Raw genomic sequence first — 48,310 nt, forward strand, 5'->3', positions numbered from 1 at the left:
GCACAGTCCACCTGGGAGGGGGCGAAAAGGGCGGGGCTCTGGTTGGGCGCGGCCCACTCCTCGTCGGTGAACGTCCCCATGTTGAAGTGGTTGAACATGCCGAACCGCATGTCCACCAGTCTTCTCAGCGCGGTCTTCGAGCTGGTTGCGGCCTCTGCGGGGGAACCAGACAGGGCGGGCAGCGTGGCGGCCGCGGCGGTGACTCCGGCGGCGGTGAGGACGGAACGGCGGGACGGGCTTCCTGGCGGCATGGTCTGGCTCCTGGGTTCAGAAGGTGCGTTGTCCGGCGCGCCTCGGAGAGATCGGTGCATGGGGTGGACAGGGATGGGGCCGCTGGAGGGCGGTGATGCCGTGCGGTCGTCCCTCCCGATTCCACGGAGCATGTGGGGCCGCCCGTCGAACGGATGACGGTCCTGCGGTGTCGACGACCGAGCCGACGTGGGACGTCACCTCGGCCACGGTGCGGGCGTCGCCGGATGTAGGCATGAATTTCTTGCATGTAACCAGGCCATGTCAACCGTCTTGCTGGGATGAAAGTTGCTTCAGCTTCCCCAGGCAACCCTTTATGTCCCATTCATTTCGCTTGTTTGCCATCAGGCATCCCATGTCTGGAGTGGTGGAGGGGCTCCATCACGGGCTAGGCCAGCCAGAGGTTCCCATAGCGGTAGTAGGGCATGCCTCCGACCTCCGGCTCGGCGCCGGAGACGCCTCGGGAGGCGTCGAGGATGTCGATGTACGCGGGGATGATGAAGGTGCCGCGCTCGTACTGGATCCGCTGCATCTGGTGGATGAGTTCGGTGCGTTGGGCGTCGTCGGTCCGGCGGATCGCCTGCCTGAAGAGAGTGTCGTACTCGGCGTCGTGGAAGTGGGTCGAGTTGGCGGTCGAGCCGGGGCCGTCGGTGTAGGTCGCGGAGATCAGGATGTTCCCGGTGGACGGGATGTTGGCCGCGAACGGGAAGTTGAGCCCCTGGCTGCCGAAGAAGGTGCCCGCGTCGACCTTGTCCACGTGGACCGTCACCCCGGCCCCCTTGGCCTGTTCGGCGAAGACCTCGGCGCCGCTGATCATGCCGGACAGCAGGTCGCTGGTGGTCAGGCGGACCTCCAGGCCGTCGCCGTGCCCGGCCTGTCTGAGCAGTGACTTCGCCCTGTCCAGATCCTGGTGGCGCTGCGGAAGAGAGCGGTCGAAGGCTGGGTCCTGCCAGGCGAACAGGTCGTTGGCCACGGTCGCGTAGCCGAGCACCGACGACTTGATCAACGCGGGCCGGTCGACGATCAGCCGGAACGCCTCGCGGACCCGGTTGTCGTTGAACGGCGCGACATCGGCCCGCATTCCGAACGCCTCGATGGCCGCCTTGCTCGATTTGACGACTCGTATGCCGGTCTCCCCGGACAGGGTCGACGCCAGCGGATAGGGCACGCCGTCGACGATGTCGATCTGGCCGGTCTTGAGCGCGTTGAGACGCGAAGTGTCGTCGGCGAAGTCGATGATGTGCAGCTCGTCGACGTACGGGTGCCCGGGTCGCCAGTAGTTCTCGAACCGGGTGAACACCGACTGCCGGCCGGGCTGGAAACTCTGGTACTTGAACGGCCCGGTACCCACCGGCCGGTGTGGGTCGAAGTCGACCGGAACCACGTAGACGAACGTCGACATCGCCTCGGGCAGCGGTACGAACCCGGAGGTCAGCCCGATTCGGACGGTGCGGTCATCGATCTTCCGCAACTGTTTGGGATCGATCATCGCGAGGCTTCCGGCGTAGGGCGACGCAATGGACGGGTCGAGTGTCCGTCTGATCGTGTGGATCAGGTCGTCGGCCGTCAGGGTCTTGCCGTTGTGGAACTCCACACCCTTTCTGAGCCGGACCGTCCACACGTCGGCCGTGGCGTTGGAGCTGTACTCCTCGGCCAGCCACTTCTGTATCCGGTAGTCCGCGTCGGGGCTCCAGACGTTGTCGAACAGCGCCCCCGCCCTCGCGGTGTCCAGGGCGTTCATGCCCTTCGCGGGGTCGAGGGTGTCGCTGAAGCTGCCCCCGGTCATGCCGTGCCGGAGCACACCGCCCCGTTTCGGGGCACCGTATCGCAGTTGTTCCTTTCCGGCCCCCTGCTCGGGCTTGCCGGGCTGGGCTCCGCCACAGGCGGTCAGCGCCGCGCCGCCGAGCAGCGTGGCCCCGCCGAGAGCGCCGTACCTGAGCAGGTCACGGCGGCTCGGGAACGGCCCGCCGGTCAGCACGTCGGTCATCTGGGCTCCTTCAACAAGAACTGTCTGCCGGGATGTCCGGGCCACCAGGACTGGCCGGGGCGTCAACGAGCGAGAGGGAGTCGCGGATCAGCGTCAGGGTGTACGCGGCCGTGGCGTGGTCGAGCACCCCGTGCACCGGACCTACCTCCGCCAGCCTGCCGTTGTGAAGCACCGCTACCCGGTCGGCGATCTGCCGGACGACGGCGAGGTTGTGGGTGACGAAGAGCATGGTCAACCGCTGCTCGGACTGGAGCCGTCCGAGCAATTCCAGGATCGAGGCCTGCACGGACACGTCCAGCGCCGACGTGATCTCGTCGCAGATCATCAGCGTCGGACGGCATGCGACGGCCCGTGCGATCGCCGCTCGTTGCCGCTCGCCGCCGGAGAGGTCACGCGGCAACCGGTCGGCCAGACCGGGCGGGAGCGAAACCAGCGCGAGTGCCTCCCGTGCCTGCTCGCGGGCCTCCTCGTCGGAGACGCCGAAGAAGTGCCGGATCGGGGCCATGATGCTGCTGATGACGGTGCGCCGTGGGTTCAGCGCACGGTCCGGGCTCTGGAAGACGTACTGGATGGTGCGCTGACTCTGCCGGTCGCGCTCGTGTGCCTGCCCGGCCAACTCCTTCCCTTCGTAGCGGACCGTGCCCGTCCACTGTCCGGTGAGCCCGACCAGTGACCGGGACAAGGTGCTCTTGCCCGAACCGGACTCACCGACCAGAGCCAGGCACTCGCCCTGCCGGACATCGAGGTCGATGTCGAAGAGAGCCTGCGCCGAGCCGTAGTACGCGCTGAGGCCGCGTACCTCCAGCAGTGCCGGGGGTGCCTGGGCGGAGGCGGGATCTTCCGTCGGGGACGAGTGGGCCGGCTGGGCGGCGCAGGTTCCACTCACCGGTTCCCAGCAGGCGACATGGTGGGCGGGGCCGACGAGGGTGATCGGGGGGTGCTCGTCCGCGCAGTGTTCGGTGGCGTGCCGGCAACGGGGCGCGAAGGGGCACCCCTCGGGCCGGTCCCCGGGGCGCGGCGCGGTGCCGGGGAGCCTGCCCAGTGTCCGACGGCCCGCGACATCGGGGACGGCGGAGAGCAGGGCGCCGGTGTAGGGGTGCGCGGGGGTCTCGAAGACGGCCTGCCGGGTGCCGATCTCCGCGATCCGGCCGCCGTAGACGACCAGCACCCGGTCCGCCAGATGCCGTACGACGGCGAGGTCGTGCGTCACGTGGACCGCGGCGACGTTCCGGGAACGGCACTGTTCGCGCACGATCTCCAGGATCCGTGCCTGGGTGGTGACGTCCAGGCTGGTGGTCGGCTCGTCGAGCACGATCGCGCCGGGCCGCAGGAGGAAGGCCATCGCCAGCAGTACACGTTGCAGCTGTCCGCCGGAGAGCTGGTGGGGGAACCGGGCCAGGAATCCTTCGTCGGACGGAAGCCGTACGTCAGTGAGTGCCGATGCGACGGCGTCCGACCGCTGCCGCGCGGAGAGGTCGGCGGCGTGCTCGCGCAGCACGTCGTGCAACTGCCAGCCGATCCGTCGGCCCGGGCTCAACGCCGAGGCGGGATCCTGCGGTACGTAGGCGATGCGCGCCCCACGCAGCCTGCTGAGCTCGCGCGGTTGCAACGCCAGCAGGTCGACGCCGTCGAGCAGGACGCTGCCGCGCGCAGTACGAGCCCCCAGTCGGGCATGGCCCAGCAGCGCCGTGCCGATGGTGGTCTTGCCGCAGCCGGACTCGCCGACCAGCGCCACGATCTCGCCGGGCCTGACGTCGAAGGAGATCCCCTGAACCACCGGTGTCCCGTCGGCGAGTTCCACCCGCAGGTCACGTACTTCCAGTCCGTGGCTCATGAGGCGGTACTCCGCTCGACTCCGGTGAAGCTTCGGCCGACGCCTTCGGCGAGGGCGTTGGTCGCGATCGTGAAGAGGGTGATCATCACGATCGGGGCCACTACCGCGAGTGGCTGTACGGTCACCCCCGAGAAGTTCTCGGAGATCATCAACCCCCAGTCCGCGGCGGGCGGTTGGACGCCGAACCCGAGGAAGCTGATGCCCGCGACCAGGCCGATCGACCAGGTCAGCAGGGCTCCCGCCTGGACCAGCACGGGGGTGAGGACGTTGGGCAGCACCTCCTGCAGGACGATGTCCCGTCGGGAGAAACCCATGGCACGCGCGCTCTCGACGTGCTCCCGGCCCACCACCTCGAGCGTCAGGCCGCGTACCAGCCGGACGACGACGGGCAGGAAGCTCAAAGCGGTGATCATCACGATGATCCAGGGATCGCGCCCGAGGAGCACGATGAACATCAGCACCATCACGATGTCGGGCAGCGCGAGCAGCACGTCCATCGACCAGACGGTGGCCGCGTCGGTCCGGCGCCCCGAGTAGCCAGCGATCATCCCGATGGTGACACCGACCACGAGGGTGATCGCGGTGGCGGCGAACGACATCCAGATGACCGACCGGCCTCCGCAGAGGATCCGGGACAGCACGTCCTCGCCGAGGAAATCACCGCCGAGCAACATGTCCGGGCCCGGAGCCTGGAACGGCACTCCGACGATCGCGCTGGGCGGGTGCGGTGCAAGCCAGGGGCCGCAGACACCGACGAGGATGATCAGCGCCGTACCGGCCGCGCCGGCCTTCGACCCGCGGTCGGAGAAGTACCTGCCCATCCAGCGGGGCCCGGCGCGGCGCGTCGCCGGCCGGGTGTCGCTCGCGACGGCCGTCATCGCATGCCTCCAGAGGTGCGCAGTCTCGGGGTGAGGAGCACGGTGAGCACGTCGGCCGCGATGTTGGCGACCACGATCCCGGCCGCGAAAACCATGCAGACGGCCTGGATGACGGGCAGGTCCCGGGTGGATTCGGCGTTCTGGAACAGCGTCCCGAGGCCCGGGTAGTTGAAGATCACCTCGACGATCACGATGCCGCCGAGCAGATAGCTCAGGGTCAGGGCCGAGGACTGGATGGCCGGGACCAGAGCGTTGGGCAGGGCATGCCGCCACACCACGTTGCGCTCCGCGATCCCGCGCAGCCGCGCCATGGCCACGTATTCGGAGTCCAGCTCCTCGATCATCGCCGCCCGCGAGAGCCGGATGGTGTACGGAGCGGAGATGAGGGTGAGCGCCAGTGCGGGCAGCACGAGCTGTCGCACCTCGGTGAACGCCGAAGCTCCCGGCGGAAGGATGGTGCTGGCGGGCAGCACGGTGAGCACCGAGGTCGCGAAGAACAGCACCACTCCGGTGGCGATCACGAAATCGGGCAGCGCCAGCAGGGTGAGCACGACGGGGCCGGTCACCCGGTCGGTGAACCGGTCGCGGTGCACCGCCAGCCAGGTTCCGATCATGATGGGAAGCGGGATGGCCACCGCCGCCGCGTACGTCATCAGGGCCAGCGAGTCCTGCAGCCGGTCCGCGACCACGCTGCTCACCGGCCTGCCGGCGGCCAGCGACTGCCCGAGGTCCCCGGTGAGAACACCCCGCAGCCAGCGCCAGTACTGCTCCCACAGCGGCCGGTCCAGCCCCAACTGGTGTCGGAGATGCGCGAGTTGCGCCGGGGTCGCCCGGCGCCCCAGGATCGCCTGCGCCGGGTCCGAGGGCAGCACCTGGGTGGCCAGGAAAACCAGCAGCGACACCACGAGCAGGACCACCACACCGCTCAGGACCCGCCGCAACAGCCACCCGCCGAGCCCCGAGCCGCGCCAGCCGCCGCCCGGGGCGTCCTTCCCTGCCCGTGCCATCAGCGTGCGCCGTCCACGGGTGCCAGCGAGCCGTCTGGGCTGATCCGGCGGACGGTGGCGACGACGGCGGCGACGATACGGTCGGCCTCGGCGTCCGTCAGCACCAGGGGTGGCACCAGGTTGACCGAGCCGTGGTAGTACATCGCCAGGACTCCGTGGTCGTCCCTGAGCACCGAGTCGATGACCTCCTCACCGATCGGCAGCTCCGCCCCGGTCGCCCGGTCCGCGGTCAGGTGCACGCCCAGCATCAGGCCGCAGCCGCTGACATGGTCCACCACCGGCACCGACGCGAGTTCTGCGGCCAGTCGGTCCTTCATCCGCCGCCCCAGTTCCGCCGACCGCCGCACCAGTCCCTCGGCCTCGATCACGTCGAGGTTGGCGTTCGCGACCGCGCAGGCGACCGCGTGCCCCCCGTAGGAGCCGCCGCCCTCGGCACCGTTGATCGCCGTGGCCACCTCCGCGGAGAGCAGCAGGGCCGCCAGCGGCGCGTAGCCGCTCGCGATGCCCTTCGCGACGACGATGATGTCCGGCTCGACTCCGTAGAGGTTGGCCGCGAACCAGTCACCGCACCGGCCGAAGGCCGTCACGACCTCGTCGAAGACCAGCAGGATGCCGTTGGCCCGCAGGAGTTCGCTGACCCGCGGCCAGTAGTCCGCGGGCAGTTCGGCCATGCCGGGACCGGCCATCACCGGTTCGGCGAAGAGCGCGGCGATGTTCTCGGCACCCAGCTCGTCGATGGTGCGCCGCAGCGCCTCGACGCAGTGGTCGGTCGGGTCGGCCCCCTCGAACCGGGCCGAGTTCTGCGGAAGTGGTGCGATCACCTGGCGGACCTGGGGCAGCATGGGGCCCAGGCCCATGTCGGAGGTGAATCCCTGCAGGGCCGCCCCGGAGTAGCAGCGCCCGTGGAAGCACCCCTCCAGGGACAGGATCCAGGTGCGGTCCGGTTCGCCGCGCCGGGCGTGGTAGAGCCGGGCGAACCGGAACGCGTCGTCGTCGGCTTCCGAGCCACAGCTCGCGAAGCGGACGCGTGCCATGTTCGGCGGAGCCTTCGCCAGCAGCCGTTCGGCGAGCTCGACGGCGGGCCGGCTGGTGAGGACTCCCTCCGTCGAGACGTGCCCGAGCCGTTCGGCCTGCCGGCGTGCGGCCTGCGCGAGTTCCGGCCTGCCGTGCCCCACGTGTGTCAGCCACGCGGCGGACTCCGCGTCCAGGAAGGCGCGGCCGTCGCTGTCCCATACGGTGGCGCCCTCGCCGCGGACGATCACCGCGCGTTCGGTGACGCCGGCGTCGAGCCACGGGTGCTGTACGACCGCGCGGTCGCGTTCGGCCCAGGTCGCGGGTGTGCTCACGGTTCCCTCCTCAGGATCGATCCGTCGGGCCGGACCCTGGCCAGGGCGCCCTGCAAAGCCGTGCCGAGGTGCTCGGCCTGCGCCTCGGTGAGGACCAGCGGCGGTGCGACGGTGACGATGTTGGCGGTGACGCCGACGATCACCCCGTAGTCCTGCCGGATGACCCGTTCGAGTACCACCGGGTTCACCGGGCAGGGTTCGAGGGTCTCCTGGTCCGCGACGAGTTCGACGGCGGCCAGCAGGCCGAGGCCGCGGACGTCGCCGACGGCGTCGAGCCGCCGAAGCGGTGCGAGCGCCTTCGCCAGGTGGCGCCCCACCTCTGCGGCGTTGGCGACCAACGCCTCCTTCTCGATCACGTCCAGGACGGCGGCGGCCACCGCGCAGGCGGCGGCATGGCCTCCGTAGGAGCCGCCGCTGTCGGCGCCGGCCAGTACTTCGGCGGCGCGCTCGCTGTAGAGGAGGGCCGCCAGCGGCAGGTAGCCCCCTGCGATCCCGTTCGCGGTGATCACCAGGTCGGGCGTCAGACCGTGGTGCTCCGCCCCGAACCACGTGCCGGTGCGTCCGAACCCGGTGGTGACCTCGTCGAGCACCAGGGGGATGTCGAACTCGGCGAGCAGCGCGGTCACGCCGGACCACCAGCTCTGCGGCAGGGGTACGACCAGGTCCCGGGCCCCCAGCACGGGTTCGGCGAAGAGGGCGGCGACACGGGTCGGGCCGATCGTCTCGATGGTGGCGCGCAACTCGCGCAGACAGTGCTCGACGGACGTCCCGGCCGGATCCGACGGAAGCTCGCGCGGCGCCGCCACCTGGACGAACCCGGGCAGTACGGGCCCGTAACCGGCACCGTCGTCCCAGCCGCGGAGGGCTGCCCCGGCCAGTGTCCGACCGTGGTAGGAACCGTTCAGCGAGATGATCCAGTGCCGTTCGGCGTGTCCGCGTCGGTGCTGGAACTCGCGGATCAGCCGGACCGCCTCGTCGCAGGCCTCGGAGCCGCTGCTGACGTAACTCACCTTGCGGATACCGGCCGGTGCGCGGGCCAGGATGCGCTCGGCCAGGGTGATGGCGGGAGGGTTGGTGACGTTGCCGCCGGTGCCGAAGTGTTCCAGTGTCAGTATCTGCTCGGCCATGATCTCGGCGATCCCGGCACGGCCGTGACCGATCTGGGTGAACCGTCCCCCGGCGTAGGCGTCCAGGTACTCCAGGCCGTCCGCGTCGTGGACCAGGCTGCCGCGCCCCTCCACGATCACCAGGCGTTCGTCCGTCTCGTCGCCGATCGAGGGATGCTGGATCACGGCACGGTCGCGCGCGGCCCAGGCCGCGCCACTGTCGATGGAGGTCTTCCCGCAATCATTCGCTGGTGTAAGGATCGAGCGCCCTCCGGAGATCTTCCGCTCGGCGGGCCACCGGCAGGGAGCCAGGACCGGACCGGTCAGCGGTGTCTTCCGGACAGACTGGCCCGTTCCCGGCTTCGGCAGTAGTGGTGCGCACGGAGCGTGCGCCTACCGACAACTGGAGGACAGCGGAAGTCAAGTTCGAGGCGCCGCGAAGCGCCGGAGCCCGCATGCCTCGACCGGTCCGCCTCGGTGGACGGGAAAGCCCTCACACACTTTGGCAGGCGGGTTCCACACCATCAGGTTTCCCAAGAATCGCGCAGCAGGTATTGACGATCCCCGCGGGGTCACTAAGCTCCCACCATCCGAAAAACCGACCAACGTTCGGTATTCCGGACGATCTGTCGGCCGTAGAGCAGCATCGGTATACGGATGAATCAGGAGTGATCCGGTCACGGTTGTCCTGCCGAGAACAAGTCGGCTCACGTCGTCCTGTGAGCGGCTGTCATCCCCGGTCGCCTGTGGTCGAGATGTCGGTTCTCAGGACCCGGCGGAAGACCGGGGTTCCGCTTCCCGCTCCCGTCGCTCGGACCTTGAGGAGGCATTCATGCGCACCCTTCTGTCGCGTGCTCGGCGGCATCACCGGCCCGCTCCGGGAACCGGGCAGCCGGCGACTGGTTCGGATGGCAACCGTGCTCTCCACCGTGGATCACTGCGACCAGCCCAACGCCCTTGTGCGGTACACGACCCACGCCGACGCCGGCCGTGCCGATCGCCGCCGCGGCCACCGCGGCCCCCTCCGTCGCCGCCACCGCCAGCTGTGCAGACCCGGACACGTCCTGTCCCCAGGGGCCGTGGCCATTGGCCCGATCCCCGCCGGATCGGCGAACCGTTCGCCGCCGACCGGTCATTCCACCTCGTACGAGTCACCGCCCAGAGTCCCTCTCCCTTGGAAAGGACACGATGTCTTCCTCCGTCAGCAGACGCCGCCTCCTGCAGGCGGCCGGGGCCACAGCCCTCGCCTCCTCCGCGGGAACCCTGCTCGGCAGTTCCCCCGCCCGGGCAGCGGTCGTGCCACCGGCTCGCGCGGACATCGGGGTGCTGGCGCACCCCTTCGAGTTAGGCCAGGTCCGGCTGACCGCGAGCCGGTGGCTGGACAACCAGAACCGCACCAGCAGCTATCTGCGGTTAGTCGACGTGGACCGCCTGCTCTACGTCTTCCGCGCCAACCACGGCCTGTCGACGGGCGGCGCCGCCGCGAACGGCGGCTGGGACGGGCCGGCGTTCCCCTTCCGCAGCCACATCCAGGGCCACTTCCTCACGGCCTGGGCTCAGCTCTACGCCGTGACCGGGGACACCGTCTGCCGTGACAAGGCGACGTACATGGTGGCGGAACTGGCCAAGTGCCAGGCCAACAACGCCGCCGTCGGCTTCGGCACCGGATACCTCTCCGGCTACCCCGAGTCCGACATCACCGCCCTGGAACAACGCACCCTGAGCAACGGCAACGTGCCGTACTACACGATCCACAAGACCCTGGCCGGCCTGCTGAACGTGTGGCGACACATCGGCAGCGCCCAGGCCCGCAGCGTACTGCTGGCCCTCGCGGGCTGGGTCGACGGGCGCACCGGACGGCTCACCACGGCACAGATGCAGGCGATGCTGGGCACCGAGTTCGGCGGCATGAACGCCGTACTGACCGAACCGCCACGGCGGAGCCGGGATCAGCGACGAGGCACCCGTCGCCGTCTTCGGGTGGAAGTATCCGCGAACATTGGTCATGTCGGGTCCTTACTCGGTGGGACGGGCCGATGCGGTGACGGACCGCCGCAAAGCGGTGGAGTTCACGTTGCGGCCGCCCGAGTCACCGCCCGCCACGTCGTCGTCGACGCGCGGGGCGACACGGCCCCCGGGCGCCCGGGGAGTGGTCGGCAGCACCGGCGCTCTCACACGTCGAGGCAGGTGGTTGGGCCAGGCGTGAGGAGGGGTCGGAATTTCGTTTGACTTCAAACAAGATAGGCGCACTCCCACCCGCGGTCAACACACTCCCGGACCCGAGAGTGACCGCCGCCCTCCGGACGGGCATCCACCGAGACTCCGGTTCTGATGCCGCGCGGCTGCATGAGCCCTGAACGGGGTCGCCTGCACATGCCGCACACCCTCCGGGTGCCGGGGGGTAGTGGGGAGGGCTGCCGAGCATCCGTACACCGAACGACATGCTCTCTGGACGCGACATCGCGGACCACGACGGAGGGGCGGTGAGGAGCCGCGGCTGGGACGGCGGAGACACAGGAGACCGCGCGCATGGACGACTCCGTTTGCATGCGGAGCGCGGCCGCTGACCGGAACGGCGTCTGACCGGCAACAATCGCGTCATCCTGAGAACGCGGTCCGTCGTGCGGCAACCGACGGAACGGCCTCTGGACGCCCGAGCAAGGTCCCGCCGACTGTGGTCTGCCAAGCCGTGAGCCGACGACTCACCTCGCGGGGAGGAGCAGTTCGGCCCAGATGGTCTTCCCCGTGCGCGTGTAGCGCGTGCCCCAGCGTTCGGTGAGCTCGGCGACCATGAACAGACCCCGGCCGCCTTCGTCGAGGACGCGGGCGCGGCGCAGGTGAGGGCTGGTGCTGCTGCCGTCGGAGACCTCGCAGAACAGTGTCTCGTCCTTGATCAGCCGTAGACGGATCGGGCTGTCGGCATACCGGATGGCGTTGGTGACCAACTCGCTGACGACGAGTTCCGCGATGAACGCGGCCTCGTCCAGGTCCCAAGCGGCCAGCCGGCTGCAGACGGATCGGCGTGTCTCGGCGACTACCGCGGGATCAGCAGGTACGTCCCAGGACGCGACGCGGTCTTCGCCGAAAGTCCGGGTGCGGGCCAGGAGCAGGGCGATGTCGTCGGCTCGCGGTTCGGGGGGCAGGGCGTCCAGGACTGTGTCACAGAGTGCTTCCAGCGAGGAGTCGGGCTCGGCGAGCGTGTGGCGCAGTGTGTCGAGCCCGTCATCCAGGTCTCGATCGTCGGCCTTGAGGAGGCCATCGGTGAAGAAGGCCAGAAGGCTCCCTTCGGGCATGGCGACCTCGACCGCCTCGAAGGGCAGGCTGCCCAGGCCGAGCGGGGGGCCGACCGGCACGTCGATGATGCTGCTGGTGCCGTTCGGGTGGATCATGACAGGGGGCGGGTGGCCGGCCCGGGCGAGGGAGCAGGTGCCGGAGACCGGGTCGTAGACCGCGTACAGACAACTGGCACCGATGTCGCTGGGCATCTCGCCGGTGGCACGGATGTCGTGCTCGCCCTCGGCATGGGTGATGATGTCGTCGAGGTGAGTGAGGAGTTCGTCCGGCGACAGTTCGATGTCGGCGAGTGTTCGCACCGCGGTACGGAGCCGCCCCATGGTGGACGAGGCGTTGATGCCATGGCCGACGACGTCTCCGACGACGAGGCCGAGCCGGGCTCCAGGCAGCGGGATCACGTCGAACCAGTCCCCGCCCGCCTGGGACTCGCCTCCGGTCGGCAGGTAGCGTGCGGCTGTCTCCGCAGCCGGATGCACGGTCGGTCCCGGTGGCAGAAGATTGCGCTGCAGCGCCAGTGCGATGCCACGTTCGCGCGTGAACTGGCGGGCATTGTCCAGACAGACCGAGGCCCGCGCGACCAGGTCCTCGGCGATGGTCAGATCGTCGGGGGTGAAGGACTCGCGAGACGCCGCGCATCTGAGGAACATGACCGCGCCCAGGACGGCGCCGTGGGTGCGAACGGGCACCGCGATCAGGGAGTGCGCCCCGCAGGCGCGTGCCTGCGCCGCCTGGATGGGGTCGTCGGCAAACCAACGGGCGACCTCGGGCTCGGTGAGTTGCTGCAGCCCTGGCCGGCCGGTGGACAGACAGCGGGCGATGGGCGAGGAGGCCGGGTGGCGGGTGACCTCGCCCGGTGCAGGATGTTCCCAGGACAAGGGGGAGGCCGCCCGGAGTGCCGCCCGGCACAGCGGAACCGGACCTACGAGGACGGGTGCGGGAACCTGGCCCTGAAAGACGGGTTGCAGTAGGTCGACGCTGACGACATCCGCGAAGCGTGGCACAGCGACGTCAGTCAGCTCACGGGCGGTTTCCACCACGTCCAGGCTGGCACCGATACGCGTTCGGGCCTCGCCAAGCAGCGCCAGTCGCTCCCGGGACTCGTACTGCTGGGAATAGTCATACGCCGACACTCCCGCCCCGCGTACCCGACCGGCTGCGTCCTTGAGCGGGAAGATCTCCAGGGCCCAGGCATGCGCTGTGGACTCACCCGGAAGCCTGACGAAAGGCTCGCTGAACTCGCGCTTGCCGCTCTGAAGCACGCGCTCGATCCGCTGCTGCGTGTCATCGTGCTCGGCACCCCTCAGGAACTCGTTCAGGAACCGGCCCCGGACGTCGGAGTCGGAAAGGCCTGCCGTCCGCCACATGACCTCGTTCCCGATCAGCACGCGTCCCTCGCAGTCGTAGACCGAGAAGGAAAGGGGATGCTGGTCGAACATCCACTGCTTGAGTTGCTCGTCGGCCCCTCCGGCCCCGGGCCCGACCGTGACCAGGAACCCGGCCACCCGCCGGGAGTCCAGCATCTGCGACAGGTGCACCTGGGCGTCCAGCAGGCGGCCGTCACGATGGCGGGGCACCGCGCCGTCGGGTGCGAGCAGGTCGGCCAAAGTCATGCCGATGGCCTCCTCGGGGGCATACCCCCACAGCTCCTGCCCGCCTCTGCTCCAATGGGTCACCCGTCCGGCAGGGTCCGTGACGACGAACGCGGCTGTGTCGGAGAGGACGCCTGCCAGCTCTGGCGGGAGCTTGCCGGGCTGGGGCACTTCGGAGTTCGTCATGCTTCCTGACCTGGTCTGATGCGAAATATTCAACGCTTCGCCTGGGATCTACGATGGTCCGGCGAGGACCGGATGGCAAGGCAAGGCCTGCGCCCGACGATGTCTGCGCCACAGGATCGTGGCCCGGCTCCCCTCCGTGTGCCGCCTGGTAAAGCCTCCGGCGGCGGGTCACGTCGGTTCCCGTGTTCACGGCGCTGGGTACCTTGTTCCACTCCGCGTCGGAGTCCTCGTCGCTCTTTCCCGGCTCGTCGCGCCAGTCCGCGCCCGGCCTGGTAGCGAGCGCTGTCGACCGAACCCGGCCGATCCGGCGCAGAGCCCAGGCAAATGGCGGAGGGAGGATCCGGGCGAGAAACAGCGCCAGCACGTCGTTTTACGAGCCAGAGACGTGCACGTTCATCAGGGCGATGCCCGCAGCACTCACCGTCACCATGGCAATGACCTCAGGCCGGCCCGTGGGAACCAGGTGGGAACGACGGTGCTCCACCCAGGTGGACCCCATGCGCCGGGCGCGGCCGCCCGGCGCATGAAGAAATCGATGACCAGCAGGCCCAGCCAGGCGGTGAGCGGGACTCCCATCAGTTCGGCGATGTAGCTCAGTCTGTCGATCACGTCGAGGAGTGAGAAGAAGAAGGCCGCAAGCCCTGACGGCCGGCTCACCGCCGCACTGGCCTCACAGATCAGCGACGCGTCGTCGGCCCCGCTGGTGGCCTCGGAGCGGGCCGTGCGCGAGCACGGCCTCACGCCCCGCGCCCGCGTCCACCACCTCTCCGTGTACGCCGACGGACCGGTGTGGATGCTGACCGGGCCCATCGCGGCCACCCGGCACGCCTTGGACAGGGCGGGGATGTCGGTCGGTGACATCGACCTGTTCGAGGTGAACGAGGCGTTCGCCTCCGTGGTCCTCGCCTGGCCGCGGAGACCGGCGCCGACCTGGAACGGGTCAACGTCAGCGGCGGCGCCATCGCCCTCGGCCGTCCCATCGGCGCCACCGGCACGCGTCTGATGACCTCGCTACTGGACGAGCCGGAACGCACGGGCGGGCGGTACGGGTTGCAGACCATGTGCGAGGGCGGCGGTCAGGCCAACGTCATCATCGTCGAGCGGCTCTGAACAAGCATCGACCGGTTCGTCACAACCAGCCTCGCTATCAAGGCAGTTGGCCACCCCAGCGTCATCTGGAATTCCATATTCGGTGTTTCCGGAGGGGGTGCAAGCGCGTTCTGCGTGGCTACATTTTGGCATGCATGCAACACCACCACCCCCCATCTCCCCTGGAGACACATCCCCATGCGCAGACTTCTCGCCTGTCTGGCGGCCGCCGCCGCGGCCCTGGGCGGGCTCACGCTGGCCGGCACCCCGGCCGCCGCCGCGGCCTCGGGCAGCTTCAGCGTGCTCACCTACAACGTCGCCGGCCTCCCGGCGGCACTGTCCAGCGCCTCCACCCCACGTGACACCAGCACCACCGAGATCGGCCGGCGCATCGCCCCGTACGACATCGTGAACGTGGAGGAGGACTTCAACTACCACGCCTACCTGTACTCCACCGACACCCACCCCTACCGCACCGCGACCAGCGGTGGAGCCGGCGTCGGCAGCGGCCTCAACACCGTGTCCGACTACGCCTGGGACGGCGACGACTTCGAGCGGGTCCACTGGAACAGCTGCCAGATCGACTCGGGCGACTGCCTGACCCCCAAGGGCTTCACGTTCATGCGCGAGCGCCTGGCCGAGGGCGTCTACGTCGACTTCTACAACCTGCACACCAACGCCGGCACCAACGACGGCGACGAGGCCTCCCGCGCCGACAACCTGAGCCAGCTCACCGCCTTCATCAACACCCACTCCTCGGGCAACGCCGTCGTGGTGATGGGTGACACCAACACCCGTTACACCCGCTCCGCCGACACGATCGGCGAGTTCGCCGCGGCCAACGGTCTCACCGACGCCTGGGTCCAGCTGATCCGCGGCGGCACCCCGCCGGCCAAGGGCAGCGACGCGCTGGTCTGCGACCAGACCGGGGCCACCGTGCCCAACACCTGCGAGGTCGTCGACAAGGTCCTCTACCGCAGCAGCAGACTGGTCAGCCTCAACGCGACGTCGTACAGCAACGAGCACGCCAAGTTCCTCACCGACGACGGGAAGATGCTCTCGGACCACGACCCGATCAGCGTCGGCTTCACCTGGTCACAGAGCCCCGACTACCAGCTGAGCGACCAGTTCGGCGGCCCGCACGGGGACTACTACCAGGACATCGCCCGCGTCCCGGCGGCGGCCCGTGCCACCCAGATCTCGCTGCGCGCCGGCTCCCGCGTCGACCAGGTCGGCATCACCCTGAGCAACGGCACCACGCTCGCCCACGGCGGCACCGGCGGCACGGCGTCCTCGCTGACACTGGGCAGCGGCGAGTACGTGACGACGGCGTACTTGTGCGAGGGCAAGTACAACAGCAGCACGCGCATCTTCTACGCGAAGTTCACCACCAACCTGGGCCGCACCCTCGCCGGTGGTACGACGACCTCGGACTGCGTGACCCGCACCGCCCCGTCGGGCTGGCAGATCGCCGGCTTCCATGGCCGCGCGGGCGACGAGTTGGACAAGGTCGGCTTCATCTACACCAAACGCTGATCACGGCACCGCCCCGCCCGTCGCCGGTGACGGAACCACCGATGGCGTGCGGGGCGCGCGCCTCGCTCCCCCGGGTCACCCGCCCGGCGGCACGGCGGAGCGGGCCGGGCAGGTGGCCCTGCGCGGTGTCCTGACGCGGGGCACGACCGCCGGGTCCGGGCCGGGGCGGCTCGTCACTTGCCGTAGCCGGCCGAAGCGATGTTGGCCTGTACCGAGTTCTCCGTGGCGTCGGACGGATAGCCGGAGGTCATGACGCCTTCGTAGAAGGTGCCGGCGGCTCCGTGGCTGTTGTCGCCGCCGATGCCGAGGATGATGGCGCCCTCCTTCTTCATCGGGTTGTAGCCGGAGACGTTGGGGCGGACTCCGTTGTAGAAGGTGGACAGACCGCCGGACTGGGCGTTGCCGCCGCGGATGGCCCATTTGTTGGGCCCGCCCTTGATGACGGCGGTCAGGTAGCGGTGGCCGATGGTGGGGTCGCCCGCGTTGTAGTGCTGGTTGACGCCGGAGAACAGGCCGTTCTCGAGGTCGGCCATGATCCAGGGGCCGTTGCCGCTGCCGTAGCCCCAGACCTTGATGTTGCCGAAGTAGATGGCCTCCATGGTGCCGTTGCCGTTGTCGTGGCTGTTGGTCTCGGCGTTGCCGTAGTCGAAGCAGCAGCCTCCGTTGTAGTGGGTGCCGTCGAGGACGGCGTACATGCCCTCCGCCTGGTCGCCCTTGGCGATGCCGTTGGTGTTGTTGTCGCGGTATCCGGTGCCGGGGGCCACGTAGACGCCGTAGGCCTTGTGTCCGGCGACCGTGATGGGGGCGGCCGTTGCGCTGGCGAGGTTGTCGTAGCCGCCGGCTGCCGGGCCGGAGAAGCCGCCGGGGGGCGCCTGGGTGAGGCGGTTGTTCCGGCCGGACTGGTCGTAGATGACGGTGATCAGGCAGCTGGTGCCGGCGCAGAATGATTCCTGCGCGGCGGCGTTGGCGACTCCGCCCGCGCTGAGGACGCCGATGTCGCGGGTGGCGTTGTCGGAGGCTCGGCGCACCTGGTAGAGGGGGCCGTTGTAGGAGGCGTAGAGAGCGCGGGTGGTGCTGTGCGCCGCCACGCACGGTGTGCCGCCTGCGGCATAGAGGTCACAGGGCCCCGATCCGGCGGCCTGGGAGGCCGGGGCCGTGGCGGTGAGAGCGCCCATGCCGAGCCCGACCGACACTCCTGTGGCGAGGAGCGCGCGCCGGGAGGGACGTAACCGCTGTCGGATGTTCATGATGTTCATGAGGACTCCTCTGTCGGGTGCGTAAGGGACCGCGGACAGGCGCGGTCCGTGGGCGGGAACCTGTGTCGGGGACCGTCCGAGTCTCTGGCGCGTCCCGGGTTCCGGGTCCTGAAAGCAGTGCGATCCGCGGCCGGGTTCCACGGGACGGCGTCGCCTCGCACTGACCGAGGCAGCCCGGACGGCCGGACACCGTGGTGAGCGCCCGCGCCCTTGACGGGCCCCGGCCCGGATGCCGGGCATGGCACTACACCGCTCCGTCATCGGGCCGGCGTCAGCGGTAGCCGGTGGAGACGAGGTTGGCCTGAACGGCGTTCTCGGTCGCGTCGGAGGGATAGCCCGAGACGATGGCTCCCTCGTAGAACGTGCCGGCGCTGAGGTTGGTGTTGCCGTTGCAACAGTCGCCCCCGCTGCCGAGAATGATCGCCCCCTGCTTCTTCATCGGGTTGTAGCCGCTCGGCAGGGACCCGGCATAGAGCGTGGTCAGGGTCCCGGACTGCGCGTTGCCGCCCTTCATCGCGAACCGCGAGGTCCCGTTGTTCTTCAGCGTCGCGGTGACGAACTTGCTGGTGAAGGCACGCTGGTTCGGGTTCCAGGCGGTACTGCCGCCGGGAAAGAGCCCATACTCGAGGTCTGCCTGCACCCAGGGCCCCGATCCGGAACAGCCACCGAACCAGCATGACTTGCTGAAGTTGATCGCGTCCATGGCTCCTGGGCCGTCGGCCTTCCGCGTCGTCTCGCTGTTGCCGTAGTCGAAGCAGCAGCCGCTGTTCACGTGCACCCCGCTGGTCACCATGTACATGCCTTCGGGACTGCTTCCGGTGGGGACGCCGGTCAGATGTCCGTCGCGCCAGTAGCTGTTTCCGGCGTTGATGTAGAGCGAGTAGGCCTTGGCGCCGCCGACCGTCAGCGACTCGCTGGTCGCCCTCGCGGCGGTGTCGGAGCCACCGATCCCGCCAGGTCCCTGGTAGCCCAGTTTGTTGCCATGCCCGGACTGGTCGTAGACCCAGGTGATGACACAGGTGGTGCCGGCGCAGAAGGAGTCCTGGGCCGCGGTGTCGGCGACCCCGCCCGCCGACACGACCCGTATGTCCTTGGTCGCGTTGTCGGAAGAGCGCCTGACCTGGTACAGGGCGCCGTTGTACGAGGCGTAGAGGGCCCGCACGGTGCTGTGTGCAGCGACGCACGGTGTCCCGCCAGCGGCGTAGAGGTCGCAGGGGCCCGCACCGGCCGCCAACGCCGGCATCGCCCATGTCAGCGCCGCCAGCACCACGGCGAGGGCCATGACCAGGCGTACAGCGGCGTTCACCAGGACAGGTCGCGCACGGGGAAGACGGACCGGCGAGGGGGTGTACGAGGGGGGCATCGGTTCACTCCTTCTGGATTCGCTCGGCGTGCTGGCCGATCGGTGCGGCGTGCCGGTGTTCAGCCGTCGAGGCGGCGTCGTACCTGTCGGTCCGCCCGCATGGGCGGAGTGCCGAACGGCGCGGTGGGCTCGGGCGGTCTCCGGACGCGATGAGGCGGCACCGGAAATCCGGCCTGTGGTGCCTGTGCGGTGACCGCCCCGGGCGTCGGACGGAGACCGGCCCGCCGACGACTCGAGGGACGGAGATTTAGATCATGCGCATGACATTCCTGAGCCATTGCGCCCCTCTCTGGGGTGGTCAATGCCTGGCATCGCGTTGCGCGTTCCGAGCGGGCCGTCCGGTGCGGCGGGGCCGCGTGAAAGGACCGATGACGTGCGGCCCGCGCCCGCGCACTGCCGTTCCGGGTCAGGGCCGCCGAACCACCGAAGGCTCATCCGAAATACCGAACATTGCTCGGTAATTCGGACTCTCTGGATGATAGGAAGCCCGCGACAACCGTCAATACCTACGGCGCGAATCCCTGGAGCCCGTGTGGCAAACCGGAATGGCCCGACTCCGTGGTGGGCCCGTATGTGAGGTCTACGCGGCGTCGGATCGCTTCCGTCGACCGCCGGTCGGACAGAGCGGACAGGAACGGCGGCACACAAGACGACGGCCGGCGGGCGGGAGAGAAGCCGGGCCGGCCGTCACGCGGGTACCGGCCGAAGGAAACCCTCATGGTGCCGAGGTGTGTCCGCGCCCGCACGCACATGGGCGGGCGCGCCGACGTCGGAGACCGCGCGCAGGACCGGGTCGTCCGACCGGCCCGCGGTCTCCGACGGTTGCCGCCACCGACCCTCGTTCGTGGCGGCGGGGGTACGGAAGCCGGCCGCCCCCGGCGGGCGGACCGGCTTCCGGGGCTGTCGCGTCCCGCTCGGCCGCGGTTTCGGCCACGTCAGCGCGGCCCCTCGCGGGCGAACGCGACCGTGGTCGCCTGGCCGACTCCCCGGCCGGCGCCGGTCACCGACACCGACCGGCCCGCGAGTCGCCCCGCGCTCAGGTGTGCAAGCCGCGCAGAAGCGTGGGCGCCTTGACCCCGATACCGGCCGCGGGGGCGTCCAGCAGGCCGATCTGGGTGAGTACCGAGGCGTGGTCCCACATCAGGTGCTCGTACTTGATCAGGTCTCCCTCGAAGCCGACCACGACGTTCATCACCACCTCCACCGGCTTGCCGGTCGGGGGGACACCCGGGATCTTCCAGGGCATCTCGCGATCATGGGTGAACCGGAAGATGAACTCGTCCCAGATGTGGTTGTCGTCCATCACCCGGGTGGTCGGCTCCTGTTCGACGTCGGCCGGGACGTTCGGCAGGAACCATTGCGAGTAGAACTTGTAGACCTCGTCCCGGCCGTTGAGCAACTGGCCGAGCGGCGCACAGTAGATGTACGGGTCGTCGCACATCGTCGCGATGGCCGCGTCGGGGTCGTGGAGAGCGAACTCGGCGTAGCCGTGTCGCTCCCAGACCTCCACCATGTGACGCTGCCGGTCGTTGGCCGGTTCGAACATCGTGTCCTCCTGTCGTCGTTGAGCGGGCGGAACCCGGACAGCAAACGGCGAGAACAGGACAGGCGCCACTCTTCCGGCCCGTTGAGTGGACCGGCAGCGTCGATTCAGTCGGCCTGGTACTCGAAGGCCCCGTCGACGAGGATCATCTCGGTGACCGAGTGCCGTTGCCGGATCGCGACGGCCTTCTGGTACTCCGGCGAGTGGTAGAACGCCAACGCGGCTTCCTTCGAGGGGAACTCCTGGATGAAGTAGGCGCCCTCCCGCGGCTCACCTTCGAGCACCTCGGCCACCACGCCCTGCGCGAGGTGGTTGTGCGGGTGGTCGGCGACGACCTGGAGGTAGGCCTCGACGTACTCCTGCATCCCACGCTTGGACTCCTCGCTGGAGTCCTTGAGGTAGCTGCGGGCGATGATGTAAGCGGGCATCGACACGACCTTCCCGTGCAGCGACCGCCGCGTTGCGGTCCTGGTGGGGAGATTGAAGTATCCGGCATCGCGATCGACCAGCGCCCTGGTCCGCTCAATGGACTCCGGCGCCGGGGTGTCGTCGGCCGGCTCGGCCCGGGTCGTGGCCGGAGCCGTGTCACGGGACCGACCGCCCGGCGGGCAGGGCCGGGTCGACAACGGGCAGCAGGCAGCGGGGCGACAGCAGCCGGTGGTTCGGACGCCCTGGCCGCCGCACGGTGGCGCGGGGTCCTGGCGACCTCCGCTCTCCTCGTCGGCCGCGGTCGGCAGATGCTCGACCTGACGGTGGGCCTTGTCGGCAGCGCTACCAGTTCGGCGTTCCGGTCCGCTCATTCCAGGCGGTCAAACACGCCCTGGCCGATGCGGAGCTAGCCGTGCGGTTCGCCCGTCCGGCGGTCCTCGCGGCGGGCTGGGCGCAGGCTGCCGGCGACTCCGAGGCGGCGGTGCGGACGGCGACAGCGAAGGTCCTCGCCTCGGACGCGGCGCGTGCAGTGGCCCGTACGGCGATCCAGTGCCACGGCGCCATGGGTTACACCACCGAGTACGACCTCCGCCTGTACGCCAAGCGGGTCTGGGCGCTCGCCTCGGACTGGGGTGGCCCGGCGGAGCATCGGAAGTTCATCGCGCGGCGGCTCGGACTCACCGGGGCGGCCGACGGCATCGGCGTAGGAGCGGGACTGTGTGGGAGCGAGAACCGGACCGTGAGCGAGAACGGGGGCCAGGAGCGGACCGTGAGCGCGAGCGGGAACGGCGACGGGATCTGCCGGGACCGGGTCGTCGTGACCGGCGCCGGTCAGGGGCTGGGCCGGGAGCACGCCCTGGCGTTGGCCGCCGAGAGCGCGCGGGTCGAGGTCAACGACCTGGGCGAGACCGCGGAGGCGGTGGCCGAGGAGATCGTCGCGGCGGGCGGGACGGCGGTCGCCGACCTGGGGGACGTGAGCGACTGGGACTACACCGAGCGGCTGGTCGGCCGGGCGGTCGGGGACCCGGTGAACGCCCGGATTGTCAAAACCAGTTCGGGCGCCGGGCTGATGGGCAGCGTCGGCCAGGGCAACTACGGTGCCGCGAAGGCCGGCATCGCCGCCGTCACGGTGATCGCCGCCGCCGAACTCGCCCGTTACGGCGTCACCGTGAACGCGATCGCCCCGTCCACCCGCACGGCGATGACCGAGGCCGTCGAGGCCTTCGTCGACAAGATGCAGGTACCGGAGTCCGGCTTCGACACCATGCACCCCGGCAACATCTCGCCGCTCGTGGTGTGGCTGGCCTCCGCGGACTCCGGCGACGTGACCGGCCGGGTCTTCGAGGCCGAGGGCGGGTTGCTCGGCGTCGCCGACGGCTGGCAGCACGGTCCGCAGCGGGCACGCGGCCGCCGCTGGGCTCTCGACGAGGTCGGATCGGCGGTACGCGAACTGCTCGCCGACGCCCCGGCTCCGGCGCCGGTCTACGGGGCATGAGCGGGAGGTTCTGGACCGGACGTCCCGGCGCTGTGAGACCGACGCGGGCCACGGCCACGGGCCGACCGACGGTGGTCGACCGGCCGCGCACGCGTCCGGACGAGGCAAATTCGCGTACCGGTGAGCGGAATGCGGGGTTGGGGCGCGGAGGTCGCAGCCCTACCGTGAGCGCACCTCCATGAGGTGGGTCACACAGCCCGCCTCTGTGAGCCGCTGATGTCGGGTTCGACCGGGACCGGGAGCCGGATGGGGACCAGAGGGGGGACCGACCGCGTCGCCCTGGCCGCGGGGACGCATGCCCCGTCGCCAGGGCCCGGCCCGCGAGGACGACGCGGGCGCGCCTACGCGGACGGCACCGGCCGTGGGCAGGCACTCGTGGCTAGCGCTGTCGCGGGCGATGGCCCAGGGGTCTCCCGTGGGCCCGGCCTCACCGGGTCCGACCGGGGACCGGCCATGACGGCGGCGCTCCTGGCGTTTTCGGCCCTGTCCGCGAACCGATGTCGAACCACCAGGAAACAAGGAGCGAATCCATGGGCAACGCAGTCGTGATCGTGTGTGACATGCAGAACGACATCGCGCGCTTCCACACCGGAGGCGAGGAGATGGAACGGCTGATCACCGCGATAAAGGAGCTCACCGACTGGGCGCGGGAGCAGGGCATCACCGTTGTCTACTCCTGCGTGGGCTACCGGCCCGGCTACGTCGACGTGATCCCGCAGCTGGCGGACCAGCTCAAGCGGCACAAACTGCTGGCCGAGGGGACCTGGGGCACCGCCGTCCTCGACGGTCTGGCCCCCCAGGACGGGGACGTCATGCTGATGCGTCGCCGTAGCAGCTCCTTCTACGGCACTGACCTCGACCTCGTGCTCAAGGCGCTGGACGCCGACACGGTCATCCTGACGGGTGTGTCGACGCACCGGGTCGTGGAGTCGACGGCGCGCGACGCCAGCGACCGTGACCTGCGGGTCCTGGTCGCCTCGGACTGCTGCGGCTCCAACGATCAGGAGTTCCACGACGCGTCGCTGCGGGCGATCGCCGACTGGTTCGGCAAGGTCCACACCTCCGAGGAGATCATGAAGGAACTCGCCTCCTGACCTCCGCCACCGCCCGGCGATCCGTTCAGCGAACCGGATCGCTGGGCGTTGTGCTGCTCCGGGCCGCATCGTTCTGGTGAACGTCACAGACGACGAGGAGCAGCCAGTGAGCGCATCAAGCCCAGCGAGCCCCAGGAGCACGGTGTGGGCCGACCTTCTCGGCTCGGAGGTCCGGTGGTACGACGCGGGAGGCATCCGAACCCGGTGCATCGAGGCCGGTGACGGGCCGCCGCTGATCCTGCTCCACGGGGTCGGGGGCCACGCGGAGGCCTTCGCGCGCAACGTCGTCCCGCTCTCCGAGCACTTCCGGGTGCTGGCGGTGGACCTGCTCGGCTCCGGGCTCACCGACAAGCCGGAGGGACCGGCCGACCTGGACGCGTATCTCTCCCACATGACCGCCTTCATGGACGCCGCAGGCGTGGAGAAGGCACATTTCGGCGGGGAGTCCCTGGGCGGCTGGATCGCGATGTGGCTGGCGCTGCGCCGACCTGAGCGGGTCGACAACCTGGTGTCCATCTGTGGGGCACGGCTGAAGGTCGAGACGGACCCGGAGTCGCAGAAGTGGACCGACGCCGGCCGAGACGAACTGCGCCGGTTGACCGACCAGTTCGTGAAGGACCCCACGCGGGAGAACACGCGCCGGCGCATGGAGTGGCTCTTCCACAAGCCGGACCGCGACCTCAGCGAGGAACTGGTCGACATCCGGTGGCGCATGTACCAGCGCACCGACGCGGTCGCGTCGATGAAGGAGTCGGGGAAGATGCTCGGCAAGAACCCCGAGCGCAAGGACGGTCTGGACTTCACCCCGGACGTGCTGAAGCAGGTCTCGAACCGCACGCTGATGCTGTGGTCCTCCCACAACCCCTCCAACACCGCGGCCACCGCCGAGAGGGCCGCCGCCTACCTGCCGGACTGCGAGTTCCAGGTGATGGACGACTGCGGGCACTGGCCGCAGTGGGAGGACCCGGAGACGTTCAACCGCATCCTGGCGGACTTCCTGCCGCACTGAGGCCGCTGACGGCCGCCTTCTGGCGAACAGCGCCCGGCCTCCTTCGGAGGAGGCCTTTCCATTCACCGATCCGATTCGCTTTTGTCGGGGGGGCCCGGGTCGCACGATCGGAGAGTCGGGGATCCGGAGGATCCGCCGCTTCCCGGTCCGTCTCCCTCCCGAGCCGTACCCTTCCCGACCTGCCCGGTATCCGGGCTTCGACGCGAGGAGCACTGAAACCCATGACCGCACTGACATCGGGGCCACAGGAGTTGGTGGGTCACTCCGCCAAGCTGCTGGCCGAGGGCATGGTCGACCGCCGGATCTACAGCGATCCCGACGTCTACCGGATGGAGCAGGAGCTCATCTTCGCCCGGTCGTGGCTGGTGGTCGGCCACGACACCCAGATTCCCCGCCCCGGGGACTTCGTCGAGTCCTACATGGGTGAGGAGTCGGTGATCGTCACCCGCAACCGGGAGGGCGAGATCCGTGTCATGCTCAACACCTGCCGTCACCGGGGCAACAAGGTCTGCCGTGCCGAGTTGGGCACCACCCGCGCCTTCATGTGCCAGTACCACGGCTGGACGTACGACATCGACGGCAACTTCGTCGGCGCCCCGCAGTTCGAGAAGGTTTACGGCGACGACCTCGACAAGTCGAAGTGGGGTCTGCACCGGGCCAGGGTGGCGCTCTACAAGGGTCTGATCTTCGCCACGTTCGACACGAGCCTTCCGCCGCTGGAGGAGTACCTCGGCGACTTCACCTGGCTCCTCGACGTCAGCCTCGACCCGCGGCCCGGTGGCGTCGAGGTCGCCGGCGGCTTCCTGCGCTGGAACATCAAGACGAACTGGAAGTTCGGGGCCGAGAACTCCGCCGGCGACCTCTACCACGGCGGTACGACGCACCGCTCGGCCGTCGACATCGGTCACCGGGCGATCGCGACCGGCAAGAACGACCCCAAGCACACGACCGACGAGGAGCTCGACCCGGGCGGCACCATGATCAGCTCCTTCGGTCACGGGGTGAACTGGAGCGACCGTCGGCCCGAGCCCGAGGGCGGCGCCCCCGTCCCGCCGGACGAGACGCCGCTGGCGCGGTACCTGCGGGAGAACCGGGAGCTCACCCGGCAGCATCTCGGCGACTTCCGCAGCAGGACGATCCGGCGCTACAACGCCAACATCTTCCCCAACGCCAGCTTCCACTCCAGCGCCCAGACCATCCACATCTTCCACCCGCGCGGGCCGGGACGCACCGAGGTGTGGCTGCTCCCCCTGGTCGACAAGGCCGCCCCCCAGGACGTCAAGGACTGGGTGCGCCGGCACACCGACTCCCACTTCGGTCCCGGCGGCTTCTTCGAGGAGGACGACGGCGAGAACTGGGAGCAGGCCACCGCCGCCACCCGGGGTGTGGTCGCCTCGCGGCTGCCCTTCAACTACCAGATGGGCTTCGGGCGGGAGAAGGTGATCTCGGAGCCGGGCGTCCCGGACCGGATAGACGGCGGCTTCAACGACTACGGACAGCGCGCGCTGCTGGAGCGCTGGCACGACATGATGAGGACTCCCTGACATGGCGACGAGCAAGAGTGACCTGGTCCTCGACCCCGGCTCGGTCGGGACGCCCGACGGCGTCGTGGACGACCCCGCGCTGTACCGGCGGGTGACCGCCTGCCTGTACCGCGAGGCGTGGCTGCTGGACGACGCCCGGTTCGAGGAGTGGCTGGAGTGGATGTCGCCGGACATCCGCTACTGGATGCCGACCCGGTTCGTCCGCAAGGCGACCGAGCGGGACCTCGAGTTCGCCACTCTGGAGCGGGGCGTCTCCTTCCTAGACGAGGACTACGAGGCCCTGGCGATGCGGGTGGCCAAGACGCGCCACCGGATGTCGTGGACCGACAACCCCGCCGGGCGGACGGTGCACTCCGTCAGCAACATCGAGATCGCGTCGGTCGTCGACGGCCGGGCCACCGTCCGGTCGGTCGCGAGCGTCGAGCGCAGCCGGTTCGCCAACGAGTCCGACCGCTGGGTGTTCCGGCGCGAGGACACCATCAACATCAGCGAGGACCCCTGGAAACTGGAGGAGCGGAAGATCTTCTACCCCTCCCCGGTGCTGGAGTCGTCCAACCTGGCGATCTTCTTCTGAAGGGAGAGTGACGGACATGAAGGTCTCCGTCGACGAATGGCTGTGTGCGGGACACGGGCTGTGCGAGGCCGCTTCCCCCGAGGTGTTCGAGGTCAATGACGACGGCATCGCCGTGGTGCTCCAGGAGTCCCCCGCGGAGTCGTTGCTGCCCTCGGTCAAGGACGCCGTGCGGCTCTGCCCGGCCGACGCCATCCTCCTCAAGGAGAACTCCTGATGGGAGAACCCGTTATGACGCTTCCGATCGCGGGGCCGGCATGAGCCTGCGCGTGGTCCACCAGCGCGTGGTCGAACCCGGCGCGCAGGCGGCATGGTCGGCGTACGCGGCCGGACTGCGCGACAGCAAGGGATGCCTGGAAGCGGAGGTCTACCGCTCGCTCGACGACCCGGAGCGGTTGGCGGTGGTCGAACTCTGGGAGGACGACGGTGCGTTCGGCCGCGCCTGGGGCGAGCTGCTCGCCGAGGGCACGCTGCCGCCCGGGCTGTCCTCCAGTCCGCCCAAGAGCGTGGCCGGGGCCGGCTCGGTCTCCGAGTTCTACCGGCACGGCTACACGGACCGCGCCTCCGGCAACTGGCTTCCGACCAGCCGTGCCGACGAGGCCTGGCGGGTGGCGTGGCCGGCCCGGGGCCAGGTGCGTGTGGTCATCCAGACCAGCACCCGTCCGACCCAGGAGGAGCCGTGGCCCGGCGGGGTCGAGGCTCTGCTGGAGACCCGCCGCGAACCGGGCTGCCTGCAGTTCGAGGTGTTCGCCGGTGTCGAGTTCGAACAGGACGGCCTGCTCCTGGAGCTCTGGGAGGACCAGTCCCGGTACGACGCGCACTGGCGGCTGCGGACGCGGGTACGTGAGGCCGGCGGTGCCGGAGGCGGCGGCGCGCGACCCGTCCAGCACGAGCGCGGGCAGGGGAACAACGGGGTGGAGTTCTACCGCCACCAGCCGTTCGTCCACCTCTACGACCGCTGGCTGCCCGTCGCCCCCGAGGCCTGGTCCGACACGGTCGCCTGGCCCGACTGACACCACCGTCCGGAGGACGGCACACCACACAGCACGGAGCCCCGCGGCGCGCGCGGGGGTCCCGTCCTGGGACGGGACTCCGCACAGCGTCGGTGGTCCCGTGGCCAGGAGGGGACTCCGCGCACCGCGGCTGCCCCGCACCAGGACGGGATCCCGTGCAGACGGCGATCCCGTCCGGACGTCAAGGAGGATCCATCCATGTCGGGACTGATACCGGTCGACCGCCTCTACTCGATGGGCGTGGTCGTCCACGACCTCAAGGCGGCGACGAGGCGCTACGCCGAGCTGTTCGGCATCGACAAGTGGGAGGTACGTGACTTCGGGCCGGAGCGCGTCACCTCGGCGACGGCGCACGGGCGGCCCACCACCCCCACGTTCCGCACGGCGACCGGGACCTCCGTGCCGCCGGGTGAAGGCACTTCGCTGATGGGCAACCCGCTCATCCCGGTGACCTTCGAGCTGGTGCAGCCACTGACGGGAGAGAGCCCGTTCCAGGAGTTCCGCTTCGTCCGCGGACAGGGCGTGAGCCACCTGACCCTGGCGGTGCGTGACCGCGAGGAGTTCAGTCGGCTGCGTGCCCGGCTGGAGGCGGAGGGGCTGTCCCTGGCCGGTTCGCTGACCCTGGACGACCGTCTCGAACGGCACTTCGTCGACACCCGGTCCACGCTCGGCGGCTACCTGGTGGAGATCCAGGTGCCGCTGGCCGGGGACGGCGCGCTCGAGGTCACCGAACGCTGGGACCACTCGGGCAGCTACACCCGGCCCGAGGACAGGGAGCCGCTGGGGATCAGCGGGGTCAACCACCTCGGGATCGTCGTCCAGGACGTGATGGCCACCCTGCCCCACTACGACCGGCTCCTCGGTGTCCCCGCCTGGAAGATGCGCGACTGGCGCACCGAGAAGAACCGGCTTGAACAGCCGCACTACCGAGGCGAGTCGGTCGACCACGAGTACTTCACGGCCCGCGCCCAGATCACCGACTTCGGGTTCGAGATCATCCAGCCGACGCTCGGTCCGAGCCACTACAACCGGGAGTTCGGCGACCGCTTCGGTTCCGGCGTGCACCACCTGATGCTGCACATGACCGACGACGAGAAGGCCTGGCACGACGACCAGCAGTGGCTGATCGACGCCGGCGTCCCGCTGGCCATGGGCGCGGTGCTCTACGGAGGCGGTGTCGAGTTCGCCTACCTCGACACCGCGCCGGACCTCGGTGGCTTCGTACTCGAGAGCGTGCTGATGAAGGGCCCGCTCGACCGTGAGCTGATGAAGCCCGACTACGTCATCGACTTCTCGGCGTAGCAACCGGCCTGCAACGGGTGTGGGTCGGGGCTTGAGGAGGCCCGTCCCACACCTTTCGGTGTCATACCCCTCACCGACCGCCGCTCTCCTGGTGTCCTGTCGACCCGACCCACTGGCGGTTGATGCCCAGGGCCGTCGTGCGTACCGCCGCGGCGACCCGCTCGGGCTGGAAGCGGCTGGTCGGGCCGGTGACCGAGATGGCGCCGCGCCCGCGGCCGTGGCGGTCCAGCAGGGGGCTGGCGACACAGGTGACGCCGAGGTCGTACTCCTCTCGGTCATAGGCGACCCCGCTCTCGCGCACCCGGGCCAGCTGCTGGTGCAGGAGGCCCGGGACCGCGATGGTGTGGCGCGTGCGGCGCTCCAGCCCCTGCTCGACCACCGAGGCGAGCAGTTCCGTGCTCGAGAACGCGAGCATGGCCTTGCCCAGAGCGGTGCAGTGCAGCGGCTTGCGGTCACCGACCTCGGTGGAGGCCGTGGGGCGGCGGCGTCCGGAGATCTTGTCCAGGTACAGCACCTCCGTGCCGTTGAGGACCGCCAGGTGGACGGTCTCGTGCACGGCCTCGTAGAGATCCTCCAGATACGGGGTGGCCACCGCGCGCAGGGCCTGGCTTCGGGTGCCGGCGCCGAGCTCGAAGAGCTTCTGGCCGAGCCGGTACTCCAGTCCGTTGCGTTCGAGGATCTTCAGCTCGACGAGTTGGTTGGCCAGCCGGAAGGCGGTCGCCTTCGGCAGTCCGGCGCGCCTGGCCAGCTCGGCCAGGCCGAGCCCGGGAGCCTCCTCGCGCAGGACGTCCAGCAATGAGAAGGCCCGGCTCAGCACCGTGGTGCCGACCCTGTCGTCGGTGATCCTCATATCCGGATCGTGGGCGCGCCTTCCGCGCATGTCAAGCCTGCGGGACGTTTCGATGACGGCTGTATGACGGTCGAGGTCAGAGGCGCATCGTTCCATTGGCCGACCCGGAACGCTGGCGGTGACCGGTGCCGGATTCCTACGGTCGTGGAGCCGGGTGCGGCACCGTCCCGCCCGGCCACGACCCCCCTTGGAGGTACACCATGCTTGCCCTGGGAATCGCCCTCTCCCACTCACCGACGATGTTCGTCCCGGTCGAGGAGTGGCCCGACCTTCACCAGTCCCTGGTCGGCGACGTACCCCAGCCGAAGGCGCTCGCCCTGGAGACGCCGGAGGCCAACGTCGTCACCAAGGAGCGGATCGACGCCGGCCTGGACACCCTGAGCGCCAAGATCGCCAAAGCCGAGCCGGACGTGGTCGTGATAGTCGGGGACGACCAGAGCGAGGTCTTCGGCAAGGCGTTCAACCCCACCCTGGCCGTGTACGCCGGGCCCAAGGTCAGCGGAGTCACCCTGCGCCGCTTCCAGGACAAGCCCGGCATCAACCACGACCTCACGCTCACCTGTGACGCCGACTTCGGACTCGAACTCGCCACGGGGCTGATCGACCGCGGCTTCGACCCGGCGGTGATGAGCGAACTGCGCCCCCTCAGCCGTCCCGAGGGCCTGGGGCACGCGTTCACCCGCCCCGCCCACCGGCTCGGGATCGCCGCGGCCGACATCCCGCTGGTCCCGGTCTTCCTCAACGGCTACCACGACCCGCTGCCCACCGGGCGCCGCTGCTGGGAGCTCGGCGAGGCGCTCCGCGAGATCGCCGAGGCCAGCGACAAGCGCGTCGTGCTCGTCGCGTCGGGCGGGCTGACCCACGACCCGATGGGCCCGCGGGCCGGCTGGATCGACGAGCGGCTGGACCGGTGGGTGCTCAGCCGGATCTCGGAGGGCCGCGGCGAGGAACTCGCGCAGCTGTTCGCCTTCGACTCCGACACCCTGCGCGGCGGCAGCGGTGAGATCCGCGCCTGGGTCACCGTCGCGGGGGCGTTCGCCGGCCGTGCGGGCACGGTCGTGGACTACATCCCGCTGCACCACGCGGTCACCGGCCTGGGCCTCGCGTACTGGGAGCCCGAGGGCGCGTGAGCACCATCCCCGTTCACCGGTCCAGGCCCGTACGTCGTCTTCCGGAGGAAGCATGAGTGGCACCGAGCAGTACGTCGTCGTCGGAGGCTGCGCCGCGGGCGTCTCGGCGGCGTTCGCCCTGCGCCAGCACGGGTTCGAGGGCTCCGTGGTCCTCCTTGAGGCCGGGACGGAGGCCCCGTACCGCCGGCCGCAGCTGTCGAAGGTGCTCGGGGACACCCCGGACGCGCTTCGTCCCATCGCCGACCCCGAGTCGTACGCCGACCGGCGTATCGACCTGCGCCTCGGTACCCGGGTCGAACATCTCGACCCGGGTACCCGCACGGTGCATCTGGCCGACGGCACGTCGCTGCACGCCGACAAGGTGCTGCTCGCCACAGGGGTCGCGGCCCGCCGCCCGGATCTGCCGGGTATCGACCTGGACGGCGTACTGAGTCTCCGCGACCCCGACGACGCGCTACGGCTCGGCAAGGCGATCCGGGACGGCGGCCCGGTCGTCGTCCTGGGCGGTGGCTTCATCGGCATGGAGGTCGCCGCGGTGGCCCGGACCGCGGGCTGTGAGGTGACCGTGCTGGAGGCCGCGCCGGCGCCGATGCTGGCCGCGCTCGGCCGGGAGCTCGCCGACCTCGTCACCGCGTTCCACCGCGAACGAGGCGTCCGCGTGCTGACGGACGCCAAGGTCACGGCGTTGGACGGGAATGACGCGGTCGAGGCGGTGGTCCTCGCCTCCGGTGAGCGGATCCCCGCGACCACGGTGGTGGTCGGGGTGGGAGTCGTACCCAACGACCGGCTCGCCGCCGAGGCGGGCGTGCACTGCGACGGCGGCATCGTCGTCGACCTGCACGGGCGCACCTCCGATCCGTGGGTCTTCGCCGCCGGTGACGTCACCGTCCAGCCGCACCCGCATCTGGCCGCCGCCGGGCGGATCGAGCACTGGGACAACGCCCAGCAGCAGGGCGTCGTCGCCGCGCAGGCCATGCTGGGCGAGCTCCACGACCACGACACGGTCCCGTACTTCTGGTCCGAGCAGTACGGCCTGCAACTGCAGATGGTGGGCCGACCGCGCCCCGGCGACACACAGGTGCTCCGCAAGGACGCCACACCCAGCAAGTTCATGGCGTTCTGGCTGCGGGACGGCGGGGTCGTCGCCGCCGCCGGTCTCGACACCGTCCGTGACGTGGTGGCCGCGAGACGGCTGATCGCGCGGTCGGCCTCGTTCCCCGTCGCCCAGCTCGCGGACCCCGGCACCGACCTGCGCGCCCTCGCGCGATCGTGACCCCCACCCGCCCCGCGTTGCCGGTTGTCGGACGGCGCGCGGGGCGGGCAACGCATGTGAAACCTTCGTACAGCGAAAGACCAAGGAGGGCCCCCGTGGCCAACACCACCGTCCGGATGCTCTGCAGCGACATCTCGCACATGGCGATCGGCCATGTCTGGCGTGAGAGCGGCGTGACCCAGAAGCACGGCTTCGACCTGGTCACCCACATCGCGAACGCCGACGTTCCCGGCCAGCCCCGGGTGGAGATGGGTGAGCGCGGGCCGAAGGTCCTCGCCGGCGAGTACGACTTCATGAGCGGCCTGCACCACGACACCTACGCCTACCGGGCCCGGGGCGACAAGCGCTTCGTCTACCTCGCCCAGGCGCAGAACGACTGGGACGACGTCCTGGTCGCCTCGCCCTCGGTCGACGGCCTGAAGGGGCTCGAGGGCAAGCGGGTCATCGTCAGCACCTCCGCCCCCTGCGTCTACGGCAACTTCCGGCGGGCGCTGGCCCATGCCGGCGTCGACGTGGACGCGGTGGAGTTCGACGTCTGGAAGGAACAGGGCACCGGAGTGGCGCTGCGCGCGGTCCAGGCCGTCCTCGACGGTGAGGCCGACGCCGCCGACGTGGACATCCCCTTCGACCGCTACGGCACCCAGCGCGGCCTGCAGGTGCTCGGCCTTCCGCAGATGCCGGTGATCCACAACACCACCATCTGCGCCAACCGCGAGTGGGTGAAGCAGAACGAGGACCTCACCCGCTCGTTCCTGCGCTCGATGATCGAGACCGTGCACTTCTTCAAGACCCGTCCGAAGGACGTCTGCGACATCCTGCAGGAGCACCTGGCTCCCCAGATCGGGATCGAGGACCCCGAGGACATCGCCCACCTCCAGCGCTTCTGGTCGCAGGCACTCAGCCCCAAGCCCTATCCGCACCCCCTGGCCATCTGGAACGTCTACCAGCTCGACACCCTCAAGGACGAGCGGTCCAACCACATCGGGCCGCTCGAGATCTGGGACACCGGCTACCTGCGGGACATCGACGACACCGACTTCATCGACTCCCTGTACGGAGGGATCAAGAACACCGCCGCCCCGGCGGTGAACGCCCTCATCTGAGTCGCCTGCAGCCGCCCGGGGCCCGCGACCGCCTCCCTGCGCGAGCCCCGGGCGGCTCTATGCCCCGGATCGGCCTGATTCTCCGGGTCCGGGAGAGACGGCGCGTTTGACACAGCCGCCCGTCGTTCGTATAACGAATAATTATGCTGAACGGTGAGCAGAAGAGTCATCCGGCAACGTCCGGCGCTCCGGCACGCCAGGAGGTCATGGGCGGCCTGGCCAAAGGGCTGGCCATCCTCGAGGCCTTCTCGCCGCTGCGGCCGCGTCTCACGGTCACCGAGGCCGCGCAGTCCTCGGGAACGACCCCCGCGGCCGCGCGGCGCTGTCTGCTGACCCTGATGGAACTGGGCTACCTCAGCCACGACGGCAAGTACTACACCCCCACGCCACGGGTGATGCGGCTGACCTCCGCATGGACCGCCACCGCTGTGCTGCCCTCCCTCGCCCAACCACGCCTGATCGCGGTGCGGGACGAACTCGGCGAGTCGGCCTCGCTGGCGGTGCTCGAGGGAGGCCAGTCGCTGTTCGTCGCACGCGCCGAGGCCGCTCGCATCGCGTCGGCGGGGGTGCGGCTCGGTGCCACACTCCCCCTGCTGGGCTCGGCCACCGGACGGATCCTGCTGAGCGGATGGCCCACGGAGCAGGTCGAGGAACTCGTCGCGACGACGCCCGTCGAGCGCAAGACGTCCCACACCATCGTGGACCCCGTCGAACTGCTCGCCCGTGTCGAGGAGGCGCGCCGCGAGGGCGTCGCGTTCACCGACGAGGAACTCGACCTCGGTGTGCGCACCATGGCGGTCCCGGTGCGGGACATCGGCGGCGTCCTGCACGGGGCCATGAGCGTGAGCGCCTTCGCCGCCCAGGTGAGCCTCGCACAGATGCGCGAGGAGTACTGGCCGGTGCTCGACCGGGAGGCCAAACACCTCGGGCGGATGCTCTGACGGTGCGGACGCGGACCGAGGCGGCGCTGCAGGCCTTCGCCTACGGGCCGGTGCTCGCCGCGAGGCCGGGCACCCCGGGCAGACGCTCTGCCGACGGGGTCCCCGGGCCCACAACCGTTCCGCAGACCATCGCCGACAAGCCGCGACGCCGTGGCATACAGCCCCGTAGGGATGTATGCCACGGCGTCGCGGGCACATGGAGGTCCTGGGCGTGTGGCGGGACCTCGATGCCCTTAGGAAGTCCCCCGCCCCGCCGTCGCGGCGGGCGTGCGGTCGAAGCCGCACAGCAGGCGCAGCATCCGACGGCCGTCCTCGGGCTGCTCGTCGCCCGACCACGCGACGTGCATGTCCGGACGCACCAGTACCAGTCGCCGTTCGTACACCACCCTGGCCTCGTCGGGCAGGTCGAGCACCGTGAGCGGGATCCCGGCGTCCCGTGCGGCCTCGACCAGCCCGGCCGCTTCCGGTGCGTCGGAGCCGACCCGCAGCAGGGTCAGGCCCTGGCCCAGCCGGTCGAACACCGCGTCGCCCTCGGCGAGCCAGAGGTGCGGCAACCGGACGCCCGGCAACACGCTGGGCACGTAGCTGCCCATGCCACCCTCCTCCGCCGGCTCCAGGTCGGCGTCGGCAGCCAGCCCGGGCGAGCCGACGTAGCGGGTGCCGAGCTGGATGCCGAGGCTGTGCCACTGGGCCCGGTCGACCTCGTGCAGTCGCGAGCCGACCTGCGTGCGCAGCTCCGCCCCCTCCTCGGTGTCCTCATGGAGCCGCGGATCGGCCAGGGCGTCCTCGATGTAGCCGCCGATCGAGGCCGCGGCGCGTGAGGTCGACTCGCCCACCGACCGTCGCTCCAGGGCGTAGTCGTCGAGGAGGTCCCGGGTGCCCCACCCGGCGTGGAGCGCGGCGAGCCGCCAGCTCAGGGCCACGGCGTCGGCGATCCCCGCGTTCATCCCGAAGCCGCCCAGGTTGACCCAGATGTGGGCGGCGTCGCCGGCGAGCAGCACCCGGCCCTGACGGAACGTGTCCGCGACCATCCGGCGCGGGGTCCAGCGGACCACGTCGATGATCTCGTAGGGGAAGTCGCGGCCGACGGCCTCGCGCAGGGCGAGGTGCGGATCGGCGCTCTCGAGGTCCTGCCCCTCCCGCACCCGGGCGTGGCAAAGATACTGGGAGTGCCCGTCGAGCTGCATGAAAGCTCCGTGGTGGTGCTCACCGTGCCACCAGTACCACCACCCCGCGCGGGGTCCGGGGATCTCCAGCTTCTCGCTGCGGAAGTGGATCGACATCCGGCGGTCGCCCACCCTCGGGTCGCCCACGAACCTGGCGCCCACGGCCCGGCGCACCTCGCTGGCCCCGCCGTCGCAGCCGATCACGTACCCGGCCCGGTAGCTCACGGGCCGCCCGGTGGCCACCTCGGTCCCGTGCACCGTGACCGAGTCCTCGTCCTGCGTGAGCCGCTCGACCCGGACACCCCGCCGGACGGTGACGCTCGCGTAGCGTCGCAGTTCCTGTTCGAGGATCGGCTCCAGGTAGATCTGCGAGATCCGGTGCTGGAGTTCGGGCGTCGGCCACTCGGCCGCCTCGGGCGCGGTGCCCGCGAACACCTCGTCGGCGGAGGAGAGCCGGAAGCGGGTCAGCTCGTACCCGGTGATGCTCGTGGTGTAGACGGCGTCGGTGGCCTGGTCGCCGGGCAGCCCGGCACGCCGGATCCGGTCGGCCAGCCCCCAGCGCCGGAAGTACTCCATCGAGCGGGCGTTGGTGGTGTTGCAGCGTGGGTTGACCGTGGTGTGGGTGCTCTGTTCGAGCAGGATCACGGGAATGCCGCGCCAGCCGAGGTCGAGAGCCAGACTCATGCCGACCGGGCCGCCACCGACGATGACATAGGGCGCGTCCGGACCGGCGGAGGTCGTCGCGGCGCTGACGCCGGGGCGGTCGGCCTGCGCGGGGCGCGCCGTCGCGGGCGAGTTCCGCGGGGCCCTCATGACTCCACCGCCGAGGTGCGCGGGGGCCGGCATGCCGCGGTGCGCGCGAACTGGTTTCCAGTGGGGCGGGCAGCCCGGTGCCGCCCGCGCGGGGTGAGCCGTCGTCCCCGCCCCCGCAGCGCCGGCGGCGACGCTTCGCCCGAAGGCTCACACGGCGACGACCGCGGGCCCCGCCGGTTCAGGGACAAGGATGCTCGAACTGTTTGACAGGCCATGACTCCGAAGATAGCTTAGCGAACATATTTCGTATAGCGAAACGAGGTGCATTGTGGTCGATCAGATCCGCGTGGCGGTGGTCGGAGGGGGGATCGGAGGACTGGCCGCGGCCGGGGCCCTGCTGCACCGTGGCGTCGATGTCCACGTGTACGAGCAGGCACCCGAGCTGGGCGAGGTGGGCGCCGGCGTCCTGGTCACCCCCAACAGCCTCCGGCTGCTGGAGCGCATCGGCCTCGCCGAAGAGCTGGCCCGGGTGGGCGGGCCCGTCGGGGAGGGGTCCACCTACTACCGGCACGACGGCCAACCGGTCTCCCGGATCCTCACCGCCGACTCCAACGGCTGGAACGGCATGTACGGCATGCACCGCGCCGATCTGCTCGGGGTGCTGGCCGACACTCTCCCCGCAGAGCGCATACACACCGGTCACCAGTGTGTCGACTTCCGCCAGGACGCCGACGGCTGCACGGTGATCTTCGCGAACGGCGAGGAGGTCCGTGCCGATGTCGTCATCGCAGCCGACGGCATCAACTCCACGCTGCGCCTGCACGTCGTCCCCCCCGTGGAGGTCATCGACTCCGGATCGGTCGCCTACCGCGGTCTCGTGCCCGCCAAGGCGGTCCCGTCCTGGCGGGCGGGCGTCTCACAGCTGTGGATGGGCGAGCAGAAGCACTTCCTGACCTATCCGCTGCGCCGCGGCGAACTGATCACCTACATCGCCTTCGTGCCCTCGCAGCGGCAGGCCGCGGAGTCCTGGTCGGCGCCGGGGGACGCCGACGAGCTGCGTGCCGCGTTCGCGGGCTGGGACGAGCCCGTCACCACCCTGCTCGACGCGGTCGAGACCACTTACTGGTGGGGGCTCTACGACCGGATGCCCCTGGACCGCTGGACCTCCGCCCGGCTCACCCTGCTCGGCGACGCGGCGCATCCGATGCTCCCGCACCTCGGCCAGGGCGCCAACCAGGCGATCGAGGACGGCTTCGCCCTGGCCGCCCACCTCGCGACCGCCGCGGACATCTCCTCCGCCCTGCAGGCCTACGAGGCCCAGCGTCGCCCGCGCACCAGCCGGGTGCAGCACGAGGCGCGGCTCAACGGCCGGCGCTACGACTCCCACTTCGACGACCTCGAGGAGCGGGACAGCCAGATCACCAACACCGTCGACCTGCGACTCTGGTTGTACGACCACGACGCCGAGGTCGAGGCCCTGGGCAGGGCGTCCTCCGCCGTCCAGGCCGGCTGACCCGCGAAGGAGCCACAACATGCGTATTCAGCTGGACGACATCACCGGGGTACTGGCGATCATGCCGACCCCGGCGACCCCGGACGCGTCGGATCCTTCCGTGCTCGACACCGTCGACCACGAGGAGTCACGCCGGGCCGTCGACGCCCTGATCGCCGACGACGTCGACGCCGTGATGATCACCGGCACCTTCGGTGAGTGCGCCACGCTCACCTGGGACGAACACCGGGCCTTCGTGACCACGGTGGTCGAGCAGGCGGCCGGCCGGGTGCCGGTGTTCGCCGGCGCGACCACGCTCAACACGCGCGACACCATCGCGCGGGCCAGGGTCTTCGCCGACATCGGCGTTTCAGGGCTGCTGCTGGGACGTCCCATGTGGTCGCCCTGCGACGACTCCGCGGTGGTCGGTTTCTACCGTGACGTGGCGGCCGCCGTCCCCGACCTCGGCATCGTCGTCTACGACAACCCGGTCTCCTTCGGCGGCAAGATCTCCCCGAAGGCCTACGCCCAGCTCGCCGCCATCCCTCAGGTGATCGCGGCGAAGTACCCGGTCCTCGGCCCGTCCTTCCTCGCCGATCTCGACGCCATGGCGGGCCGGATGCGACTACTCCCGGTCGAGCGAGACTGGTACTACACCTGGCGCTGGGCGCCGAACGCAATGACGGCGTGCTGGAGCGGCAGTGCCTCCTGCGGCCCCGCCCCCGCGATCGCCCTGCGGGACGCGATCCGCGAGGGACGCGCCGAGGACGCCGAGGCCATCGCCCGTGGCTACCGCCATGCCGCGCAGACCTTCTTCCCCCAGGGCAGCTTCGAGTTGTTCTCCAAGTACAACGTGCAGCTGGAGAAGATCCGGATCGACGAGGCCGGCTATCTGCACGCCGGTCCGAGCCGCCCCCCGTACGTGGAGTGCCCCGACGCGTACGCAGAGGGGGCCCGTGAGTCCGGCCGGAGGCTGGCCGCGCTGCACCGCCGGTACGCCGCCGTCCCCACCGCCGCGCGATGACGGCCACGGCGCACGAGTCCGTGGGGACACTGCTGCACCTCGTCGGCGGGTCGCACGAGGAGGGGCTCGGCACCTTCGACGTGCGCGATCCCGGTCGCCCCGACGACGTGGTCGCCGTCGTCGCCGACGGTGGCGCGGCGGAGGTGGACCGTGCCGTCGCCGCGGCCCGCGCCGCGGGTCCCGGCTGGGCCGGCACCGCCCTCTTGGAGCGGATCGCCAGGATCGAGGCCGGGCTGGAGACGGTGTCCGGCGCCGTCGACGACCTGGCGGAGACCCTTGCCCGTGAGAACGGCGCCCTGCGGCGGGAGGCCCGGCTGGACATCGACCGCAGCATCGCCCTCTTCCGCAGCATGCTCGAGCTCGCCCCGGCCCACCTCGAACCCGTCGTGCTGGACAGCGCGGCCGACCGCGTGACCATCCACAAGAAGCCGGTCGGCGTGGTGGGCATCGTGGTGCCCTGGAACTCCCCCATGGTGCTCGCCGCGAGCAAGGTCGCTCCGGCCCTGGTCACCGGCAGCACCGTGGTGGTCAAACCGTCCCCGGAGGCCCCGGTGGCGCTGACCCGGGCGCTGGCGCTGCTGGCCCGCTCCCTGCCGGACGGCGTCCTCAACGTGGTCAACAGCACCGGCGACGCCGGCCCCGCGCTGACCGCCCACCCGGATGTGCGCAAGATCTCCTTCACGGGCAGCACCCAGGTCGGCCGGCAGGTCATGGCCGGCGCGGCGGGCACCCTGAAGCGGATCAGTCTGGAACTGGGTGGCAACGACCCGGCGGTGCTGCTCGACGACATCGACGTCGAGTCCGTGGTCGGACCGCTGGCCGCGGGCGCGTTCACCCGCGCCGGGCAGATCTGCTTCGCGGTGAAACGGGTGTACGTCGCACGCTCACGGCACGACGAGTTCGTCGAGGCGCTGCGCGCGCACCTGGCCGGCTTCACCGTCGGTCACGGCCTCACCGACGAGGTGTCCTTCGGCCCCGTCATCAACCAGGCCCAGGCCGGCCGGCTACGGGAGCTGGTCGACCGTACCCGCGCGAGCGGGGCGAGCGTGGCCGAGCTGGGGTCGCTCACCGACGAGGCGGCCACGAGCGGCGGCGCCTATCTCCTGCCGACCCTGGTGACCGACATCGGCCAGGACGCCGAACTGGTCGCCACGGAGCAGTTCGGGCCGGTGCTCCCCGTACTCCCGTACGACACCGTGGACGAGGCGGTGGCGCTGGCCAACGACAGTGAGTTCGGGCTCGCGTCCTCGGTGTGGGCGACGGATGTCGACCGCGCCGGCGAGGTGGCGCTGCGGCTGGAGGCGGGATGCACCTTCGTCAACAGCCACAACCTGTGGTCGTTGTCGTTCGCGATGCCCTTCGGAGGCGTCAAGCAGAGCGGCATCGGCCGTGAGCGTACGGCCCTCGGGCTGCAGGAGTACGTAGAAGACCATGCGATCCGCTGGATCAAGCCGAGCGGTTCCTGAGCCGAGAAACAGGAGACGAGGACGTGACGACAGACGACGAGCTCGCCGAGTTCCGTCGGGGCATCGCCGAGCAGCGTGAGCCGCTGCCCCGCGGCAACAAGCAGGCGCGGATGGTCATCCGGGGGGCCGATCTGAAGTGGTACACCCCGCCCGGCCACAACCCCTCGCATCTCGCGCCGGTGCTGGGCACACCCATTCGCTCCTTCGAGCTGTTCATGCAGGAGCTGCCCCCCGGTATGGCCTCGGACATGCAGCAGCACCATCACGAGGCGGTGCACTGCATCCTGTCCGGCAGCGGGTACAGCGAGATCGGTGACCAGCGCTGGGAGTGGGAGGCGGGTGACTTCGTCTGTGTGCCGCCGATGGAGTGGCACCGCCACTACAACGGCAGCGACGAGCACCCGGTGCGGATGCTCCTGGTGGAGAACTCCCGGCTGCTGGATGCCCTGGGCCTGAACTACCGGGCCTCGGAGGGTTTCATCACCTGGGCGGAGCTGGTGGAGCGGCAGCGCAGCAACACGGATCAACAGGGGTCTTGACGCACCCCTCCGGATCCAGCGACCGACGGGGCGCGTCCACAGCGCCCCGCCGCGGGTGTGTCACCCCCACCGGTCGCTCTCGGCGATGACCGAGAGGCCGCCGGCGCGTTCTCACTCGCGATCTCCGCATCGGGGAGGACGAGCCGCACCCGGCCGCTCGGTGTGCCAATGGTGCTGCGCCGGCCAGGACACAGCAGCGCGCGAGGCCCGCCACCGGAAGCCCGAACGGTGTCTTGACGTCACAAGTCATCCGTGATTAGTCTGAAAAAACTTTCGGAATACGAAAAAAGGAGCCCGAGGTGAGTCAGACCACCGTCCAGCGCGGGGTCGAGACGGATCGCGCCTGGGTGTGCCTGTCGCACAGCCCCTTCATGACCCTTCCCGGCAACCAGGACGCGGGGCCCGAGTACCGCGCCGCCGTCGAGGACGTGAAGAAGTTCATCGCCGACTTCGCACCCGACCTGGTGGTGATGTTCGCGCCCGACCACATGAACATGCTCATGGAGGTCCGGCCCCCGTTCACCGGCGTCCTGTCCGGCTCGACCCTGCCCGAGTTCGACATCCCGAGGATTCCGCTCACCGTCCATCCGCTCGCCGCCGAGGTCTACGCCTCCGTCGTGCAGAACGGCGTCGACCTCGCGGTCGGCGAGGGGGTCAGTGCCGACCACGGCACGGGGCTGACACTGCTGCAGCTCTTCGACGAGCCGGGCGCGGTGCCGCTGCTGCCCGTCGTGGTGAACGCCATCGGCTTCCCGCTCTTCCCGGTCTCCCGGGCGGTACGTCTCGGAGAGGCCTTCGGACAGGCGCTCGCGGCACGCGAGGAACGCGTCCTCTACATCGGCACCGGTGGCCTGAGCCACCACCCGCCGTTCCCCGAGCCCCAGCCCGGCGCCCGGCGCTTCGACCCCGAGCAGCGCGCGGCCTCGCTGGCGACGGCCCTGGACTATCTCGATCCGGAGTGGGACCAGGCGCTGCTGGCCGGCATGGCGGAGGGACAGGCGGACCTGTTCGCCCGTGTCGAGCAGCCCGAGATCGACCCGCGGGGCGGCGGCGCCAACGAGATCCGCACCTGGGCCGCGGCCTGGGCGGCAGGCGGCTCCACACCGGCCACCTACACCTCGTACGAACTGGTCGAGAAGTGGATCACCGGGATGGGCGTGGCCTTCGGATCGGGCCGCCGGCCCGTGAGCAGCTGAGGCAGGAAAGGTGCCCCCCATGAATTCCGTCGTCAACGAGCTCGGCAAGGACACCGTCGAGCACACCCTCGACCAGGTCGACCCGCGCGCCATGGCCCTGCAGTGGAGCATCGCGCAGTTCCTGTACCGCGAGGCCGACCTGCTCGACGAGCGCCGCTTCGACGAGTGGCTCACCCTGCTCCACGACGACGTCGAGTACCAGGTGCCGATCCGCCGCAACGTCCACTCCGGCGACCTGGCCCGCGAGAACACCCGGGCCGGCCGGGACGCGATGTGGTTCGACGAGGACAAGCGCACCCTGACGATGCGGGTGACCCAGCTGAACACCGGCGAGCACTGGGCCGAGGAACCGGTATCCCGGGTCTCGCACCTGGTCACCAACATCCGCCCGGTCCTCGTGGCCGAGGACCGGGTCGAGGTCACCAGCCGTTTCGTGGTCCAGCGCAACCGCGTCGACACCGAGAGCGACCTGTTCGTCGGGCGGCGCCTCGACACGCTCGTACCCGCCGCGGGCTCGTGGCTGGTCCGCAAGCGGGTGGTGCTGGTCGACCAGAGCGTGCTCCTCGCCAAGAACCTGACGATCTTCCTGTGAATCATGCCGAGGCGCACCCGACGGGACGGGCAGCGGCTGAGCAGAAATGAGAGCAACAACGATGACACCCGGTGAACGCAACGACCCTCTCGACCTCTCGACGCTGGTCGACGCCGAGCAGGGGATCATCAGCCGCAGGATCTTCGTCGACGACGACATCTTCAGGGCCGAGCTCGCCCATCTGTTTCGGCGCGCCTGGCTGTTCGTCGGCCACGAGTCGCAGATCCCGGAACCCGGGGACTTCTTCTCCTCCCGGATGGGCACCGACTCGGTGCTACTCACCCGGGACACGGAGAGCGAGGTGCACGTCCTCCTCAACTCCTGCCGGCACCGGGGCATGAAGGTGTGCCGCTACGACTCCGGCAACACCCTGGACTTCACCTGCCCGTACCACGGCTGGTCCTACTCGGTCGACGGCGAGCTGGTGGACACCCCCGGGGACCTGTTCGGAGTGCCCCACCTGCGCAACGCCTACGGCGGCAAGCTCCGCCGCGAGGACTGGGGCCTGGTGCGGCCGGGACGGACCGAGAACTACCGCGGGCTGATCTTCGCCACCTGGGATCCCGACGCCCCCTCCTTCGAGGACTACGTCGGCAGCTTCCGCTTCTGGCTCAACAACCTCGCCGACAGCCTCGGCGGAATCGAGGCCGGCGCCGAGACGATCGCCGGAGTGCAGAAGTGGCGGGTGCCCGCCAACTGGAAGTTCGTGGCGGAGAACTTCCTCGGCGACTCCTACCACGCCGACACCACCCACGCGAGCGTCGAAGCGGTCGGCATCGGTCCCGCGGGGGCCGGCGGCACCCGGCACGGGACGGGGCCGGGCGCCCTGGCCGCCCGCAGGGCCACGTTCCAGCGCTCGGTCTCCTGGCCCGACCTCGGGCACGGCGCCTGCGACTCGCCCGACGAGGACCGGCCCTCGCCGAAGTTCGCCGACCACCCCGAACTGACCGAGTACTTCGCCGAGCTCTCCCGTTCGCGCCGCGAGACGAGGCTCGCCGCCGGTCACCCGGTCGGTGCGAACGGTCCCGCCACCATGTTCCCGAACATGTCCCTGCACGCACTGGGCTTCCCCAAGACCATCATGGTCGCCCATCCCGTCTCGGCCCACGAGACCGAGATCTGGCGGTGGTACGTCGCCGACAAGGACGCCCGCGACAACGCCCGCGAGTGGCTGCGCCACTACTACCTGCGCTACTCCGGTCCGGGCGGCCTCACCGAGCAGGACGACCTGGAGAACTGGGACTACGCCACACAGGCCAGCCGCGGCACCCGCGCGAGCGAGCTGCCGTACAACTACGCCCAGGGCCTGGGCATGACCCGCCCCGCCTCTGTCGACGGGGCGCTGGAGTCGACCCACTGGTCGACCGAGGAGAACGCGCGCAACTTCTACGCCCGTTGGGCCCGCGTGGTCCAGGGCGAGAGCTGGGAGTCCCTGATGAAGCCGGCCGGCACCCGCCACCAGACCGAGGTGAACCATGACTGAGACCCGGCGCACCGCGATCGTCACCGGTGCCGGCTCCGGCATCGGGGCCGCCGTGGCGACCCGTCTGACCGCCGCCGGCTACGAGGTGGTCGCCGTCGACAAGTCCTTCCCGGAAGCCACGTCCGGAAAGGCCCAGCACCGTGTAACGGGTGACATCGCCGACCCGGACACCGCGGGGGCGGCCCTGGACCGGGTGAGTGGTCCGCTGGACGTGCTCGTCAACGCGGCGGCCATCCGTCCGACCGGTCCGGCCACCCAGGTCTCCGACGACGACTGGCGGCGCACCTTCGAGGTGAACGTCGTGGGGTCGGCCTCGTTGGTGAAGGCCGCCGCGCAGCGGTTGCGCGACGACCACGCCTCCATCGTCAACGTCGCCTCCGGAGCAGCGTTCGGAAAGCCGAGCCTCGGCGCCTACGGAGCGACCAAGGCCGCGCTCGTGAGCTGGTCACGCACCCTCGCGACGGAGCTGGCGCCGCGCGGCATCCGGGTCAACGTGGTGGTGCCCGGCGCCACCGAGACAGGGATGCTGGTCGAGGCGAGAGCGACCGGGACCGGCACGGACAGTGCCCGGGCCGCGCGGAACCTGGGCGGCGTGGTGCTGGACCCGGACACGGTGGCGGCAGCGGTCGAAGGTGTCATCGGTCTGCCCGCGGTCACCGGAGCCATCATCCCGATCGGCCTGCTGCCATGGGTGTGGTGAGGGTGCCCGAGCAGGTGGTGGTGGTCGGCGCTTCGCTGGCCGGCGTCCGCGCCGTACAGGCCCTGCGCGAAGAAGGTCACGCCGGGCGGATCGTGCTCGTGGGCGAGGAGCCGCATCTCCCCTACGACCGGCCGCCGTTGTCGAAGCGGATACTCACGGAGAACTGGCCCGTCGAGCACATCGCCCTGCTCGACCAGGACGAGTGGGACGAGCTCGACGTCGACGTCCGGCTCGGCAGCCCAGCCGTGGGGCTCGACGTGTCCGCCCACGAGGTGCGTCTCGCCGACGGCGAGGTAGTCGCCTACGACGGGCTGGTCATCGCCACCGGGGCCGGTGCGCGGACACTTCCGGGGACGCCCGTGTCGGCCCCTGGCGTGCACACGCTGCGCTCCCGCGACGACGCCCTCCGGCTGCGCACGGCGCTGCGCGGGTCCCGGAGCCTGGGCGTGATCGGCGGAGGCTTCATCGGCTCCGAGGTCGCCTACGGCGCGAGTGGCCTGGGCCTGGACGTCACGGTGCTCGAGCGGGGGGCCGGTCCGATGGCCGAGGTGCTCGGCCCGGACGTGGCCGAGGGCCTGGCGAAACTGCAGGCCGCCTATGGGATCGACCTGCGGACCGGGGTCGAGGTGACCCGGCTGCTGCCGCGCGACGCCTCGGGCTCGCGGGTCGAGGTTCACACCGCGGACGGGAACGTCCTCACCTTCGACGAGGTACTGGTCAGCATCGGTTCGGTGCCCCGCGTCGAGTGGCTGGAAGGCTCCACTCTCCGGGTCGACCGCGGACTGCTGTGCGAGCCCACCCTGTTCGCCGGTGACGACGTCGTCGCCGCCGGAGACGTGGTGCGCGTGATGGACGCCGACGGCTCGGTCGGGCGCCGCGTGGAGCACTGGACCGACGCGTCCCAGCAGGGCGAGCTCGCCGCCGCCAACCTGCTGGCGGGCCGCGAGAAGGCCGAGCCCTACACGGCACTGCCCTACGTGTGGTCGGACCAGTTCGGGCTGCGGATCGAGGTCCTCGGCGACCCGGCCGGGGCGGACGAGGTGGTCGAGGTTCCCCTGGCCGACGGCCGCACGGCCGCCGGGGGCGGGAGCGGCGACCCCCGTCTGTACCGCTACCACAGGTACGACGAGACCGTCGCGTACGTCGGCATCGATGTGCCCAAGGAGATCCTGGCGCTGCGCCGGGCCGCCCCGACCCGCTCCGACCTGACGCGGGTCCACCAGGACGTCAAGAGCAAGAAGCAGAGGTGACCTCATGAAGATCGAAGCCGACCAGTCCGCCTGTATGGCCTACGGCAACTGCGTGGCCGTCGCCCCCGATGTCTACGACCTCCCGGACCAGGTGGTCGAGGTGATCCTGCCCGAGCCCCCACGGGAGCTGGAGGCGGCGGCCCGCAAGGGTGCCCGCCGGTGCCCGGCCAAGGCCCTTACGGTCCTGGACTGACTGACCGGGCCCATGCGCCTTGTCCCTGCGCTGGAACGAGCCACGGACCGCGCGTCAGGCCCATACCGGGACGGTATCGGCCCCCACCGAATGGGACTTGGACAGGGCGGCCCTCGCAGGGGTTGGCTGGTCGTACGACCTACCGGCTTCAGGGCGACTCGTCGTCGGGGCCTGCCCTCCCGGGCAACGGGGGCCCGAGTCGCCGCGCCCGTCCGGAAGCAGAAGCAGACCTGAGGTCGAGATCGTTTCCCCCCACACCCCTGGTCACCGCGAGCACGCGTTCGGCGCCGGCGAGACCGGTGCCGGGCGTCCGGCAGGTGACCAGGCCGGCCCGGCCACCTGATGCAGGGGACGGGCCACGGTGCGCCCGCGCTGCGGGACAGAGCCGATCGGACCCGGCGTGGACCGCGTCCGCACCGAGTACGTCTCATACGCACACCATGGAGGTAATCACACATGACCACCACGCCCCAGTCGTCCGAGGATGAGCCCACCACAGTGCGGCCACTGGTGTGGGACCCGGAGGAGATCCAGAAGCGGGTCTCGCTCGTCGAGGCCGGAGACGGCGAGATCACCCTGGACGGCACGCTGCAGATGAAGCTGCTGGAGGCGGGTGACACCACCGCCGGACGGCTGGCCGTGGGGATAGCGACCGTCCAGAAGGGCCGCAACTCGGGACTCCAGCACCGGCACCAGAAGCACGACGAGGGCTTCTACGTCCTGTCCGGCCGGGTGGAGTTCAGCGTCGAGAAGGAGACACGGGTCGTCGGCCCCGGCACCTTCATCATGGTCCCGCCCGGGGCGCCGCACGGCTTCCACAACCCGTTCGACGAGGAGGCCGTCATGTTCTGCACCTTCTCGCCGAGCCTGTACGTCGGCCTGTTCCGGGAGATGGCCGAGATCATGCGCAAGGACCCCACCCAGCTGGGTCCGGTCCAGGAAGTGGCGAGGCGTTACTTCACCGAGTTCTCGGAGGAGTACGCCCGGCCTCCGATCGACTAGCGACCGGCCGTCGCTGACGGCCGGAGCACCAGACACGGACCGCACCGACGCCGGCGGTGCCGTCCCGCCGGGACCTCGTGGGTCCCGGCGCGCAGGACCGCGCCGGCATTCACTCAGGGACAAGGAAGTTTCTCGTGAAGAACCAGCTTCGTGTGGGAATAGTAGGCGGTTCGCTCGTCGGCATGACCGCAGCGGTCCTGCTCCGGCGCCAGGGACACGCCGTGACCGTGTTCGAGCGATCTACGGGGACCTTGGACGAACGGGGTGCGGGCCTCGGCCTTCCGCACACCTTCCTCGACGAGCTCACGGAACTCGGGCTGTTCGACCCCGAGGCGCGCGGTCTGCGCAGCTCGGTCCGTCGGGTGTTCTCCGTCAACTCCGGGGATCTGCCGCTGGGCAGGGTCGTCGGCACCCAGCCCATGATCGTCGAGATGCAGCACTGGGGCCTGGTCTACCGGCAGATCTCCTCCCGGGCCCAGGACGTGGACATCCGTCGGGGCGCGACCGTGTCGAAGGTGGTCCCTGGCGAGCGGACCTCCGCGGTCCACCTCCCCTCGGGCACCGTCGAGGAGTTCGATCTCGTCGTCGGCGCGGACGGCTACCGCTCCCGCGTCCGGTCCGACCTGTTCCCGGACGCGCGGCCTACCTACAGCGGGTACCCGGTCTGGCGCGGGGTCGTGGACGAGGACCGGATCGCCGACATCTCTCCGGTGGAGGACAGCTTCCAGAGCATCGGCACCAAGAACGGTGGCACGGCCATCTACCTGGTCCCCGGCCACAAGGGCGAGCACGCGAGGGGACGGCGCCGGCTCAACTGGGCCTGGTACGACGGCAACGCCCCGCTGGATGTGCTCGGCGCCGAGTACGACGACGAGGGCCGGGTCACGAGCCTCCAGGCCGTCAGCGCGGGCGAGAAGATGCCGGAAGCCATGCTGGAGTACCTGCACTCAGCAGCCGCCAGGTACCTTCCCCCGTGGCACCGCGACATCATCATGAACACCCCCGACCCGGCCATGCAGGGCATCTGGGACCTGGAGCTGCCCCACTACGTGAACGGCACGGCCTGTCTGGCGGGCGACGCCGGCAGCATCGCCCGTCCGCACACGGCCAGCGGAGGCGTCAAGGGGATCACGGACGCGCTGGCGCTGGCCCGCCTGGTCGCGGCGTCCGACACCCTCGACGAGGCGCTCGCCGCCTACGACATCGAGCGACCCGCCGCCGGTGCCGCCCTGGTGAAGGTGGGCCAGGCCTTCGGCTCGCAGCAGGTCCTCAACGCGCCCGACTACAGCACCATGGACCAGAAGGGCTTCGAGGCCTGGATCGCCGAGGGCGCGAGTGCCATGCACTACGCCTTCCGGGAAGCGGCGAAGGCCTGAACGTCGGGGTTTTCGGTGGAGGTCGGGCGGCGACGAGGATCCGGTTTCGGCTGTGCGTCGC

The 48,310-nt window shown here is 70.2% G+C and carries 38 protein-coding genes and 6 pseudogenes (1 of these 44 only partly in view); 28 read left to right on the forward strand and 16 right to left on the reverse strand.

Features of this window, described 5'->3' with window-relative positions:
• The 7 genes from ACFWPS_RS25370 to ACFWPS_RS25400 form a co-directional block, all read right to left on the reverse strand.
• Nucleotides 1–251, reverse strand: the beginning of a protein-coding gene (locus tag ACFWPS_RS25370; protein WP_383708456.1) for an alpha-L-fucosidase. Its footprint begins 1,675 nt before the window's first position; only the first 251 of its 1,926 coding nucleotides appear in the window; the start codon lies at nt 249–251; the stop codon falls past the left edge of the window.
• 386 nt (nt 252–637) lie between these two features.
• Nucleotides 638–2,236, reverse strand: coding sequence for an ABC transporter substrate-binding protein (locus tag ACFWPS_RS25375; RefSeq protein WP_383708457.1), 1,599 nt, complete (start codon nt 2,234–2,236; stop codon nt 638–640).
• 10 nt (nt 2,237–2,246) lie between these two features.
• The gene (locus tag ACFWPS_RS25380; RefSeq protein WP_383708458.1) at nt 2,247–4,070 is read right to left on the reverse strand and encodes an ABC transporter ATP-binding protein; all 1,824 of its coding nucleotides are present in this window, start codon (nt 4,068–4,070) and stop codon (nt 2,247–2,249) included.
• Nucleotides 4,067–4,948, reverse strand: a complete 882-nt coding sequence (locus tag ACFWPS_RS25385; RefSeq protein ID WP_383708459.1) for an ABC transporter permease — start codon at nt 4,946–4,948, stop codon at nt 4,067–4,069. Before ACFWPS_RS25385 ends, ACFWPS_RS25380 begins: the two co-directional genes overlap by 4 nt.
• Nucleotides 4,945–5,955, reverse strand: a complete 1,011-nt coding sequence (locus ACFWPS_RS25390) for an ABC transporter permease (RefSeq protein WP_383708460.1) — start codon at nt 5,953–5,955, stop codon at nt 4,945–4,947. The genes ACFWPS_RS25385 and ACFWPS_RS25390 overlap by 4 nt, the downstream gene beginning before the upstream one ends.
• Nucleotides 5,955–7,301, reverse strand: a complete 1,347-nt coding sequence (locus ACFWPS_RS25395; RefSeq protein WP_383708461.1) for an aspartate aminotransferase family protein — start codon at nt 7,299–7,301, stop codon at nt 5,955–5,957. Before ACFWPS_RS25395 ends, ACFWPS_RS25390 begins: the two co-directional genes overlap by 1 nt.
• Nucleotides 7,298–8,593 carry an aspartate aminotransferase family protein gene (locus ACFWPS_RS25400; RefSeq protein WP_383708462.1) on the reverse strand — a complete coding sequence of 432 codons (1,296 nt, stop codon included), beginning with the start codon at nt 8,591–8,593 and terminating at the stop codon, nt 7,298–7,300. Before ACFWPS_RS25400 ends, ACFWPS_RS25395 begins: the two co-directional genes overlap by 4 nt.
• Nucleotides 8,594–9,595: 1,002 nt before the next feature.
• On the opposite strand from ACFWPS_RS25400, the pseudogene ACFWPS_RS25405 reads away from it, so the two are divergent.
• A pseudogene (locus tag ACFWPS_RS25405) lies at nt 9,596–10,363 on the forward strand (beta-L-arabinofuranosidase domain-containing protein); the annotation flags it as partial.
• On the opposite strand, the pseudogene ACFWPS_RS25410 reads toward ACFWPS_RS25405, so the two are convergent.
• From ACFWPS_RS25410 to ACFWPS_RS25420, 3 genes and pseudogenes are all read right to left on the reverse strand, one after another.
• Nucleotides 10,334–10,414: pseudogene (locus ACFWPS_RS25410) on the reverse strand (acetoacetate decarboxylase); the annotation flags it as partial. The pseudogenes ACFWPS_RS25405 and ACFWPS_RS25410 sit on opposite strands and share 30 nt — an antisense overlap.
• Before the next feature lie 695 nt (nt 10,415–11,109).
• Entirely contained in the window at nt 11,110–13,476 is a 2,367-nt protein-coding gene (locus ACFWPS_RS25415; protein WP_383708463.1) for a SpoIIE family protein phosphatase, read from the reverse strand.
• Between the two features lie 423 nt (nt 13,477–13,899).
• Nucleotides 13,900–14,085 carry a hypothetical protein gene (locus ACFWPS_RS25420; RefSeq protein WP_383708464.1) on the reverse strand — a complete coding sequence of 62 codons (186 nt, stop codon included), beginning with the start codon at nt 14,083–14,085 and terminating at the stop codon, nt 13,900–13,902.
• Between the two features lie 37 nt (nt 14,086–14,122).
• Here ACFWPS_RS25420 and ACFWPS_RS25425 point away from each other — a divergent pair.
• Nucleotides 14,123–14,586, forward strand: a pseudogene (locus ACFWPS_RS25425) (acetyl-CoA C-acetyltransferase); the annotation flags it as partial.
• 177 nt (nt 14,587–14,763) lie between these two features.
• Entirely contained in the window at nt 14,764–16,101 is a 1,338-nt protein-coding gene (locus ACFWPS_RS25430) for a jacalin-like lectin (RefSeq protein ID WP_383708465.1), read from the forward strand.
• A 182-nt stretch (nt 16,102–16,283) separates the two neighbouring features.
• On the opposite strand, the pseudogene ACFWPS_RS25435 reads toward ACFWPS_RS25430, so the two are convergent.
• The 4 genes and pseudogenes from ACFWPS_RS25435 to ACFWPS_RS25450 all read right to left on the reverse strand — a co-directional run.
• Nucleotides 16,284–17,348 (reverse strand): annotated as a pseudogene (locus ACFWPS_RS25435) (arabinofuranosidase catalytic domain-containing protein); the annotation flags it as partial.
• 280 nt (nt 17,349–17,628) lie between these two features.
• A pseudogene (locus tag ACFWPS_RS25440) lies at nt 17,629–18,582 on the reverse strand (arabinofuranosidase catalytic domain-containing protein); the annotation flags it as partial.
• Nucleotides 18,583–19,756: 1,174 nt separating this feature from the next.
• Nucleotides 19,757–20,266 (reverse strand): nuclear transport factor 2 family protein, encoded by a 510-nt coding sequence (locus ACFWPS_RS25445; RefSeq protein WP_383708466.1) that lies wholly within the window; start codon nt 20,264–20,266, stop codon nt 19,757–19,759.
• Nucleotides 20,267–20,370: 104 nt separating this feature from the next.
• Nucleotides 20,371–20,691, reverse strand: a complete 321-nt coding sequence (locus tag ACFWPS_RS25450; RefSeq protein WP_383708467.1) for a DUF1330 domain-containing protein — start codon at nt 20,689–20,691, stop codon at nt 20,371–20,373.
• Nucleotides 20,692–20,948: 257 nt separating this feature from the next.
• Between ACFWPS_RS25450 and ACFWPS_RS25455 the strand changes: the two are divergent.
• The 9 genes and pseudogenes from ACFWPS_RS25455 to ACFWPS_RS25495 all read left to right on the forward strand — a co-directional run.
• Nucleotides 20,949–21,305 (forward strand): annotated as a pseudogene (locus tag ACFWPS_RS25455) (acyl-CoA dehydrogenase family protein); the annotation flags it as partial.
• Nucleotides 21,306–21,461: 156 nt separating this feature from the next.
• Nucleotides 21,462–22,187 carry an SDR family NAD(P)-dependent oxidoreductase gene (locus ACFWPS_RS25460; protein WP_383708495.1) on the forward strand — a complete coding sequence of 242 codons (726 nt, stop codon included), beginning with the start codon at nt 21,462–21,464 and terminating at the stop codon, nt 22,185–22,187.
• A 530-nt stretch (nt 22,188–22,717) separates the two neighbouring features.
• Complete coding sequence (locus ACFWPS_RS25465; protein WP_383708468.1) at nt 22,718–23,281, forward strand: cysteine hydrolase family protein; 564 nt, start codon at nt 22,718–22,720, stop codon at nt 23,279–23,281.
• 106 nt (nt 23,282–23,387) lie between these two features.
• Nucleotides 23,388–24,290: an alpha/beta fold hydrolase gene (locus ACFWPS_RS25470; protein WP_383708469.1), complete on the forward strand. Its 903-nt coding sequence runs from the start codon at nt 23,388–23,390 to the stop codon at nt 24,288–24,290.
• Between the two features lie 221 nt (nt 24,291–24,511).
• On the forward strand, nt 24,512–25,834 hold the full coding sequence (locus ACFWPS_RS25475; protein ID WP_383708470.1) for an aromatic ring-hydroxylating dioxygenase subunit alpha: 1,323 nt from the start codon (nt 24,512–24,514) through the stop codon (nt 25,832–25,834).
• Between the two features lies 1 nt (nt 25,835).
• The gene (locus ACFWPS_RS25480; RefSeq protein ID WP_383708471.1) at nt 25,836–26,408 is read left to right on the forward strand and encodes an aromatic-ring-hydroxylating dioxygenase subunit beta; all 573 of its coding nucleotides are present in this window, start codon (nt 25,836–25,838) and stop codon (nt 26,406–26,408) included.
• Nucleotides 26,409–26,424: 16 nt separating this feature from the next.
• On the forward strand, nt 26,425–26,622 hold the full coding sequence (locus ACFWPS_RS25485; RefSeq protein WP_383708472.1) for a ferredoxin: 198 nt from the start codon (nt 26,425–26,427) through the stop codon (nt 26,620–26,622).
• A 40-nt stretch (nt 26,623–26,662) separates the two neighbouring features.
• Nucleotides 26,663–27,418 (forward strand): antibiotic biosynthesis monooxygenase, encoded by a 756-nt coding sequence (locus tag ACFWPS_RS25490; RefSeq protein WP_383708473.1) that lies wholly within the window; start codon nt 26,663–26,665, stop codon nt 27,416–27,418.
• Between the two features lie 198 nt (nt 27,419–27,616).
• Complete coding sequence (locus tag ACFWPS_RS25495; protein WP_383708474.1) at nt 27,617–28,720, forward strand: VOC family protein; 1,104 nt, start codon at nt 27,617–27,619, stop codon at nt 28,718–28,720.
• 70 nt (nt 28,721–28,790) lie between these two features.
• On the opposite strand, the gene ACFWPS_RS25500 is transcribed toward ACFWPS_RS25495, so the two are convergent.
• Complete coding sequence (locus ACFWPS_RS25500; RefSeq protein WP_383708475.1) at nt 28,791–29,570, reverse strand: IclR family transcriptional regulator; 780 nt, start codon at nt 29,568–29,570, stop codon at nt 28,791–28,793.
• Nucleotides 29,571–29,770: 200 nt separating this feature from the next.
• On the opposite strand from ACFWPS_RS25500, the gene ACFWPS_RS25505 reads away from it, so the two are divergent.
• The 4 genes from ACFWPS_RS25505 (at nt 29,771) to ACFWPS_RS25520 (ending at nt 34,017) form a co-directional block, all read left to right on the forward strand.
• Nucleotides 29,771–30,700, forward strand: a complete 930-nt coding sequence (locus ACFWPS_RS25505; RefSeq protein ID WP_383708476.1) for a hypothetical protein — start codon at nt 29,771–29,773, stop codon at nt 30,698–30,700.
• A gap of 52 nt (nt 30,701–30,752) precedes the next feature.
• Nucleotides 30,753–31,973 (forward strand): NAD(P)/FAD-dependent oxidoreductase, encoded by a 1,221-nt coding sequence (locus ACFWPS_RS25510; RefSeq protein WP_383708477.1) that lies wholly within the window; start codon nt 30,753–30,755, stop codon nt 31,971–31,973.
• A 95-nt stretch (nt 31,974–32,068) separates the two neighbouring features.
• The gene (locus ACFWPS_RS25515; protein WP_383708478.1) at nt 32,069–33,076 is read left to right on the forward strand and encodes an ABC transporter substrate-binding protein; all 1,008 of its coding nucleotides are present in this window, start codon (nt 32,069–32,071) and stop codon (nt 33,074–33,076) included.
• Nucleotides 33,077–33,282: 206 nt separating this feature from the next.
• Entirely contained in the window at nt 33,283–34,017 is a 735-nt protein-coding gene (locus ACFWPS_RS25520; RefSeq protein WP_383708479.1) for an IclR family transcriptional regulator C-terminal domain-containing protein, read from the forward strand.
• A 233-nt stretch (nt 34,018–34,250) separates the two neighbouring features.
• Here ACFWPS_RS25520 and ACFWPS_RS25525 read toward each other — a convergent pair whose 3' ends face one another.
• The gene (locus ACFWPS_RS25525) at nt 34,251–35,996 is read right to left on the reverse strand and encodes an FAD-dependent monooxygenase (protein ID WP_383708480.1); all 1,746 of its coding nucleotides are present in this window, start codon (nt 35,994–35,996) and stop codon (nt 34,251–34,253) included.
• Between the two features lie 268 nt (nt 35,997–36,264).
• Between ACFWPS_RS25525 and ACFWPS_RS25530 the strand changes: the two genes are divergently transcribed.
• The 12 genes from ACFWPS_RS25530 (at nt 36,265) to ACFWPS_RS25585 (ending at nt 48,249) form a co-directional block, all read left to right on the forward strand.
• Nucleotides 36,265–37,449, forward strand: coding sequence for an FAD-dependent monooxygenase (locus ACFWPS_RS25530; protein WP_383708481.1), 1,185 nt, complete (start codon nt 36,265–36,267; stop codon nt 37,447–37,449).
• A 19-nt stretch (nt 37,450–37,468) separates the two neighbouring features.
• Nucleotides 37,469–38,452 carry a dihydrodipicolinate synthase family protein gene (locus tag ACFWPS_RS25535; RefSeq protein WP_383708482.1) on the forward strand — a complete coding sequence of 328 codons (984 nt, stop codon included), beginning with the start codon at nt 37,469–37,471 and terminating at the stop codon, nt 38,450–38,452.
• Nucleotides 38,449–39,918, forward strand: a complete 1,470-nt coding sequence (locus ACFWPS_RS25540; RefSeq protein WP_383708483.1) for an aldehyde dehydrogenase family protein — start codon at nt 38,449–38,451, stop codon at nt 39,916–39,918. The genes ACFWPS_RS25535 and ACFWPS_RS25540 overlap by 4 nt, the downstream gene beginning before the upstream one ends.
• A 23-nt stretch (nt 39,919–39,941) precedes the next feature.
• On the forward strand, nt 39,942–40,457 hold the full coding sequence (locus ACFWPS_RS25545) for a cupin domain-containing protein (RefSeq protein ID WP_383708484.1): 516 nt from the start codon (nt 39,942–39,944) through the stop codon (nt 40,455–40,457).
• Nucleotides 40,458–40,756: 299 nt separating this feature from the next.
• A complete protein-coding gene (locus ACFWPS_RS25550; protein ID WP_383708485.1) occupies nt 40,757–41,653 on the forward strand; it encodes a hypothetical protein in 897 nt (298 codons plus the stop codon).
• A gap of 19 nt (nt 41,654–41,672) precedes the next feature.
• Entirely contained in the window at nt 41,673–42,245 is a 573-nt protein-coding gene (locus ACFWPS_RS25555; protein WP_383708486.1) for a 3-phenylpropionate/cinnamic acid dioxygenase subunit beta, read from the forward strand.
• 61 nt (nt 42,246–42,306) lie between these two features.
• Entirely contained in the window at nt 42,307–43,728 is a 1,422-nt protein-coding gene (locus tag ACFWPS_RS25560; RefSeq protein WP_383708487.1) for an SRPBCC family protein, read from the forward strand.
• On the forward strand, nt 43,721–44,428 hold the full coding sequence (locus ACFWPS_RS25565) for an SDR family NAD(P)-dependent oxidoreductase (RefSeq protein ID WP_383708488.1): 708 nt from the start codon (nt 43,721–43,723) through the stop codon (nt 44,426–44,428). The genes ACFWPS_RS25560 and ACFWPS_RS25565 overlap by 8 nt, the downstream gene beginning before the upstream one ends.
• A complete protein-coding gene (locus ACFWPS_RS25570; protein ID WP_383708489.1) occupies nt 44,416–45,678 on the forward strand; it encodes an NAD(P)/FAD-dependent oxidoreductase in 1,263 nt (420 codons plus the stop codon). Before ACFWPS_RS25565 ends, ACFWPS_RS25570 begins: the two co-directional genes overlap by 13 nt.
• A gap of 4 nt (nt 45,679–45,682) precedes the next feature.
• A complete protein-coding gene (locus ACFWPS_RS25575) occupies nt 45,683–45,871 on the forward strand; it encodes a ferredoxin (protein WP_383708490.1) in 189 nt (62 codons plus the stop codon).
• 456 nt (nt 45,872–46,327) lie between these two features.
• Nucleotides 46,328–46,873: a cupin domain-containing protein gene (locus ACFWPS_RS25580; RefSeq protein WP_383708491.1), complete on the forward strand. Its 546-nt coding sequence runs from the start codon at nt 46,328–46,330 to the stop codon at nt 46,871–46,873.
• A gap of 152 nt (nt 46,874–47,025) precedes the next feature.
• Nucleotides 47,026–48,249, forward strand: coding sequence for an FAD-dependent monooxygenase (locus tag ACFWPS_RS25585; protein WP_383708496.1), 1,224 nt, complete (start codon nt 47,026–47,028; stop codon nt 48,247–48,249).
• Nucleotides 48,250–48,310: the final 61 nt, after the last annotated feature.

The sequence above is a fragment of the Streptomyces sp. NPDC058457 genome (genome assembly GCF_042720695.1).
GTDB lineage: Bacteria > Actinomycetota > Actinomycetes > Streptomycetales > Streptomycetaceae > Streptomyces.

What these genes read in the sequence shown, in the direction of transcription:
- ACFWPS_RS25520 (WP_383708479.1), top strand. Translation starts at nt 33,283, where the DNA reads ATGGGCGGCCTGGCCAAAGGGCTGGCCATCCTCGAGGCCTTCTCGCCG.
- ACFWPS_RS25385 (WP_383708459.1), bottom strand. Translation starts at nt 4,948, where the DNA reads ATGACGGCCGTCGCGAGCGACACCCGGCCGGCGACGCGCCGCGCCGGG.
- ACFWPS_RS25580 (WP_383708491.1), top strand. Translation starts at nt 46,328, where the DNA reads ATGACCACCACGCCCCAGTCGTCCGAGGATGAGCCCACCACAGTGCGG.
- ACFWPS_RS25500 (WP_383708475.1), bottom strand. Translation starts at nt 29,570, where the DNA reads ATGAGGATCACCGACGACAGGGTCGGCACCACGGTGCTGAGCCGGGCC.
- ACFWPS_RS25380 (WP_383708458.1), bottom strand. Translation starts at nt 4,070, where the DNA reads ATGAGCCACGGACTGGAAGTACGTGACCTGCGGGTGGAACTCGCCGAC.
- ACFWPS_RS25445 (WP_383708466.1), bottom strand. Translation starts at nt 20,266, where the DNA reads ATGTTCGAACCGGCCAACGACCGGCAGCGTCACATGGTGGAGGTCTGG.
- ACFWPS_RS25430 (WP_383708465.1), top strand. Translation starts at nt 14,764, where the DNA reads ATGCGCAGACTTCTCGCCTGTCTGGCGGCCGCCGCCGCGGCCCTGGGC.
- ACFWPS_RS25485 (WP_383708472.1), top strand. Translation starts at nt 26,425, where the DNA reads ATGAAGGTCTCCGTCGACGAATGGCTGTGTGCGGGACACGGGCTGTGC.
- ACFWPS_RS25475 (WP_383708470.1), top strand. Translation starts at nt 24,512, where the DNA reads ATGACCGCACTGACATCGGGGCCACAGGAGTTGGTGGGTCACTCCGCC.
- ACFWPS_RS25570 (WP_383708489.1), top strand. Translation starts at nt 44,416, where the DNA reads ATGGGTGTGGTGAGGGTGCCCGAGCAGGTGGTGGTGGTCGGCGCTTCG.
- ACFWPS_RS25540 (WP_383708483.1), top strand. Translation starts at nt 38,449, where the DNA reads ATGACGGCCACGGCGCACGAGTCCGTGGGGACACTGCTGCACCTCGTC.
- ACFWPS_RS25505 (WP_383708476.1), top strand. Translation starts at nt 29,771, where the DNA reads ATGCTTGCCCTGGGAATCGCCCTCTCCCACTCACCGACGATGTTCGTC.
- ACFWPS_RS25555 (WP_383708486.1), top strand. Translation starts at nt 41,673, where the DNA reads ATGAATTCCGTCGTCAACGAGCTCGGCAAGGACACCGTCGAGCACACC.
- ACFWPS_RS25375 (WP_383708457.1), bottom strand. Translation starts at nt 2,236, where the DNA reads ATGACCGACGTGCTGACCGGCGGGCCGTTCCCGAGCCGCCGTGACCTG.
- ACFWPS_RS25510 (WP_383708477.1), top strand. Translation starts at nt 30,753, where the DNA reads ATGAGTGGCACCGAGCAGTACGTCGTCGTCGGAGGCTGCGCCGCGGGC.
- ACFWPS_RS25465 (WP_383708468.1), top strand. Translation starts at nt 22,718, where the DNA reads ATGGGCAACGCAGTCGTGATCGTGTGTGACATGCAGAACGACATCGCG.
- ACFWPS_RS25525 (WP_383708480.1), bottom strand. Translation starts at nt 35,996, where the DNA reads ATGAGGGCCCCGCGGAACTCGCCCGCGACGGCGCGCCCCGCGCAGGCC.
- ACFWPS_RS25490 (WP_383708473.1), top strand. Translation starts at nt 26,663, where the DNA reads ATGAGCCTGCGCGTGGTCCACCAGCGCGTGGTCGAACCCGGCGCGCAG.
- ACFWPS_RS25415 (WP_383708463.1), bottom strand. Translation starts at nt 13,476, where the DNA reads ATGACGAACTCCGAAGTGCCCCAGCCCGGCAAGCTCCCGCCAGAGCTG.
- ACFWPS_RS25575 (WP_383708490.1), top strand. Translation starts at nt 45,683, where the DNA reads ATGAAGATCGAAGCCGACCAGTCCGCCTGTATGGCCTACGGCAACTGC.
- ACFWPS_RS25495 (WP_383708474.1), top strand. Translation starts at nt 27,617, where the DNA reads ATGTCGGGACTGATACCGGTCGACCGCCTCTACTCGATGGGCGTGGTC.
- ACFWPS_RS25450 (WP_383708467.1), bottom strand. Translation starts at nt 20,691, where the DNA reads ATGCCCGCTTACATCATCGCCCGCAGCTACCTCAAGGACTCCAGCGAG.
- ACFWPS_RS25480 (WP_383708471.1), top strand. Translation starts at nt 25,836, where the DNA reads ATGGCGACGAGCAAGAGTGACCTGGTCCTCGACCCCGGCTCGGTCGGG.
- ACFWPS_RS25535 (WP_383708482.1), top strand. Translation starts at nt 37,469, where the DNA reads ATGCGTATTCAGCTGGACGACATCACCGGGGTACTGGCGATCATGCCG.
- ACFWPS_RS25565 (WP_383708488.1), top strand. Translation starts at nt 43,721, where the DNA reads ATGACTGAGACCCGGCGCACCGCGATCGTCACCGGTGCCGGCTCCGGC.
- ACFWPS_RS25390 (WP_383708460.1), bottom strand. Translation starts at nt 5,955, where the DNA reads ATGGCACGGGCAGGGAAGGACGCCCCGGGCGGCGGCTGGCGCGGCTCG.
- ACFWPS_RS25560 (WP_383708487.1), top strand. Translation starts at nt 42,307, where the DNA reads ATGACACCCGGTGAACGCAACGACCCTCTCGACCTCTCGACGCTGGTC.